Source organism: Thalassospira sp. SN3W (assembly GCF_038070535.1).
GTDB classification, from domain to species: domain Bacteria; phylum Pseudomonadota; class Alphaproteobacteria; order Rhodospirillales; family Thalassospiraceae; genus Thalassospira; species Thalassospira xiamenensis.
On sequence record NZ_CP121124.1, the window covers coordinates 180,515 to 238,185 of the forward strand.

The window sequence follows — 57,671 nt, forward strand, 5'->3', positions numbered from 1 at the left end:
ATGTCGATTGATTTCCGCCAGAATTTCGAACCATCCGATTGCTGGGGCACCACGTTTCAGGTGAAGCGCGCCCGCTTTGACCAGATTCTGGCAAATGAAACCGCGCGCGCCGGGGTCGACATCCGCTTTGGCCACCGCGTCACATCCGCAACGCTTTCCGATGGCGATTGCCGCCTTGGCTTCACCGATGAAAATGGCAATCCCGGTGAACTCCGCGCCGGGTTCGTGGTCGATGCCAGCGGCTATGGCCGCGTCCTTCCCCGCATGCTCGGCCTTGCCCGGCTCGGCAAGTCGATTGAACGCCGTGCCCTCTTCACCCATATGCGCGATCACATCACCGATCCCGGCTATGACCGCGAAAAAATCCTGATCACGGTGCATCCAACCCGTCATGAAATCTGGTACTGGCTGATCCCGTTTTCCGATGGCACCGCGTCCGTCGGTGCGATCTATCCCGATAATGATCCCGCCTTTGCCGGTATGTCCGATCAGGACATTTTCAATCAACTGATCAATGACACACGTCTCGGAAGCCTTCTGGCCAACGCCGAACCAATCCGCGATCTCAATTCCATCGCCGGATATAGCGCGCAATCGGAAAAACTTTTTGGCGATGGTTATGTCCTGCTCGGCAATTCGGCGGGCTTCCTTGATCCGGTCTTTTCATCGGGGGTCACCATTGCCATGCATTCCGCCGAACTGGCCGCCAAGGCCTTGATCGCGCGTCATAATGGTAATGCGGTTGACTGGAACATGGATTTCGCCGAACCGCTGTCAAAGGGGGTCGATACGTTCCGCTCTTACGTCGATGCATGGTATGATGGACGGTTACAGACCATCATTTTCAATCAGCCTGATGACGATTCCCAACTGAAACGTATGGTCGTTTCGATCCTTGCAGGTTATGCATGGAATATGGAAAATCCGCTGGTCGCCAAGACCGAACGCTATCTTGAAATGTTGCACGATCTATGCGCTCCGTCGTCGTAAAAACCATTGTCGCTGGCATCCTTGCCACGGGCCTGAGCGCCTGTGAAACAATGAACATGCCCGATCTGACAATGCCCGACTTTTCCATGCCGGACGTCTTCACATCAACACCGGCGCAAACCGTGATGCTTGACGAGGGCTATGAATTCACCCTGCCCGAACAGCCATGGACCGATGATGACGCCATCGACGTCACCCAGCAGGTCACCGCAAACTGGAAAAACACCAGCAGCAACGAAACCGAAACCGGCACCTTTCAGGCCCGCATCACCCTTGAACGCGATCACGTCCGCATCGTCATGATCGATGATCTGGGCCGTCGCGCGATTGATATCGACTGGTCGACCGATGCCCTGTCGGTCCAAACCGCCGACTGGCTGCCCGCAACACTTGATGCACGCCGTATGCTGGCCGATATCGTCATGGTCTATTGGCCGCTCGATGTCGTGCGCGATGCCCTGCCCCGCGATCTGTCGATCCGCGAAACCATGGGGGAACGCACGCTTCGCATCGATAGCAACGGCCGTTTCTATGCCCGGATCGAACGCCCGGTACGCGATGTCTGGCAGGGTTTTGCCAAAATCCGCAACGAACGTTTCGGCTATGTCATCACGATCCAGTCAAAACACACAGGATCGTCATCATGACGCTGGGCTCGCTGTATCTCTCCGCCCTTGGCATCGTATCCGCCCTTGGCACCGGGATCGATGAAACCCGCGCAACCCTGTTTGGCGACCGCCCGGCGGATATGATCGCGCGCGATGGCTTCCTGCCCGACCGCGCCACGATCCTTGGCACTGTCGTCACCGATCCGGCCCCTCTGCCCGAAAACCTTGCCCGTCACGATACCCGCAACAACCGTCTGCTTTGGGCCGCAACCCGGCAGATCGAAACCGACATCACCGATCTGATTGCCGATATTGGCCGCGACCGCATTGGCGTCATCATCGGCACCAGCACATCGGGCATCGAAGAAGGCACAACCGATTACGAAGCCACCCTTGATGGCGGGGCCTTCCCTGAAACGTTCCTGTATAGCCATCAGGAAATCGGATCACCCGCTGATTTCCTGCGCGACGCCTTTGATCTTGGCGGGCCGTCTTACGCGATTTCAACCGCCTGCTCATCAAGCGCCAAGGCCTTTGCCGCCGGGGCGCGCCTGATCAATACCGGGCTGTGTGATGCGGTTCTGGTCGGCGGCGTCGATAGCCTCTGCCGTCTGACCGTGCGCGGCTTTGATGCCCTGCAATCGGTTTCAAACGGCCTTTGTAATCCCATGAGCCTTAACCGCGACGGCATCAATATCGGCGAAGGGGCCGCACTTTTCATCCTCCGTTGTGATGCGGGCGACATCGAATTACTCGGTGTCGGTGAAAGCTCCGACGCCCATCACCCCAACGCCCCGCATCCCGATGGCCGGGGGGCGGCCATGGCCATGCAAAACGCGCTGGCAAACGCCAAACTCACCCCCGCCGACATCGCCTATATCAATTTGCACGGCACAGCGACACCGCTTAATGACGGCATGGAAGCCCGTGCCGTTTGTGATGTTCTGGGGTCCAATGTCCCGGCAAGCTCCACGAAGCCCAAGACCGGTCATACGCTGGGGGCTGCGGGCGCCATCGAAGCCGCCATGCTCTGGCTATCCCTTTGCGATGCCACCAATGGCGCACCCCTGCCGCGCCATATCTGGGATGGTGCGACTGATCCCGAAATCCCCGCAATCAATCTGGTGACCAAGCCGGGCACGAAATTGCCCCCTTCGGATCGCCTCGCGATGATGAGCAACTCTTTTGCCTTTGGCGGCAGCAACGTCTCGGTCATTCTGGGCCGTGGCTGGAACCGGGGGAACCGCGCATGAATGCGTCTGTAAAACCCGCCTTCCCACCAGCCTTCCCGCCCGTCGAAACACTGGTGCCCCACGCCGCCCCCATGCTTCTGATCGACCGCGTTCTGAATGCCGATGCCGAAAGCCTGACGGCAGAAGTCCGCATCACAAAAAACAGCCTGTTTTTCACCCCCACGCACGGCGTCCCCGCCTATGTCGGGATTGAATATATCGCCCAGTCGGTGGCGGCCTATAGCGGCTGGCGCGCCCAGTCTGCTGCCCCCGGCACAGTACCCAAAATCGGCTATCTGCTCGGCACGCGAAAAATGACCATGGCATGCGATGGCTTTGCCGATGGCGACGCGCTTGTCATCCATGTGAAAAACATCTTCGAAGACGGCGAAATGGGTGTGTTTGACGGTGAAGTTCGCAAAGGCGATGAAACCCTTGTGACCGCGCGCATCAATGTCTATCAGCCAAATGACGCCGCATCCGAAACCCCAACCAGCAACCAAGAAACGACAAAGCCATGACAGAAACCATTCTGGTAACAGGTGCCAGCAAGGGGATCGGTGCCGCCACCGCGCGCCGTCTTGCAAGGGACGGTTTTGATATCGTCGTCCATTATCATTCCGATCTGGCCGGGGCCGAAGCCGTCCGTGATGATATCATCGCCCTTGGCCGCACGGCCCGTCTGATCCGGTTCGATATCGCCGACCGGGACGCGACGCGCAGCGCAATCGAGGCCGACATTGCCGATCATGGCGCGCCCTATGGTGTGATCCTCAATGCCGGACTGACCCGCGATGGACCGTTTCCCGCTCTTGAAGATGACGATTGGGACCGGGTTCTGCACACCAATCTCGATGGCTTTTACAATGTGATCAAACCGCTGATCATGCCGATCATTCAACGGCGCAAGGGCGGGCGGATCGTGGCGCTCACCTCCATCGCCGGGATTGCCGGCAATCGCGGGCAGGTGAATTATGCCGCGTCAAAGGCCGGGATCATCGGCGCGGTCAAATCGCTTGCCCTTGAACTCGCCAAACGCAAAATCACCGTCAATGCCGTCGCACCCGGCGTGATCGAAACCCAGATGACCGGCGACCTGCCCGCGGACGAGGTCAAGGCCATGATCCCGATGCGCCGCTATGGCACAACGGACGAGGTCGCCGCCACCATCGCGTTTCTGTGCAGCCCCGATGCGTCCTACATCACGCGCCAGGTCATCAGTGTGAATGGGGGCATGTTATGAGCAACACATCCTCCACCCGCCGCGTGGTCATCACCGGCATGGCGGGCATCACCGCCCTTGGTGATAACTGGGAAACCATTTCATCGCGCATGGCCGCGGGCGAAACCGGCATCCGGCGCATGGATGACTGGGATGGCAAATATGACCTGCGCACCCGCCTGGCCGCCCCCGTGCAGGACTTCACGCTCAAGGGTAAATTCAGCCGCAAACAGCTTCGCAGCATGGGCCGTGTCGCGCAGATGTCGGTTGATGCCACCGACAAGGCACTCGAAATGGCCGGTCTTCGTGATGATACCGCCATTCTTCAGGGCGGGCGTCTTGGCATTGCCTATGGCTCGTCATTTGGCAGCACCCCGCCCGTTCTCGGCTTTACCCGCCTGATGGAACATGGCGACAGCAACGCCATCACCGCCACCAGCTACATCCAGATGATGAGCCACACGGCAGCCGTCAATATCGGCGTGCTCTATGGCATTTCCGGGCGCATCATCCCGACCTCAACCGCCTGCACATCGGGCAGCATGGGGATCGGTTACGCCTACGAGGCAATCAAATTCGGCATGCAGGATCTGATGATCGCGGGCGGGGCGGAGGAACTCTGCCCCACCATGGTTGCCGTGTTCGATACCCTGTTTGCCACAAGTACGTCCAACGACGCCCCGGAACTCTCCCCGCGCCCCTATGATGCCAGGCGCGATGGTCTGGTGATCGGCGAAGGAGCCGGAACGCTTATTCTCGAAGAATACGAACACGCCAAGGCCCGCGGCGCCACCATCTATGGCGAAATCGTCGGCTTCGCCAGCAATTCGGACGGCGCACATATTACCCAACCCGCGGCGGACAAAATGGAAGTCGCCCTTCGTAAATCGCTTGAAACTGCCGGGCTGTCACCATCGGATATCGATATCGTCAATGGCCACGGCACCGCAACCGATCATGGCGACCTCGCCGAAAGCAAGGCAACCCGCGCGGTGTTTGATCGCGCCATTCCGATGCACACGCTCAAGGGCCATTTCGGCCACAGCCTTGGCGCATGTGGTGCCATCGAGGCGTGGCTGGGCCTTGAAATGATGCGCGAAGGCAAATTTGTCGCCACCGCCAATCTTGAACAGGTCGACCCGGAATGCGCCGAACTTGATTACATCTTTGGCGACGCCAGAAGCCTCTCGGCGGAACATATGATGAGCAACAATTTCGCCTTTGGCGGCATCAACACATCCCTGATCTTCCGGCAAATCTGAAACTGCCTGCGTGAAAGCATAAGAATTTACTTTGATTACGCAATTGCAGCCACGACATGAATGTCGCCCACCTCATGCTCTACGGCGTGAGGTTTGACAATGATCTCGATGTCCTGATTAAGGCTGGTGAGGCAATCAAGCATCTTTCCAACCGCAACGCTTCGAAAGTTACCTTTCAACATGCGACTTACATCAGCCTGATTCATGCCAATGATATCACCTAGCTGAGCTTGGGTCAGGCTGCGGCTCTTCTGAATGGCAATTATTTTTCTTACCAGTTCAGCTTTGGTTGCCATCTCTTTTGCCGTCCTGGAATCATGGAGGCTGTTATAAACAGACCCTTTGGTAATTTCGATTTCCATATAACGCCTCCTGATTACTGATTCTTCAACTTGCTCTTTAATATTTTAAGCCTGTCTTTTACGAGATTTATGTCCTTTAGCGGCGTTGCAATTCCAGATTTTGATTTCTTCTGAAAAGCATGGAGCACATAAACAACATCTCCAATCCGAACAGCATAAATTACTCTGTAAGTATCTGAGTTGTAATCATCAACCAACTCCCAAACACCACCACCAACACCTTTAAGCGGTTTGGCAATTTGTGGTGTTTCCCCGCACTGAACCGTATCAAGGGCAAACCCCATAACGTCCTGGACATCATCGGGGAATTTATCAAAATCCTTTTTGCTTGAACCAACCCAAGCCAAATCCGCTCACCCAGACATTATGGTAAATATCCCATAAAACAACAAGAGAAAATTCGGAAGATCTGAATTTACCGCCCCAACAAAAACCCCGGCATCTGCCGGGGTTTTGCGTTTCAGGCCGCATTTCTATCCGCCGGGATCGATGCCGTCGCCTCGATCTCGATCAGGGCTTCGTCTTCGACAAGGGCACTGACCACCACCATCGTCATCGCCGGGAAATTCTTGCCAAGCACCCGGCGATAGGCCTCGCCGACCTCGCGCTGTTTGGCAAGGTATTCCTTCTTGTCGACCACATACCATGTCAGCCTTGTCAGGTGCTCCGGCCCGCCACCGGCGGCCTCAAGCACATCGACGATATTACGAAGCGCCTGTTCCATCTGACCGACGAAATCCTTGGCGACAAAGACCTGATCCGCGTTCCAGCCGATCTGCCCACCGATATAAAGCGGCACCCCGTCGGCCAGCACGCCATTTGCGTAACCCTTGGGCGGTTTCCATCCGTCTGGCTGAATGATTTTATGCATCTTTTTCTACCATTTCATTGATTTCGTTGTCGATTTTGGCACGCAAATCATCGGGCCACGGCACCGATTTACCGGCACCCCTTCTGGTAAACACCAGCGTCGCTGTCATCGAAAGGCGTTGCTCATCACCACAGACAGCCGTGATTTCAAGATCAAGGCTTGATCGCCCCAACCGTTTCGGCACCAGCCGAAATTCAAGCATCTCGCCAAGGCGGCTTGGCGCGGTAAAGGCAATCTGAAGCCCCGCGGTCGGCACCGCCACCTCGTCAACCCCATGCATCTGCGCAAAGCTGAACCCGATGCGGTCCTCGAACCATTCTTCGACCGTCGCATTGATCATTTCGAAATAGCGCGGATAAAAAACGATCCCCGCCGGGTCGCAATGCTGAAACAGGACTTTCTGGGCATAGGTGAACATTGTCATCTCACACCCCCAGATACCGGTCGGCAAGGTCGTCGGTCAAATCGCCAACCGCCCCCGTCCATGCGGTAACGCCCTTTTCGACCACCACATAACGGTCCGCAACGCCGGATAATTCTTTAAGCGACTTATCGACGACAAGGATCGATAACCCCGATTGCTTCAACCGGTTGATCGCCGCCCAAATCTCTTGGCGCACCACCGGGGCCAATCCCTCGGTCGCTTCATCAAGGATCAGAAGCCTTGGGTTGGTCATCAATGCCCGCCCGATGGCCAGCATCTGCTGCTCCCCCCCCGAAAGCGTCATCGCCTTCTGATCGCGCCGCTCGGCAAGCCGTGGGAAAAGGTCCGCCACCCGGTCAAAATCCCATTCACCGGCCCGCGCTGCCGCCATCAGGTTTTCCATCACGCTTAACCGGGCAAAGCACCGCCGTCCTTCGGGGACAAGCCCGATGCCAAGCCGGGCCGCCTTGTGCGATGGCAGTTTCGCAAGATCGGTATCAGCAAAGCGGACCTCCCCATCCCGGTGGCTCATCATCCGGCAGATGGTCTTGATCGTCGTCGTCTTGCCCATGCCGTTGCGCCCCATAAGCGCAACCGCCTCGCCCTCATTCACGATCAGATCGACACCAAACAATGCCTGCGACGCACCATAAAATGCGGTGATGCCTGATACTTCCAGAAGTGCGCTCATGATCAGGCTTCCTCCCCCAGATACGCCCGCTTGACGTCTTCATTGCCACGAATATCGTCAACCGTGCCGGTCGCAATCACCCGCCCATAGACCAGAACCGAAATCCGGTCGGCCAGCGCAAAAACCGCGTCCATATCATGTTCGACGAGAAGGATCGGCGCTTCTGCCCGCAATCCGTCAAGGAACCCGGTCAGGCGTTTTGATCCTTCCGGCCCCATGCCCGCCATCGGCTCGTCCAGCAAAAAGGCACGCGGCTTAAGTGCTAACGCAACCGCCATTTCAAGCTGCCTGCGTTCGCCGTGCGATATGTCGGCCGCCCGCATCTGGGCGCGGTCGGCTAGCCCGACCCGCTCCAATTGCGCCATCGCAGGTTCAAGAAGCGACGCATCGCTAAGCACCGGCTTGAAAAACCGGAAGATTTTGCCGCTGACCGATTGCTGCGCCAGAACCACGTTCTGAAGCACAGAGAATTCCGGCATCAATGACGACACCTGAAATGTCCGCGCCAATCCCATGCGGGATCGTTCCACCGCATCCAGATCGCCGATATCGCGCCCGGCAAAGCGGATGTCGCCGCTATCAGGTTTGATCTCGCCCGCGATCTGCTTGATCAGGGTGGATTTCCCCGCCCCGTTCGGCCCGATCAGGGCATGGATTTCACCGGGCATAAGGTCCAGCGACACATTGTCACTTGCGCGCAACGCGCCGAACTGCTTGGTGACATTGGATAATGAAAGAATGGCTTCAGGCATGTTTGCGCTCCCCCGCCAGAAGACCGATCAGGCCACCGCGTGCAAACAGCACCACCACCAGCAACAGAATACCCAGCGGCAATTGCCAATATTCAAACATGCCGCCCAGAAGATGTTCCAGAATGATGTAAAGTGCCGCCCCCGCGACCGGACCAAACAGCCGCCCGACCCCGCCAAGAATGACAAACACCATGATTTCACCCGACATATGCCATGAGAGCATCGACGGGCTGACAAACCGGTTCAGATCGGCATAAAGCGCACCGGCCCATGCGGTAATCATCGCCGAAATCACAAACGCCACCAGCCGCACACGAAACGGCGCAATGCCAATCGCCATCATGCGCTGGCTGTTTTGCCGCGCCCCATGCAGGGCCAAACCAAACCGCGACCGGATCAGCACGGCTGAAAACGCAATCGCAACACCAAGCATCGCCGCGCACAGCCCAAAGAAGCTGATCGGGTCAAGCGTGTTCAGACCCGGGAAGCTGTTACGCACATAGATCGAAAGCCCGTCTTCCCCACCATAGGCCGGCCAGGAAATCGCGAAATAATAGATCATCTGCGCAAAGGCCAGCGTGATCATGATGAAATAGACACCACTGGTCCGAAGCGTGATCGCCCCGATCAGAAGCGCCACCAGGGCGGATGCCACCAAGGCCACGATCCAGATGACAATCATCTGTGTCGTACCGTTGATTTCAAACGGGGCCGTCATGATCGGCTCGTAATTCAGCGCATGGCTGGCAAGGATCCCGGCGGCATAGCCCCCGATCCCGAAAAATGCCGCATGACCAAATGACACAAGCCCGCCAAAGCCAAGCGCGATATTAAGCCCGACACCCGCCATGCCAAGGATCGCAACCTTGGTCGCAAGCGTGATGATAAACGGCTCGCCCATGATCTGTGCGATCACCGGCACCGCAATCAGCAACGCGGCGAGAACGATATTAAGGATGGTTTCGCGGTTCATGCTCATATCAGGCTTCCGTCCCGAACAAACCGCTTGGCCGCAGGAAAAGTACCAGCGCCATAACGATATAAATCAGCATTGATGCAAGTGCGGACCCAATCGCCGTCGCACTTGCCGGATCGAAAAACGCCTCGAACCCGATGGGCAGCAAAAACCGTCCCATCGTGTCGGTAAAACCAACCAAAAGCGATCCGATCAACGCCCCCTTGATCGATCCGATCCCACCAATCACGATGACAACGAATGCCAAAATCAGAACCGGCTCGCCCATGCCGACCTGTACTGATTGCGTCGTGCCGACAAACGCACCCGCCAGCCCGGCCAAGGCTGCACCCAGCGCAAAAACAACCGTATAAAGCCGGTCGATATTGATCCCGAGTGCCGCAATCATTTCGCGGTCGGCTTCACCGGCGCGAATGCGCGTGCCAAGCCGCGTCTTGCCAATCAGGGCAAAAAGACCCGCTGCCACGATCAGACCGGCAACAATAATCGCCAGCCGGAAAATCGGATATTCCGATCCACCGGGCATCGTCACCGTGCCCGAAAGGGCTTCGGGGACATTTAAAAACAGCGGGAAAGACCCGAAAATCCAGCGGGTTCCTTCGGAAAAAATAAGAATAAGCGCAAATGTCGCCAGCACCTGATCAAGGTGATCACGTTTATAAAGCCTGCGGATCACCAGCATCTCAAGCAGCGCCCCCGCAAGGGCCGCCGCCATCAAACTCGCGACAAGGCCCAGCCAGAATGAACCGGTCCATGCCGCAACGGCCGCGCACGCAAACGCGCCCACCATGTAAAGCGACCCGTGCGCCAGATTGATCAGCCCCATGACACCAAAAACAAGCGTCAGACCCGATGCCATCAGAAACAGCATGACCCCCGACTGAAGGCCGTTCAGTAGCTGCTCCAGAAATAAAGAAAACATAAAGGAAAACTCCGTCGCAAGATGGCGGGCATCAGCCCCGGAAACCGGGCACCAATGCCCGCCGAACTTGCCAGTCTATGAAACAGACTTCGTCGTTACATCGCACATTCCGATGCATAGGCATCGGCATGATCGATAAGGGCTGTGCCAATGATCTTGTTGGTCAGAACGTCGCCTTCCTTCACCACTTCACGGACATAGATGTCCTGGATCGGATGCTGGTTCGGGCCAAAGATGAACTTGCCACGGACAGAATTGAAGTCCGCCGCACGCAGGGCATCACGGAATGCGTCGGCATCCTTGACGTCTGCCTTGCCCATTGCCGACAGCAACAGATTGGCGGTGTCAAAGCCATATGACGCATAGATCGACGGCAGGCGGCCATATTCCGCCTGGAAGGTTTCGACAAACGCCTTGTTGGTGTCGTTGTCGATGTCCTTGGACCAGTTGGCGGTGTTTTTGATGCCAATCGCCGCATCACCAATCGCGCCAAGGATCCCCTGATCAAGCGAGAATGCCGGACCGATCAGCGGAATGTCCACACCCGACTGGGCATACTGTTTCATGAACGCAATACCCATGCCGCCCGGCAGGAAGAAGAACACGCTATCCGCACCCGATGCACGGATCTGTGCGATTTCGGCGGCATAGTCAGTCTGACCAAGCTTGGTGTAAACCTCGCCCGATACATCACCCAGATAGAAACGCTTGAAACCGGCGATGGAATCCTTGCCCGCCGGATAGTTCGGCGCCATCACAAAGGTTTTCTCGTAACCGGCACTGGTCGCATAACCACCTGCGGCTTCATGCAGGTTGTCGTTCTGGTACGAAACGCTGAAATAATTCTTGTTGCAGCCCTTGCCTGCCAATTGCGACGGTGCGGCATTGACCGAAAGATAGAACTTGTCCTGTGCCACCGCCGACGGCACCACCGCCATCGCCAGGTTCGACCAGATGATACCGGTCAGGACATCGACCTTCTCGCTCTGGATCATTTTATCGGCAAGCTGAACCGCGATATCGGGTTTCTGCTGATCGTCTTCGATCACAACCGTCAGGTCCGGGTTATTGGCCTGTTTGACCGCCAGCATGAAACCATCGCGCGCGTCGATGCCAAGCCCCGCACCGCCACCCGAAAGGGTCGTGATCATGCCAACCTTGACCGGCTCGGCCTGTGCCGCCCCCGCCATCAAAAGCGCAGCCAAAGCTGCGATTGTCGTCTTAGTGCCCTTCATCAAAGCCTCCGTGTTTATGTTTTTATCTACTCAGCAACATCGGCATTCCGTGACTTTGTTGTTTTTTGTCACGGACTTATCGACCTGATGCCTGCCCCTGATTTTGCAGTGTTCCATCAGGCCCGTCCATCCTCAAAGCGTGGTTCGCACCCGCCAGAGTTCCGGAAACAGTTCAACTTCCAGCATTTTTTTAAGGTAACTCACCCCGCCGGTCCCCCCGGTCCCGCGTTTAAAGCCAATGACGCGCTCTACCGTGGTCACATGGTTGAACCGCCAACGCCGGAAATAATCTTCAAAATCCACCAGCTTCTCGGCCAGCTCATAAAGCGGCCAATGCTTTTCCGGTGCGCTGTAAACCCGATGCCACGCCGCAATCACATCGTCATGTGCCGCGTATGGCGCACTGACATCACGCGATAACACCGCATCGGGCACCGCAATTCCCTCACGCGCCAAAAGGGCGAGCGCCTCGTCATAAAGGCTGGGCGTTGCCAGTTCGGCCTTCAGCATCTCGGTAATGTCGTCGCGGTGCGCATGCGGGCGCAACATCGCATGGTTACGATTGCCCAGCATGAATTCGATCTGGCGATACTGATAGGACTGGAAGCCCGACGACGGACCCAGCGCATCGCGGAACGTCGTATAGTCGCTTGGCGTCATGGTCCGCAAAACGTCCCACGCATTATTAAGCTGCTCGAATATCCGCGATACCCGTGCGAGCATCTTGAATGCCGGTTGCAGACGCCCTTCGCGGATGGCATCACGTGCGGCGGTAATCTCCCGGATCGCAAGCTTCATCCACAATTCGGATGTCTGATGCTGAATGATGAACAGCAATTCATCCTGCGCATCGGTCAATGGATGCTGGGCGGTCAATACCGCATCAAGCGCCAGATAATCGCCATACGACATCTGATCGGAAAAATCGGTTTTGGCCCCTTCGGTGCTGGGGTCATAGGGCTGGTTCATCGGGCAGCCGGTATTTTTGGCTTTATCGCTCATGTCACGGCATTCCTTTTATGGAATTCCGGCTTGTCCCAGGCGCGGGTTTCCATGATCTCCGACAGAATTCGGACCGCGCCATCAACATCGTTGTTATCGATATAAAGCGGGGTAAAGCCGAACCGGATGATATCAGGTGCCCTGAAATCACCAATCACGCCGCGTGCGATCAAGGCCTGCATCACCGCATAGCCATTTTCAAACCTGAACGATACCTGCGATCCCCGCTTGTTCGCATCCCGCGGGCTTGCCAGTTCCAGCATCGGGCAGCTTGCCTCGACCCCGGCGATGAACTGGTCGCAAAGCTCGATGCTGCGTTTGCGGATATCGGCCATCTCGATCCCGTCCCACGCCTTCATCGCCTCTTCCAGAACCGTCATCTGAATGACCGGCGGCGTGCCGACCCGCATCCGCGAAACATCCGGGGCCGGGCTGTATTCAAGGTCAAAGGCAAACGGGGCCGCATGGCCAAGCCATCCCGAAAGCGCCGGGCGAACGGTCTTCGCATGATCGGGCCGGACATAAATAAATGCCGGCGCACCGGGGCCACCGTTAAGGTATTTATAGGTGCACCCTACCGCAAAATCGGCTTCACATCCGGCAAGGTCCACGGGAACCGCCCCCGCCGAATGCGCCAGATCCCAGATCACGATTGCGCCCGCATCATGGACCATCTTGGTGATCCGTTTCATGTCATACATCCGCCCGGTGCGGTAATCGACATGGGTTAACATCAGGACCGCAAGGTCTTCGTTGATCAGGCTTTCAACATCTTCCGGGTTTGGCGTCTTAAGGACATGACCCTTATCAAGGCTTTTGATCAGCCCGTCGGCGATATAAAGGTCGGTCGGGAAATTGCCATTGTCCGACACCACCACCTTGCGTTCCGGGTTCATTTCAAGCGCGCTGGCAAGCGCCTGATAAACCTTGATCGACAATGTATCGCCCATCACCACCGTGCCCGGTGCCGCCCCGATCAGACGCGCGACCAGATCGCCAACGCGTTTGGGCTGCTCCATCCACCCGGCATCGTTCCAGCCGCGGATCAGCATCTCGCCCCATTCATCACTGATCATGGATTTGGCGCGCGCGGCTGCGGTTTTCGGCATCGCACCCAATGAATTCCCGTCAAGGTAAATCACCCCGTCAGGGATATGGAACAAGGCTTTGGTGGCGGCAAAGTCAATCATGCAGACATTTCCTGTTTCAATCGGAATCGCTGGATTTTTCCAGTCGCGGTTTTCGGTAACGCGTCGATAAACAGGATCGAACGCGGATATTTATAAGGGGCAATCGTCGCCTTGACATGATCCTGCAAAAGCTTCGCCATTTCGGGTGACGGATTGGCATTCGGCGTCAATACCACATGCGCCTGCACGATATAACCGCGTTCCTCGTCGGCGGCCGCCACCACCGCACATTCCGCCACATCCGGGTGCGACAGCAACGCCGCCTCAACCTCTGGCCCGGCAATGTTGTAGCCCGACGAGACGATCATATCGTCATTGCGCGCGGCAAAATGGAAATAGCCGTCGCTATCGACAAAAAACGCATCCCCCGTCAGGTTCCAGCCATCGCGCACATAACCATGCTGCCGGTCATCGGCCAGATACCGGCACCCGGTCGGGCCACGCACCGCAAGCTTGCCAATCGTGCCAACCGGAAGCTCGTTCATTTCATCATCAACGATCCTGGCTTCATATCCGCCCACCGGTCGTCCGGTGCAGGCCGGATGACTGTCGCCAAACCGGTTGGAAATAAAGATATGCAGCATCTCGGTGGCACCAATCCCGTCCAGCATCGGCTTGCCGGTCTTTTCCATCCATGCCTTGTAAACCGGGGCTGGCAATGTCTCGCCCGCCGAAACGGCGGCCCTAAGGGATGATAAATCCGCCCCGTCTTCCATCGCGGCCAGCATCGCCCGATACGCCGTCGGCGCGGTAAAGCACACGGTTGCCTTATAGGTTTCGATGATTTCAATCATGTTGGGCGGCGATGCCTTTTCAAGCAACGTCGCGGTCGCCCCGAACCGAAGTGGAAAAACCGCCAACCCGCCAAGCCCAAAGGTAAAGGCCAAGGGCGGCGACCCGACAAACACGTCATCGGGCGTCACGTTAAGCACTTCCTTGGCATAGCCATCGGCAATGATCAGAAGATCACGATGGAAATGCATGGTGGCCTTGGGCTCCCCCGTCGTGCCGGATGTGAAACCCAGCAACGCCACATCATCGCGCCCGGTCTTGACCGCCTCATATTTCACCGATTTGGTCAGTGCGATGCGATCCAGTTCCGCGTCATGATTGGCCGTACCGTCAAAGCCGATGACTTTCTTAAGGAACCTGCTGTCCTTCGCGCACGCCACCAGTTCATCCATCAGCCGCGTATCGCAAAGGGCAAATTCGATCTCGGCCTTGTCAACGATCTGGGCCAGTTCACCGGCACGCAGCATCGGCATGGTATTGACCACAACCGCCCCCGCCTTGGTCGCGGCTAACCAGCACGCCACCATCGCCGGATTATTGGCCGACCGGATCAAAATCCGGTTGCCGGGCTTGACCCCATAATCCTCGGCCAGCGCATGGGCAATGCGGTTGGTCCAGTCGGACAATTCCTTGTATGTCCGCTGGCGGCCATTGCCGATCAGGGCGGTATTGTCACCAAACCCCTGTTCGACCAGCCGGTCGGTCAACTCGACCCCGGCATTGAGATATTCGGGATACTGAAACTTTTCGAGGTTAAAGACCGGCCAACTTTCGACCGGTGGCAGATTGTCCCTTGCGAACGTATCGCTATGTGCGGTCGGACCCAGAACGTGCGACATGGTTAAGCCCCTGATACAGCTATTTTTGTGCCAGCGTTTGCCGTGCAATGATTATTTTTTGGACGTCTGACGCGCCTTCATAAATCCGAAGGGCGCGAATTTCCCTATACAGCGTTTCAACGATGTGGCCAGAACGCACACCATCGCCGCCATGTATTTGTACCGCCTTGTCGATGACGGTTTGGGCATGATCTGTTGAATAAAGTTTTGCCATCGCGGCCTCGCGCGACACCCGCGATGCCCCGCTATCCTTAAGCCACGCGGCGCGATAAACCAGAAGCGCACTGGCATCGACATCAAGCGCCATGTCGGCCACATGCCCCTGCACCATCTGCAAATCAAAAAGCGGCGCACCAAACAATTCGCGGGACTGAACGCGACTGATGGTTTCGTCCAACGCACGACGGGCAAAGCCAAGTGCAGCCGCGGCAACGGTCGACCGGAACACGTCCAGAACCGACATCGCGATCTTGAACCCTTCGCCGGGAAGGCCAATCAGGCTGCTTGCCGGAATACGGCAATCGCTGAATTTCAACCGCGCCAATGGATGCGGCGCAATGGTTTCCAGCCGTTCGGCAATCGAAAGCCCCGCTGTGTCGGCGGGCACCAGAAACGCCGATAGCCCCTTGGCCCCCGGTGCCTCGCCAGTGCGCGCAAACACGCAGTAAAAATCGGCAATCCCGCCATTGGAAATCCAGGTTTTCTCGCCATTCAGCACGAAATGGCCGCCATCGGACCGCGCCTCAAGCGCGATATTGGCAACATCCGATCCCGATTGCGGTTCGGTCAGGGCAAAGGCCGCAATCGCCTTGCCGGACCGCACTTTCGGCAGGATTTCCGCACGCTGCGCTCTGGTGCCAAACAGCGAAATCGCCCCGCTGCCCAATCCCTGCATGGCAAAGGCAAAATCGGCCAGCCCGTCATACCGCGCCAATGTCTCGCGGATCAGGCAAAGCGACCGGACGTCAAGTTTCGCCCCGTCCTGATCGGGGTCACAATCCGGGTCAATCGCCGCATGGTTAAGCCACCCGCCATCATTAAGCCGCGCCACCAGATCGCGGCACGCCGCATCGACATCATGATGATCGATACCGTCAAGATTGGCCGCCGCCCACGCATCAAGCCGTGCGGCAAGGTCGCGGTGCCGGTCTTCGAAAAACGGCCAGTCAAGATAGGACGTATCAGCCATCAGTTCCCCTCGAACACCGGTTTTTCCTTGGCGACAAATGCCTTATAGGCGCGATTGAAATCCTCGGTCTGCATGCAGATCGCCTGCGCCTGCGCTTCGGCCTCAATCGCCTGTTCGATCCCCATATTCCATTCCTGCGCCAGCATGGTTTTCGTCATCATGTGACCGAAATTCGGGCCTTCGGAAATCCGGGTTGCCAACGCAATCGCCTCGGCCTCCAGAACATCGCCCTCGACCAGCCGGTTATAGAAACCCCACCGCTCGCCCTCATCGGCACTCATGGAACGCCCGGTATAAAGAAGTTCTGCTGCCCGGCCCTGCCCGATGATCCGCGGCAGGATCGCACATGCCCCCATGTCACAACCCGCAAGCCCGACACGGGTAAACAGAAACGCGGTTTTCGAAATCGGGGTCGCAATGCGCAAATCCGATGCCATGGCAATGATCGCCCCGGCACCAACGCAAATGCCGTCCACCGCCGCAATCACCGGCTTGCCACAGCCAATGATCGCCTTCACCAGATCGCCGGTCATGCGGGTAAATTCCAAAAGCCCCTTCATGTCCTTGTCGATCAGCGGGCCGATAATGTCGTGCACATCCCCGCCCGAACAGAAATTGCCCCCGTTCGATCCAAACACCACCGCCTTGATATCATCGGCATAAACCAGATCGCGGAACGTATCGCGAAGCTCGGCATAGCTCTCGAACGTCAGCGGGTTTTTGCGTTCCGGCCGATCCAGCGAAATGACCGCAACATCGCCTTCCATGCGCCAGTTGAAATGCTTTGGCGTGATGTTTGCCATCTTAGTCATGGTGCGCCTCGTTATGATGATAAACAGTCCGAAGAATACGGATCAGGGCATCGGCATCATGGGCCGACAGATCGGAAAACAGCTCGGAAACCCAGCCTTCATGCACCAATGCGCGCTCGGCAAAGTCCTTCTCGCCCGCTTCCGTCAGGCGCACGATCGATGCCCGGCGATCATTTTCGACCGGCACCCGGACCAGCATCCCCTCGGTGACAAGCCGGTCGACAATCCCGGTGACATTGCCGTTTGAAACCATCAACGCGCTTGAAAGCTCGCTCATGCGCATCCCGTCGCGGGACCGGTAAAGCGCTGCCATCACGTCAAAGCGCGGCAGGGTGGACCCGAATTCAAGGCGCATCTTCTCGCGAAGCTCGCCCTCGATCTTGCGCGACACTCTCAGGATTTGCAGCCACGCCCTAAGGCGCGCCTTTGAGATATCCGATGTTTCATTATGCGGCAGATCGGGATCGCGGACTGTCTTATCCATATTCATATCTCTCCTCCCGATACCGAAATCGCCTGTCCGGTGATCGATGCGGCCTGGCTGCTTGCCAGCCACATCACGGTCTCGGCCACTTCTTCGGGTTGGATGAACCGGTTCTGCGGATTGATCTTTGCAAGGCTTGCCCGTGCGTCTTCCGTACTCATGCCGGTTTTCGCAACGATATTGGCAACCGATTGTTCAAGCATCGGCGTTTCCATGAAACCGGGGCACACCGCATTAACCGTGATCGGCGTCGCGGCAAGCTCGGTCGCAAGGCTTTTGACAAGCCCGATAACCGCATGCTTTGCCGCGCAATAGGCGGTGACATAGGCATAACCCTTAAGCCCCGCCGTCGATGCAATCGAAATCAACCGTCCCGGCTTGGCGCGGTCCATCACGTTCAATCCCTCGCGGAACGTCAAAAACGTCCCCGTCAGGTTCACATCCATCGTGCGTTTCCAAAGATCAATGGATGTTTTGCCAAACGGTGCGCTTTCGGCCATACCGGCATTGGCAATCACCAGATCGGGCGCGCCGATCACATCGCCAAATGTGCCAAACATCGCACGGACCGATGCCTCGTCCGTCACATCGGCGGGGATGGCGGTGATCCCCGGATGTCTTGCCACCTCGGCCAGCATCTCGGGCCGGCGGCCCGATACCGCGACCTTGACCCCGGCATCGGCCAGCATACGGGCCATCACGGCCCCCACACCCGTCCCGCCGCCGGTAATCAATGCTGTGCTGATGGCAAGGTTTCCCATGGGTTACACCTTCCCGGTCATGACGTCGGACCGTTCCGCCAGACGCCACATCTGATCACGCCCGGCATGGTACGGTTCTGGCCAGTTTTCCGTCCGGTTGCCAAGCGTTGCCGCCGCATGCAGCGTCCAGTACGGATCGGCCAGATGCGGTCGCGCAAGGCACACAAGGTCCGCCCGTCCCGCCATCAGGATCGAATTGACATGATCGGGTTCGTAAATATTGCCAACCGCCATGGTCGCCATATGCGCTTCGTTCCTGATCCGGTCGGAAAATGGCGTCTGGAACATGCGGCCATAAACCGGGCGTGCGGCCTTGGTCGTCTGACCGGCGGACACGTCGCAAATATCAACATCATGGGCCTGCAACATCCGGGCGATCTCGACCGCTTCTTCGGGTGTCACGCCCTCATCCCCGACCCAGTCATTGGCTGAAATACGCACCGATAACGGCTTGTGCGCGGGCCATGCGGCACGCACCGCATCAATCACTTCCAACGGATAACGCATCCGGTTTTCCAGCGACCCGCCATATTCATCATCGCGCACATTGCTGACCGGGCTGATGAAGGATGACAGAAGATACCCGTGGGCCGCATGGACCTCGATCATGTCAAAGCCCGCCCGGTCCGCCATTTCGGCGGCTGCGACGAACTGATCGCGCACCCTATCCATATCATCGCGCGTCATCGGTTTTGGCGTCTGGTTGCGATCCGACCATGCAATGTCGGATGCCGACAATAACGGCCAGTTCCCCGATTTCAGCGGCGCGTCCATTTCTTCCCAACCAAGCTGGGTAGAACCCTTGCGCCCGGAATGGCCGATCTGCGCACAGATTTTGGCATCCGTTTCGGAATGCACGAAATCGGTAATCCGTTTCCATGCCGCTTCGTGCGACGGCGCGTAAAAACCGGGGCAACCCGGCGTGATGCGGCCGGTGTCGGAAACACAGGTCATTTCGGTGTAAACCAGCCCGGCTCCACCCTTGGCGCGCTCCGCATAATGCACCAGATGCCAGTCGGTCGGGCAACCATCCACCGCCTTGTACTGCGCCATCGGCGACACCACGATGCGGTTCTTGAGCTTCATATCACGCAATGTAAACGGCACGAACATTGGATGACGGACTTCGTCATTCGCCGGTATACCCGCCTTGCGCTGGAACCATCCTTCGGCATCTTTCAGCCACTTGGCATCGCGCATCCGAAGGTTTTCATGGCTGATGCGCTGCGATCTGGTCAGAAGGGAATAGGTAAACTGCACCGGATCGAAATGGAAATACCGCTCGATCTCCTCGAACCATTCCATCGAATTGCGTGCCGCTGATTGCAGGCGTAAAACCTCCAACCGGCGTTCGTCTTCATATTTGGCAAAGGCGGATGGAAGATCGGCTTCGGAATGCAGGTAATTGGCAAGCCCGATGGCACTTTCAAGCGCCAGTTTGGTGCCCGATCCGATGGAAAAATGCGCGGTCGCCGCCGCATCGCCCATAAGGACGATATTCTCATGCGACCATGTTTTGCAAAGAACCCGCGGGAAGCTTAACCATGCCGAACCACGCACATGATGGGCATTGCTGATCAACGCATGACCGCCAAGGTGATCCTTGAAGATTTCCTCGCAGGTGGCAATCGACTCTTCCTTGGTCATGTCGCCAAAACCATAGGCGTCCCAGGTCGCTTGCGAACATTCGACGATGAAGGTCGCGGTCTGGTCATCAAACTGATAGGCGTGCGCCCAGACCCAGCCCTTGTCGGTTTCCTCGAAAATAAAGGTAAAGGCATCATCGAATTTCTGATGCGTGCCCAGCCAGACAAACTTGCATTTCCGCGTATCGATATCGGGCTGGAATTTATCGGCAAACTCGGTGCGGGTTTTGGAATTAAGCCCGTCGGATGCGACGACAAGGTCAAATTCCCTGGCATAATGCGCCGCACTTTCGGCCTCGGTCTCGAACCGAAGCTCAACACCCAGTTCGCGTGCGCGCTGCTGCAACAGGATCAAAAGCTGCTTGCGCCCGATGCCGCAAAAACCATGCCCGGTCGATACGGTTTTTTCACCGCGATACAGGACCGCAACATCATCCCAGTATGAAAAATGGGCCCGGATCGCCTCGGCACTTTTGGCATCATTCTGCGCCAGATTGGTCAGCGTCTCGTCCGACAGGACAACGCCCCAGCCAAACGTGTCATCGGGCTTGTTCCGCTCGATCACCACGACCTCATGGCCGGGATCGCGCAATTTCATCGAAATCGCAAAATAAAGCCCCGCAGGACCGCCACCCAAACAAGCTACTCTCACCTGATTTTCCCTTCTTGATATGGGGGTCTTTGCCCCGGTTGTTTTGGGAAACTTCAAAAACGGTACGCCTGCCTGACATTTATTTCAAGCGTAAAATATTTGGGTTTGAAATATCTCGATTTTCCCCTAGAATCCTCGAAACAGGGCCCAAAAACAGGGCGATGTGGAAACAGGAAAAAACAGGGGAAAAGCATTGCATTCCGCGGCAATATCCGCAGAGTCCCTCGCGATCCCCTGATAAAACCGCATCATCAAAGATGACGTCAGACAAGGAAGGCATTCACCATGATCACCAACTGGGACGACGCATACGCCAATGGCGATTACATCAAGGGTGCGGCAGAATTTCCCGGCATGTGGGACAAACTGGCAGCAGCCTTCCGCGATGAAATGGTGGCCTCAGGCCGGGCGGAACTGGATGTGGCCTATGGCAATGCCGAGCGTGAAAAATACGACCTGTTCCTGCCCGAAGGCAGCCCAAAGGGCGCGGTCGTTTTCGTGCATGGCGGCTACTGGAAGGCGTTTGACAAATCGACATGGTCGCATCTGGCACGCGGGGCTGTCGCACGCGGCTGGGCGGTCTGTCTGCCAAGCTATACCCTGGCCCCCGATGCCCGCCTGTCGGAAATCACCCGCCAGATCGGGGCGGCGATTGATCATGTTGCCAACCGCATTGCAGGCCCGATCCACCTGACCGGCCATTCGGCCGGCGGCCATCTGGTCAGCCGGATGAATTGCGCATCCTCGCCCCTGTCAGCGGCCACACAGGCACGCATCAAAAACACCGTTTCGATCAGCGGCCTGCATGATCTGCGCCCGCTTCTGAAAACCGCGATGAATGATGTTCTGAAACTCGACGAGGATGAGGCAATCGCCGAGAGTGCCGCCCTGAGCCGCCCGCATCTGCCATGCTCCATCACCTGCTGGGTCGGCGCGGATGAGAGGCCGGAATTTGTCCGTCAGAACGATCTTCTTGCCAATATCTGGACCGGGCTTGGCGCCACGACCCGCGCGGTCGAGGCCCCCGGCAAACACCATTTCGACGTCATCGCCGATCTGGCCGATCCGGATTCCGATCTGGTCGCCTGCCTGCTGCATCCGATTGAGCCGGAGGACGCATAATGTCGACACTGTCCCCGGTCAGCCTCACCACCGAAAACGACATCGCGATCATCACGATTGATCACCCGCCGATCAACGCCACCAGCCATGCCGTCCGTCTGGGAATCTGGAATGCGCTCGATCAGGTCAACCGCGATGACGCGATCCGGGCCGCGATCCTGATCTGTGCCGGATCAACCTTTATCGCCGGGGCCGATGTCACCGAATTTGGCAAACCGCCGCTGGACCCGATCCTGCCCGATCTGATCCTCAAGCTCGAACAATCGACCAAGCCGCTGATTGCCGCCCTTCACGGCAATGCCCTTGGCGGCGGGCTTGAGGTCGCGCTCGGCTGTCATTACCGCATCGCCACCGCGACCGCCAAACTCGGCCTGCCCGAAGTCAATCTTGGCCTGATCCCTGGTGCCGGTGGCACCGTGCGCCTGCCCCGCCTGATCGCGGCTGAAAACGCGATTGCCATGATCACCGGCGGCAAGCCGGTCAATGCCGCTACCGCCCACGATTACGGCCTGATCGACGAAATTGCGGATATCGGAAATGGTGATTTGCGGGTTGCGGCAATCGCCTTGGCCAACCGGATCAAAAACACACCCTGCCCGGCCGCCCTGATCGACCGCGCCCCGGTCAATGCCCCGGATGCCGATGCTTGGGATGCGATCCTTGCCGGGATCGCCAAAAAGGCCCGTGGGCAGAATGCCCCGGTGATTGCCGCCCAAACCATCCGGGCCGCCGTGACCGGCGACGCCAGAACCACCCTGGGTCTTGAACGCGAAAACTTCGTTCGCCTTCGCGACAGTGACCAGTCAAAGGCGCTGCGTCATATTTTCTTTGCCGAACGATCGGTTGCCAAGCTGCCCGAACTGGCCGGGGTCGATCCCCGCCCCATTGCCGAAATCGGCGTCATTGGCGGCGGCATCATGGGGGCCGGTATTGCCACCGCTGCCCTTCTGGCCGGCTATGCCGTGGTGATGATCGAACGCGATGACGACGCCTGTGAACGCGGCATTGCCAATGTCCGCCATCATCTCGGCGGGTCGCTCAAACGCGGCATCATCACCCAGTCCCGCCATGATCAGCTTCTGGGCGATCTCGTCAGCAGCACGGATTACGCCGCCCTCGCCGATTGCGATCTGGTGATCGAAGCCGTGTTCGAGGACATGGCCGTCAAGCATGACGTGTTTGCCAAACTCTCCGCCCATTGCAAATCCGATGCGGTGCTGGCATCCAATACCTCCTATCTCGACATCGATGCGATTGCGACTGCCTGCACCCATCCCGAACGGGTGATCGGCCTGCATTTCTTCTCCCCGGCGCATGTGATGAAATTGCTCGAAGTCGTCCGCACCCGGTTGGCCAGCCCCGCAACACTCGCAACTGCCCTTGCCTTCGCCAGACGGCTTGGCAAGATCGCGGTCCCTTGTGGGGTGTGTGATGGCTTCATCGGCAACCGGATCATGTCGGCCTATCGCAAACATTGCGAATACATGCTCGAAGACGGATCTCTCCCGTCTGACATTGACCGCGCCATGACCAATTTCGGCTTCCCGATGGGCCTGTTTGCCATGCAGGACATGGCAGGCCTTGAAATCTCATGGGCCACGCGCAAACGCCTGGCCCCCACCCGCGATCCGAATGAACGATATGTCGCCCTTGGGGATTACCTCTGTGAAATGGGCCGTTTCGGGCGCAAGAATGGCCTTGGATGGTATCGCTATGATGAACATGGCAAAGCTTTCCCTGATCCTGTTGTCGATGAACTGGTGATCGCTGAGTCGGCGAAAAAGGGCATCAAGCGCCGCCCGTTTTCCGATGCCGAAATCATCGAAACCATCCTGTCTGCCATGCAGGCAGAAGGCGAAAAAATCCTCGCCGAAGGCATCGCGCACAGCCCGGACGCCATCGATGTCGTGATGGTCAACGGCTACGGCTTCCCCCGCCACAAGGGCGGGCCGATGCACCTTAAAAAGACCGCCTGAACACCCGAAATCCGGGGCTTTCGCGGCCCCGGAAAGGTGCCCGACCCCGGCCCTTCTCCAACATCACCGCGACCCGGTACAAACCGGGCGCAACTCGGGCATAAGGTCACCCAAATGACGCTCAACTGGTGCTCAAACAGCCCGCAAACCGGGCGCAACTCTCCCGCTTGGCCGCCTTTGACTGCTTTTGACTGCCGTTTGTCCCCCGCTTGACCGCCAACAAAACGTCCAAAATCGCCGCTCGTGGCCATAATACGAACCGCCAATCTGGCTGCCCGCCGCACACTGCACACCACATACCACCAAAACAAAAACGCCCACCGGGAAATTCCCGACGGGCGCAATTCTGGTGTTGACTTGGTTCTTATAGCAGACCAAAAAGAACAAATCAAGAACTTTTTGGTAAGGCCGACGATTTTTTTCGCTTACCCGACCAGAACTTCCTTGCCACTCGCAAGCGATTCAAGCGCCGCATCGGCCAGAATCAACGCTTTCAGGCCATCCGCACCGCTGGGATAGTTGCTGGTTTTACCCGCCACCACATCACAGAATGTCGTCAGCTCGATGCGATAGGCATCGGCATAACGCGACATGAAGAAATCCATCAACGGTTCGGCGGTATAGCCCGCCCCGTTCGCCACCGTCACCGACGTGGTGCGATGGTTTCCGGCCTCGACCAGACCTTTTGAGCCATGCACTTCGATGCGCTGGTCATAACCATATGTCGCACGGCGCGAATTGGTGATCACCGCCATCCGGCCGCTTTTGGTCCGAAGTGTCGCCGCCGCACTATCGACATCACCCGTCGCCTTGATTGCCGGGTCGGTCAGAACCGCACCGGTGGCATAGACCGATACAATCTCCTCGCCCAGAAGGAAGCGCGCCATATCAAGGTCATGGATCATCATATCGCGGAAAAGCCCGCCCGACCGTTTGATATAATCGACCGGCGGCGCGGATGGATCGCGCGACGTGATCTGCACCATTTCAACATCACCAATCGCGCCCGCGTCAATTTCGGCCCGAAGGCGGGCAAAACTGGGGTCAAAACGGCGGTTGAAACCAACCATCAGGACCGCACCGGTTTCCTCGACCACCTTAAGGCAATCGCGCACCCGCCCGGCATCCAGATCGACCGGCTTTTCACAGAAAATCGCCTTGCCCGCCCGCGCGGCCAGTTCGATCTGATCGGCATGAAGGTCGGTTGGGGTGGCAATGATAACGGCGTGAATATTGCCATCCGCCATGATTTCCTCGACCGTCGCACGGGTCGCCCCGGTAAGGGCAATCGCGTTTTCCGCCGCGGCATCGACCGGGTCGAAAACCTTGGCGATTTTGGCATTTGGCAGGGCCTGAACGGCTTTGGCGTGGGTGATGCCGATACGGCCAGCACCAAGAAGTCCGATATTAAGCATGTCTGACATCCTGAAAGGACAAATGTTGCGAAGATGGGAATACGGAAAACGGGTTATTTGCTGTCGCGCTGGAAAATCCAGTCATGATCGGGATGGTTCTGGAACCGCCATTTGCGCATCGGCCCGGCCATGACATTCAGGTAATACATCTCATAGCCATAAGGACTGCCGCACGGGTGATGCCCCTTGGGTACCAGCACCACATCGCCATCCGAAACCGCCATGGTTTCGTCAAGCTCCCCATCCTCGGTAAAGACCCGCTGGAAACCAAAGCCCTGCTTGGGATTAAGCCGGTGATAATAGGTTTCCTCAAGGTATGTCATGTCGGGATAACTATCCTCGTCATGGCGGTGCGGCGGATAGCTTGACCAGTTGCCGGACGGGGTGAAAACCTCGGTCACGAGAAGGCTATCGGCAATATCCTTTTCCTCCATCGCAATCGGATGGATGTATCGCGTATTGGCCCCCTTGCCACGTTCGACCAGCTCGATATCGCTGATTACACGCGCCGGATAATTGCCCTTGCCCGGTGCGGTACAGACCGCAAGCGTGCAATCGGTCGTGGCCTTCGCACTCCAGTTGGCATCATTGGGCGCATAGACACAGGCAGGCGGGATACGTTCAAACACGCTCATGCGTTTGCCCAGTTCCCCGAAATTCTGATCATCCACCGCGATTTCGGCCTTGCCTTCGACAAGAACCAAAATCACCTCGCGGTCGCCCGTCGGCTCGGCTGCCGCTTCACCGGCTTTCAGGTGATAAAGACCGAACCCGACATAGCCCCAATTGGCACTTTGGGCGGTAATGTCATGGACTTTTCCGGTTGTCCCCGACGGTTTTCTCAGCAGATCGACCATCAGGCTTCTCCCTTATCCAGTCCGGTTTTCTGCGCCATCGCACGCAGCGCCTTAAGCCCCATCGACTGATATTTGAACGGGTTGCGCACGACCGGGTCCTGTTCGGCCTCGATCACCAGCCAGCCGGAATAACCATGCTCGGCGGCGATTTTCAAAACCGGTTCGAAATCAACAATGCCTTCCTCGTCGCCGGGCACGGTAAACACCCCGCGCCGCACCCCTTCAAGGAAGCTCAGATGCTGATTGCGCACCTGCTCGGCGATTTTCGGACGCACGTTTTTGCAATGGATATGCGCCACCCGATCCATATAACGGGTTGCCAGTTCTTCGGGATTTGCCCCACCAAACCATGCATGCCCGGTATCAAGCAACAAATGCGTTTTCGGGCCGGTATGGGCCATGAAGGCATGAATTTCATCAGCCGTTTCAACAATCGTGCCCATATGGTGATGATACACCAATGTCACACCCTGATCGGCGCAATAGGCGGCAATCGCCTCGACATCCGCGCCAAATTTCGCCCATTTGTCCGCCGCCAAAACCGGGCTTTCGGACAGGGCCGCATTGTCATTGCCGTGGATCGCATTGCTGGTTTCGCACACGATGCACACCTTGCATCCCATCGCTTTCAGCAAATCCAGATGCGGCTGGATCGCCTTTTTCTCGTCCTCGACCGAATGGGTCAGAAGGTTAAGCGAATGCCAGCCCGACACGAATTTAAGCCCGTTGGGATCAAGCTTGGCCTTCAGTGCCACCGGTTCGGTCGGCATCTTGTGGCCTTTTTCAATCCCGTCAAAACCGATTTCGCCTGCTTCGGACAAACAGGTTTCAAGGCTGATTTCAGCACCCAGCGTCTGATCATCGTCATTGGACCAGGCAATCGGGTTTGTGCCGTAAAGGATCATTTTCTCAATCTCCGGGGCGCTGCGCCTTAAGCGCGGTTTCGTATTTCTTGCGTGCTTCGTTCACCGTTGGCCGCACCGAAACTTCGGGCACGGCAACATCCCACCAATGGCCACCTTCATCGGTGCTTGGCAGGGGATCGGTATCAATGACAATGGCGTAGGAACGGTCCGCCTTGCGCGCACGTTCCATCGCCGCTTCCAGTTCGCTGATCGACGATACCTTTTCGGCAATCGCCCCCATCGATCCGGCATGGGCGGTGAAATCAATCGCCGACGGCACCACATGGCGTGCGGTATCCAGAAGGTTGTTGAAACTTTCCCCACCCGTCGCCATCTGCAACCGGTTGATACAGCCATAACCACGGTTATCAAGGATCACGGTAATGATCTTGTGGCCCAGCATCACACTGGTCGCCAGTTCGGAATTCATCATCATATAGGACCCGTCACCGACCATCACCACGACCTCGCGATCCGGCTGTGCCATCTTGACCCCAAGCCCGCCGGCAATCTCGTATCCCATGCAGGAAAAGCCGTATTCAACGTGATAACCGTTGGGTTTTGCCGCCTTCCAAAGCTTGTGCAGCTCGCCGGGCAAACCACCCGCCGCACAAACCACAATTGCATCGTCATCCACACTGCGCTGAACCGCGCCGATCACCTGCGCATCGGTCGGAAGGGCATTGCCCGTCGGCATTGCCGTCACCTTGTCAACCGCCGCAATCCAGTCGGATTTAAGCTTGGCATCAATCGCCGGTGCCTGGTAATCGCCCAGCATCCCGCCGATCTCGGCCAAGGTCACCCTGGCATCCCCCGTCACCGCAATCGCATTATGTTTGGCTGCGTCATAGGCCGCGACATTGATCGACAGGATGCGCCGGTCCGGATGCTTGAACAGCGCCCAGCTTCCGGTGGTGAAATCCTGCAACCGTGTGCCGACCGCGATGATCAGGTCAGATTTTTCGGCAATCGCGTTGGCACTGCTGGCCCCCGTGACGCCAATGGAACCAAGGTTAAGCTCATCATCCCACGGCATGGATGATTTACCCGCCTGCGTTTCCCCGACCGGGATATTGTGGCGATGGGCGAACTCGGCCAGGGCATCGCATGCCCCCGCGTAATGCACCCCGCCACCGGCAATGATCATCGGCTGTTTGGCGCCCCTGATCGCCGCCACCGCCGCCTCAAGCTGATCCAGATCGGCGCGCGGGCGCTGGGTTTTCCAGGTTTTGGTGTCAAAGAAACTTTCGGGCCAATCAAATGCCTCGGCCTGCACATCCTGACAGAATGCCAATGTCACCGGGCCGCAATCAGCCGGATCGGTCAATGTCGCCATGGCGCGTGGCAGGGCGGTCAAAAGCTGCTCGGCGCGCATGATGCGATCAAAATAACGGCTGACCGGCTTGAAACAGTCATTGGCCGAAATCGTGCCATCGCCGAAATCCTCGACCTGCTGCAACACCGGGTCGGGCGCGCGGTTGGCAAACACGTCACCGGGCACAAACAGAACCGGCAGACGGTTGACATGCGCAAGCGCCGCAGCCGTCACCATATTGGTCGCACCCGGCCCGATCGATGTCGTGACCGTCATGGCACGTTTGCGGTTCGATGCCTTGGCGTACGCAATGGCGGCATGGGCCATGCCCTGCTCGTTATGGCCGCGCCAAGTCGGGAAATCATCGCCGATGCCGTGCAATGCCTCGCCCATTCCGGCGACATTTCCATGACCAAAAATCGCCCAGCACCCGCCGAAAAACGGTACACCGTCTTCGTTCTGCTGTTTGCTTAGATACCGCACCATCGCCTGGGCGGCGGTTAATCGAACGGTTTTCATGCCGCTCCTCCCGATTTTTTGCGCGCCGCATCCCATGTGGTGCAAAGCGCGCGATATTTTTCCGCCATCTGTGCAACGGCTGTTTGATCGTCAATGTTACCCGCAAGCCAGTCGCGTGCAACCCCGGCAAAGATCGTCCGCCCAACGGCAAAGCCCCTGACCATGTCATGCTTGGCCGCAACCTCGAAACTTGCCACCAGCTCGGCTTCCGGCGCTTCAAGACCCAGAACGACGATGCCCCGGCAATAAGGATCATGGCGCGAAATCATGTCACAGGCATGACGCCATGCCGCGTCCGATTTCATCGGCTCGAGCTTCCACCAATCGGGATAAACCCCGATCTCATAAAACCGCTCGATGATTTTTGCCGTCGTCTGATCATCACAGGCCGCAACCTTGGACGGGATGATTTCCAACAGGAATTCAAGCCGGTTGGCCCGTGCCCCATCCGCCAGCCGCTTGATGGTTTCTTCCTGATCTTCCTTCATCGCCGCGTCATCATCGGGGTGATAGAAACACAGCACCTTGACGACATGCTCGACCGGCCATTCGGCAAGCTTGCTTCCGATATCCGGGCCAATTTCCAATCGTAACGGACGCGATCCCGGCAATTCAACCGGCCGCCCGATCCAAAGCCCGGTGCCAGCCGCGGCATAAAGCGCATCACGGCCAAGGCGCGGTTCGCACAGGATGCCATAACCCGGCTTATCACCCGCCACATCGCGCACCGAACGCAGGCAAAGCTCCTTGAACGGCCCGATCCGGTCGCGCGAAACGCCAACCTCATCGGCCAGGTCTTCAAGCTGCATGCGGTGATCAAAGGCAAAAACCCGCATTTCCGGCCAGTCACCCATCCGGTTGGTCGACCAATGGATCTGCTCCAGCTCCGCATCATGACGCAGCGACGGGTTCTTGATCCCCCGATCAAAGAAGAACTGCAATTCGTCCCAGCTTGGATAAGCCGGCGTACAGCCATGCCGCGACACGGCAAACGCGCCGCACGCATTGGCATATTTAAGCGACGTTTCCCAGTCCTGATCCGTCAGCCACCCCTTAAGCAGGCCGGACATAAACCCATCACCCGCGCCCAAAACGTTAAACACCTCAACCGGGAAACCGGGGCCGGAAATCCCATCATCAAGGCTTGCACCGATCTTGCCGGTAAAGGCAACCGCCCCCATCGGCCCGCGTTTGCACACCAGTGTCGCGTTCGATGTGACCCGCACATTTTCAAGCGCCTCAAGCGTATCGGTCGTGCCACCGGCAATGTGGAACTCTTCCTCGGTCCCGACGATCAGGTCAAAAAGATGCAATGTCGCTTGCAGTTCCTTGGTCACCTTGTCCGATGCAATGAAGCGGTTTTCACCATCCCCATGCCCCGACAATCCCCAAAGATTGGGCCGGTAATCAATATCAAGGGCCGTTTTGGCCCCGTTTTCCCGCGCCAGTTTCAATGCCTTCAGCACGGCCGCCCGGGTGCGCGGATGCGATAAATGCGTCCCCGTCACCGTGACGCACCGCGCATCGGCAATAAATTCGGGATCAATATCATCCTCGCACAGCGCCATATCGGCACAGTTTTCCCGATAGAAAATCAACGGAAACTGTTCCTGATCGCGCACGCCCAGAAGGACAAGGGCGGTCAGACGTTCCGGATCGGTGACAACACCACGGACATCGACACCCTCGGCCAGCAACTGTTCGCGGATGAAACGCCCCATGTGCTCGTCGCCCACCCGCGTGATCAGGGCCGATTTCAGGCCAAGCCGCGCGGTGCCACACGCCATATTGGTCGGTGATCCGCCGATATATTTGTTAAAGGATGCCATATCCTCAAGTCGGCCGCCGATCTGCGCCCCGTAAAGATCAACCGATGATCGTCCGATGGTAATGACATCAAGCTTTTTCATCAGATCGTCCCCCCAAGCGACCCTTCAAGCTCGGCCAGTTCCTGACCGCCCGCCATCAGATCCTGCAATTCTTCGGGTTTGATATCACCCCGCTTTGCCGTGCCATGCGTCTGTCCACGGTTCAAAACCGTGAAACGGTCGCCCACCGCCATGGCATGGCGCACATTATGGGTAATGAAAATCACCCCGATGCCCGATTTGCGCACCCTGTCGATGGTCGCCAGCACATTGGATGTCTGCCGCACGCCAAGGGCGGATGTCGGTTCATCAAGAATAAGGACCTTGGCCCCAAAATAGACCGCGCGCGCAATCGCCACCGTCTGCCGCTCGCCCCCCGAAAGGGTGCCGACCGCCTGTTCCGGCTCGCGCAGATTGATGCCCATACGCGCCATTTCATTAAGTGTGACCGAATTGGCGTGATCGAAATCGATCCATTTGAACGGGCCGAAACTTTTGCGCGGTTCACGCCCCATCCAGAAATTGCGCGTCACCGACATCAACGGGATCATCGCCAGATCCTGATAAACCGTGGCAATCCCGGCTTCCATGGCATCACGCGGGCTATCGAATGTGATTTCCCTGCCGCTGACCTTCATCGTGCCCTTGGTCGGTTTATGGACCCCCGACATGGTTTTGATAAAGGTCGACTTGCCCGCCCCGTTATCGCCCAGAAGACAATGACACTCGCCTTCCATCACATCGAACGACACCCCGCCCAGCGCGATCACCGGACCAAAATGCTTTTCGATATTGTTCATTTCAATCAGTGGCGTGCTCATCACCGTTCTCCCGTGATCATGCGGCGGATATATGTGTTCATGATGACGGCAAGGATCAGGATACCGCCCAGGAACACACGGAACAGCGAACTTTCAGCCCCGGCAAAAAACAGCCCCTGCTGAACCACACCGAAAATCAGCGCGCCAAGTGCTGCCCCGATGACCGAACCATATCCCCCGGTCAGGAGCGCCCCGCCGATCACCACACAGATAATCGCTTCAAATTCTTTCAAAAGTCCGCGGTCGGCTGCGGCAGAACCGAATTCCATCACCTGACATGTGGCGAAAACCGTGGCGCAGAACGCGGTAAACATGAACATCAGGATCTTGACCCGATTGACCGGAACGCCGACATAACGCGCTGCCTGCGCATCCCCACCGGATGCGAAAATCCAGTTGCCAAAACGGGTTTTGGTCAAAAGCCAGTGCCCGAAAATCACCAGCACCACCGCCCAGACCACCAGCATCGGCAGGCCTTCAACAACCGGCTGCCCCTCGCGCGAACCGCGCGTAAAGGTATCAAGCAAGCCAAGATCGGCAAACCACTGGAACAAATCCTTGAAAATCACGCCGCCAAACAGAAACGCCAGCGGATCGCCCTCTGCGGCTTCCTTGACCCCACCAATAATCGTCTGGCGCGTGGTCAGGATGGATAACCAGATCGTCAAACCGCGCAGGATATAAAGAAATGCTAGGGTGACGATAAAGCTCGGCAACCCGGTCTTGATCACAAGGAACCCGTTTAGCGCACCAAGGGCGACACAAATGACAAAGGCCGCAATGATCGACAGCCACACCGGCCATCCCATATGCACCGACAGAATGGCAATCACCACCCCGGCAAAGCCGATCATCGATCCGACCGACAGATCAAATTCGCCGGCAATCATCAAAAGGCAGGCACCAACCGCAATGATGGCAAACTGCGCAGAAACCACGCCCCAGTTCTGCACCCCTTCGGGCGAGAACATGCCGCTATCGCCCGCGATCATGAAGAAGAAAACAAAGACCAGGATCGTGCCGCAAATAGCACCCAGTTCCGGTCGGATCATGGCACGTCGAAGGGTTGAGACTTGCTTGAGCCGCTCGTCCGTCATGACATCACTCTTTTATCTGGCAGGTGAGTTTTGCCAGGGGGCGGCACGCTGCCCACCCCCTGACGGGAGGAATGCTTAACGGAATTCGCCAGCGTATTTTTCAACAAGCGCGATATTGTCCTTGGTGATGAAACCGGGACCGGAATTGATGTTGCCGGACGGCAGAACACCATATCGTGCATAGTTGGTCAGGATAACGACCGGCAGATACCCCTGAAGGTAAGGCTGCTGATCAATGGCGAAATTGATCTCGCCCTTTTTGATCGCTTCGGCGATTTCGCCCGAAAGGTCAAAGGTGCCAAACATGATCTGACCGGCAAGACCGGCATCACGAACGGCGGCCAGGGTCGGATGGGCCGAATTCGGGCCAAGTGTCAGGATCGCATCGACATCCGAATTGGTGTTCAGATAGGCCGCGACCTTGTTCTTCACTTCCGACGGATCCATGCCGCTATCGATCATCTGGCTGCCAAGCTCGACGCCAAGCGCATCGGCAAAGCCACGGCAACGCTCAACCGATGCCGGGTTGGTGATGTAATGGTTCACACAGACAAATGATTTCGCACCGGCGGCTGCGGCACGTTTGCCCGCTCCGAAACCGGCATCATATTCCGGCTGGCCAACATGCATCAGCGCGCCAAGCTCGGCCGACTGTTCAACGGTGCCGGAATTGATCGTGATCACCGGAATACCGCGATCAACCGCATCCATGATCGGGCCTTTAAGCACGTTGAAATCGGCGATGGTGACAATGATGCCATCCGGGTTGGTGGCCGCTGCCTGCTCGACAATACGGGCCATATCGGCCAGATCGCCGGTCGGCGGGTTGCGGTAATCAACCGTGACTTCCATCTGGTCGCCTGCGACCTTGATGGCATTCTTGATGGTGTTCCACCAGCTGTCCGAGTCCGGTGCATGGCTGATCAGAACGAATTTTTCGTCTTCTGCCGAAGCAGTCCCGGTAAATCCGGCAAAGGCAATGGCAACGGCCGCAATTGCGGTCAAAGTCTTCTTCATCGTTAGCCTCCCTAGTGGCTTTGAAACGGGGCCGCATGTTGCGCCCCGATGCGTCGACTGAATGTTCAGTGAACGGTCCGGCCTGTGATTTCTTAAGGCGTCACTTTTTACCGGGCCTCGCTTCGGGGTCAGGTACCCCGAATTCGATGAATGGAATTTTTATTCCATTTTCATTTTGATGCAACAAATTTTTTCTATTCGATTGCCCGATCCCGTTTTGCCCCAATCGCAACCGCCAACGAAATCGCCAGCGAAAGCGTGGCTGACAGCGCCCTGAACGCGCCAACATCGACTTCGGACACCGCAAGGGTCAGGGCGTCAATCCGCCGAAGCGGACTTGTCATGGTATCGGTAATCGCCACCACCGGGTTGCCGAGTCCCCGTGCATAGGCCGCCAGATCGATGGTTTCCTGCGAATAGGGGGCGAAGGTAATGGCAATCATCACATCGCCCTTGCGAATGGCATGACGCGGGTTAAGCTTCCCCACCCCGTCATGCAAAACCGCCGGGATGTCCATCTTTTCAAACGCATAGGATAAATAACTCGCCACCGGGAATGCCCGCCGGAAACCGACAATATGGATCATCGGGGCAGCCGCCAGCACATTGACCGCTTCCTCAAGCAATCCGGCATCAATCGACGACGCCAGATTTTCAAGCGACAGCCGCCCGGCCTCGACAAATTCGGCCAAAAGCGCACTGGGGCTATCGGCCCCGCTTGCCCGCAGATTTTCAAGGCGCGTCGCGTAATCGGGCCATTTCTGGGCATAGGTTTCGCGAAACATTTTCTGCATTTCGGAAAATCCCGAAAAGCCCAGCAACTGGCAAAACCGCATAAAGGCCGATGGCTGCACCCCTGCCCCGGCGGACAGTTCGGCCACGGTTGAAACCGCAATACGGTCTGTATTCTGGGCGACAAATTCGGCGCATTGCCTCAATCTCTTGGGCATTGCCTCCGATATTTCAGCCAGCCGATGATTGAATTCCTCAAGCGAGACCGGCGCGGTTTGTTCCGTCATGGCGTACGGGTTTCCTGTTTTTGTTTTTGCTTGACGCTGGATGTATTCCATGATCATCCATTTTATAGAATAAAAATTCTATTTTGATACAGACAGGGAGTCCAGCGAAATGGCATCCATCGGTATTGGCCTTATCGGCACCGGTTTCATGGGCAAGGCGCATGCGCTTGCATTTGGCGCGGTTCGCGCCGTGATGGGCGATGTCCCTGATGTCCGTCTTGAACTGCTCTGTGATACCCCGGCGGACAAGGCCAGAACCATGGCCGATCAGTTCGGCTTTGCGCGTGCCACCGATGACTGGAAGGCCCTGATTGCCGATCCGGCGGTCGATATCGTGTCGATCACCACCCCCAATATGCTGCATTTTGACATGGCGCTGGCCGCAATTGCGGCGGGCAAGCATGTCTATTGCGAAAAGCCGCTGGCCCTGACGCTTGATCAGGCGCGTGCGATGCGCGATGCGGCGCGCAAGGCCGGGGTGAAAACCATGGCCGGCTATAATTACATCAAAAACCCCGCCTTTACCCATGCCTGCAAACTGGTGCGCGAGGGTGCTATTGGCGACATCGTGCATTTTCGCGGCTGGGTGGACGAAGATTATCAGGCCAACCCCGAACTCCCCTGGACCTGGCGCAGCACGATTGCCGATGCCGGATTGGGGGCGTTGGGGGATATGGGATGCCATCTGGTGTCGATGACGTATGGCCTTGTCGGCCCGATCGACAGCCTGATTGCAGATATGCAGACAGTCCATGAAACCCGCCCGCTGGCCGATGGATCGGGCCGGGCAAAGGTCGAAAACGAAGATACCGCAACCGCCCTTGTCCGCTTTGCCAATGGCGCACAGGGCAGCATTTCAACCTCCCGCTCCGCCTGGGGGCGCAAAAACCGGCTGGCATGGGAAGTCCACGGCACAAAGGGCATGCTGTGCTTTGATCAGGAACGGCTGAACGAATTGCAGCTTTACCGCAATGAAGGCCCGACCGCCAAACAGGGCTTCACCACCATCCTGACCGGCCCGGAACATCCGCCTTATGGCAATTTCTGTCCGGCACCGGGTCATCAGCTTGGCTTTAACGACCTCAAGGTGATCGAAGCCGCCGCCCTTCTGCGCGCCATCCGCGACAATCACGCTGCCTATCCGGGCTTTGACGATGCCTTTGAATTCGAAAAGGTCATCCACGCGGTTGCCCTGTCGGCCCGCGAAGAACGGCGTGTAAAAATCGACGACCTTTAACGCATGGCATTATCGGAAGGGCTCAAGCGTCCGACTTATGTTCGGGCTTGCCCTTCCGCTTGGCAAAAAGCACCAATATCGCCGCCCTCTGCTGTGTTTTTGATTTTGCAGGCATGGTTTCCATCCTTCTTTGGTGTGTTTCACACCCCAAACGGTCGGCGCTTCCAAAAGATGCCCTCTAATCAGCCAAGCAACATGCGCAAGACAGGCTGCAATTTGAACGTCAATACGCCACCGATAATGAAAAGGCCGGAACAGCACTTCTGCTATTCCGGCCTTCATCATTCAGGAGCCGACGGGAGGTCTCGGCTCCCTCACTGAACCAGCGGCAATTCCTTGCGGTCGCCCTCAAGCGTCCATTCCATTGGATTAAGAGCACGGCCCTCGGCCGATACGACGCCGTTTTGATGGAACAACACCGTGCCATATTGCGCATCTTCGATACGATATGTGCCATCGGTATCAACATGAACATCAAGCTCATGGCTATTGGCAAATTTCGCCAAATCACCGGCATGTCCCAGTCGAACAACCCATATCCCATCACGCCCCGCAAGACGCAATTCATGCCCGGCCGACCCGCCCGTTTGCACAAGCTCCAAAGGTCCCGACGCCGATATAAGCAATGCCCCCTCGCCTGAACGTGCCGACGCCCGATATCCATCGACATGCCATTCATCAAACGCCAATGTCGGGAACCATGCATGGGTAAAATCAGGTTGCGGTGCCACACCTTCAAACCGGACAATCGCAAGATCACGATATTGCTGAACGCGTGGAACACTTGCCGATCCGCCCCAGAAAGACGGGCGACCAAAACCGGATTGAACAATTTCGCCGGGATGGTTGATGAATATCTGTGCGCCCGGTTCGCGACCGATCCGCGCCTGAAGAAGCGTTTCCTGATATCCCCAGTCCCGCCAACGATAAAGGGCGGCACTTCCCATCGCGGTTTCACTGGTTTTGTAATGATACAATCGGCAAAACGCATTTTCGCCCTGCCAGAAAGTCCATTCCTGCGCGGTATCGCGTTTCTCCCAGCAGGCAACAGCGGCAAGATCAGGCAATTCAAGCCCATGATCACGCAACGCCAAAGCCATCTGGGCCAGGCAATTCACATGCGCCCCAAACTGCCCTTTGCCCCACAGCAATCTGGCAAGACCGTTCAGCTCCAATGTGTCGGCAACGCAAAGTGAATGCTCGTAACTTCGGCCCTGCGCCCCGGTAATAACGCCATGATGCGCCGAATTGGCAATCATGGCGATCAGTCGGGTAATGGCACCAGATGCCCGTTTCCGAATGACTTCGTCGGGTGCAAGCGCAAACAGGGCCGCCAGCCCTTTAAGATCAATCGGGAAATAGGTGCCGGAATTGAATTCCGCCATTTCGGCTGCTTCGAAATGATCGAACCACGCCATCAGGCGCTCATAACCGGCCTGCTTCTGCGCGGTGCCATTGCGATCTGCGCGCCGGAAATGTGACTGCGGCAAAAGATTCCCTGCCAGATAGGCAGAAGTATGGAACAACAATGCATGGTTTTCCGAGAAATACCACTGAACATCGTTGCCCGGCTCATCCATCCAGTAACGGAATTCAAGAATGGCGGCATCGATACGCGCGACCAAAGATGCAGGTAGCCGATCCGCAAACACAATGCGCGTCCACAACAGCGGAACCAGCGCAAAATCAGCACAGTCAAAACACTGCTCGATCCCCGGCAAAGCCGTGTTGATGATTGCCTCGGCACGCGCCAACGCCACCTCATCCCCGACGGCCGCACAGGCAAGTGCGGTTTCGGTATCGGTTTCACCGTTCTTTGCAATCCATGCAAGGCTTTCGGCAATGCGCGCCTCAAGGTTTTCCGGTGCTGGCCCGGTTACAGAGCGCCAACTGACTTCCGCGCCAAGCCGCGCTTCGGATGCAAAATCGCCGCACTGGAACGCAAATCCGAAATACCGGTAATCTGCCGGAAAATCGTTCGACGATGCCAGACGCACACGATCTGCCCCCGCTGGAATTTCAAACGTCACATCATCATGATCATGCGACATGAAATGACCGGCAACCCTGACCCGGCCGCTAACCTTGTCCGGAAACGGCACAGGCATGACAAGCCAAATATCATCACTGTCATAGAATTTACGATCAAGATGCATGGCATCAACAGCCGCCTCGACCGCAGATACGGCCTCAGGTTCCGCCGGAAAACAATTCCCCGCCTCTGCCTTTGGGCCGTCAATCCAGACAAGCGCAATACGAATAACCGCATCGCGCTCGCACAAATCTTCAAACTGGACGGCAACCTCGTTGTGGCCCTGTTTCAGATCGGCCTCAAACTCGACCTCGTCCATGGCGTTACGGGTCGCGGGCGAAAGCCACGCAACCGCCCGCCCGTTCACATACACGCGCGCGGCCCCACAAATACCCAGTCGCAACCGCGCAGGGCCTGCATCCAACGCATTGATCGCCGTTCTCGCCCACCCCTGAATATGGGTTGCCCGGAACCAGAACCCCGAAAGATCAAGAAACGGTGATCCACCTGGCAAAATATTTCTTGCCTTCCGCCAGTCAGGGAACGGCAGTTCGGCAATTTCTTTGCCGCGGCGTTCGGCAATATAGGCGGTCCGGCAAGGATAGGTATGCGGGATGAAATTCTTTTCCTTTGTCAGGAAAAAGGTTGAATCCATCTCGCCTTCCATCGGCATATCCGCCACATCATATGCCCGTTCTTCAAGCGACGTGACCTGCCAGTAAGGAACGGATGCTCCGGATTTAAGCAGCATGACTTAACGCAGCTCCTTAATGGCAACCGGCGAAACATCGGTATATTCCTGATTTTCCCCGGTCATGCCCCACACAAAACCATACGGCCCGGTACCGGCCCCCATATGAATGGACCAGGCCGGCGACAGGACGACATCGCCATTTGCCACAACCAGATGACGGGTATTATCCGGGCGCCCCATGAAATGCATAACCCGGTCTTCATCCGACAAATCGAAATAGCAATAGGCCTCCATGCGGCGCTCATGCAGGTGCGGCGGCATGGTGTTCCAGACCGAACCCTTCGCCGGATCGGTAATGCCCATCAGCAACAGACAGGATGGCGCGACCTCTGGATGAATATACATCGCCAGGGAACGGCGATTGCTTTTCTCGGCATCCCCCATCTCAAGGATTTTCGATTCCGCACGCGTGATCAGGCGCGTCGGCACTGAATGCCCCGCCGGGACCGAATTCATATAAAAACGTGCCGGGCTTTTGGCATCATCACTGCCCAGCGAAACGGTTTCAGCACCGCGGCCGATATAAAGAACATCGCGGTTTGCAAGCTCATAGCGCGTTCCGTCCACCTCGATCCAGCCCGCACCGCCAAGGTTTGCAATGCCCATTTCGCGTGCATCAAAGAACAGGTTCGTCCCGACATCTTTGCCATCGCCAAAGCCAAGCGCCTTTTCCCCCGGAACGGCACCACCGACAATCATCCGATCAAAATGAGTATACGCAAAGCTGATCTGACCCGGCACAAAGAGACGCTCGACCATAAAATTCTCGCGCAACTGGGTCGTATTCATTCCATCGATCTGATCGGGACCGGCACCATAGCGTTGTTCCATAGCCACGGGATATCTCCTAAGGATGTTCCTGCACGTTCAGCCACCGTTTGGATCGGTGACGCACTTTATAAATTCGCAGAAGCAGGAAGATGGCTTCCTGTTCCGCACAGGAAAAAACATCACACCAAGAAATTTTTCGTGCAATATGTAAATAAATTCCACAAACTGATGAGAATCAGGAAAGGGAAAAACATGGCAGTTAGCGGACGCACGAAGATAAGCGACATCGCCTCGCGTCTTGGGGTTTCTACGGCAACCGTATCACGCGCCCTAAGCGGCAATGGCTATGTCCGCGAACATCTCGCCTCCAGAATCCGGGCTGCGGCCATTGAAATGAACTACGCCGTTTCAAGCACCACTGCCGGGCAAAAGGTCCTGATTGTTTCCTCGCAAGAGGCCATGATCGATTTCAAACGCAGCCAGTTCACCATGTATGTTCTCGAAGGGGTTCGCGAACGCGCCGAAAGCCGGGACATCCGCATAGAATCTTACATCTATCAGCCCAATCAACGCTTCGAAGACCTCTACAACGCGGCACAGGCCCCGGATTTGATCGGCCTTTTGCTTGTTTCCGTCGATGATGCGACACTCGATTATGTGCGCGCCTCGGATATGCCTGCTGTCCTGGTCAATGGTGACGATCCGGAAATGCAGCTAAGCTCGGTCACGCCGTGCAATCGATCGGCGGCCTCCTTGGCGACCAAACATCTTATCAATCAAGGACACCGCCATATCCTGTTTCTCAATCGCCCCGGCAGGCGCACGATTCAGCGCCGCTTCGAAGGATGGCGCGACGCCATGGCCGAACATTACAATCCCGATTATGTGATCGATATCGACGACTGGACCGCCGAAGCCGCCAGCCAGCGCATTACCGAGGTCATCGATAGCAACCTTTCTTTCAGCGCCATTGTCGCTGCTGGCGATATCCTGGCTGTCGGCGCTGTTTCCGCCCTGCAAGCCAAGGGCTACAACGTCCCGAAAGATGTTTCTGTGGTCGGCATTGATGGCCTGCCCCAAGGCCAATACATGTCACCCGCGCTGACATCGGTCAAAATTCCGATGCAGACAGTCGGCGCGCTGTCGCTGGATCTGCTGATTGAAACCTGCCGACTGACCAATGCCGATATTGAAATGCCCGCACGCCGGATTGAACTGGCGTGCGAGCTCATTGACCGCGAAAGCGTCGGCCCGCCGCCGGCAAAACTACGCTGACAGATATGATCGGCCAAACGTGATCAGGGCGCCACAAACCGCCCTATCGCGCAAGCCAGCCACCATCAACATTCAAAATGGCACCTGAAACATAATCAGACGCGGGCGCGGCCAGATAAACCGCCGTTTCCGCGATATCATCAGGACGTCCCCAACGCCCGGCCGGAATACGTTCCAGAATGGCCGCAGACCGATCAGGATCATCACGCAACGCCTGTGTATTGCTTGTCGCGATATAGCCCGGCGCAATCGCATTCACATTGATACCGCGTGCCGTCCATTCATTTGCCAGAATACGGGTCAAACCGGCCACACCATGCTTGGATGTGGTGTAGGACGGAACCCGAATGCCGCCCTGAAACGATAAAAGCGACGCGATATTCACAATCTTGCCCTGCCCACCGCGCGCAAAGACCTCCTTGGCGAATGCCTGCGAGGTAAAGAACACCGCCTTGGCATTCACATCCATGACGGCGTCCCAGTCTTCTTCGGTAAAATCGATGCAATCGGCGCGGCGGATAATCCCCGCATTATTGACCAGAATGTCGATATTGGCCCCTTCAAACAGGGCCGCACCCGCCATCGGATCAGCAAAATCAACAATGACTTCACCTGCGACACCACCCGCATCACCGACCATTGCAACCGTTTCGCTACAGCTTCGCCGTCCGGCACAGACAACTTCCGCACCTGCGCGTGCCATGGCGACGGCAATAGCCTGCCCTATTCCGGCATTGGCACCGGTTACCAAAGCTTTTCGACCGCTCAGCGAGAACGCATTCATGATATAACTCCGCTTGGATAGGATTAGGTATGGGTGAACATCACATCAGCCCAAGGAAACGCGGCAATGCCAACGTGATCCAGGGGACATAAGTGGTCAGAAGCAAGGCCGCTGATGTCGCAAAGAAGAACGGCAGGATCGGCCTTACCACCTGATCAATGCGCAGATTGGCAACCGCACACCCGACAAAAAGGACGCTCCCGACCGGTGGTGTCATCGATCCAACCCCAAGGTTAAAGATCATGATGATGCCCAAATGCACCGGATGAATGCCGATCTCGGTCGCAATCGGCAAAAAGATCGGGGTGAAAATCAACACTGCCGGCGTCAGATCCATGAAAAACCCGATGATCAGCAGACAGACATTCATCACCAGCAAAATCACAATGGGATTGTCAAAGGTCAGAATGGTCTCGGCAATGACATCGGGAATACCGGCAATCGTCATGACATAGGACATGATGCCCGATGCCGCGATCAGAAACAGGATCGAACAACTCGTAACCGCCGACGATTTCAAAGCTTCCAGATATTCCTGCAAGCTTGCCATCCGGTACATCAACGACAGAACAAATGAATACAGCACGGCAACCGCCGCACCTTCTGTCGCTGTAAACGCCCCGATCGCAATGCCACCAATGACCAGGATAATCATCAATAACGGCGGTAACGCCTGCCATGTCACATGCAGAATTTCCGACCAGCCGACACTACCTTCCGTGCGATAACCGCGACGCATGGCAAAAAAGGTAATGACCATCATAACCGACAGCCCCATCAGGATGCCCGGAAGATACCCACCAAGAAACAGGGCCGAGATCGAAGTCCCGCCAGACACCAGCGAAAACAGGATTAAAGGTCCGCTTGGCGGGATCAGAATACCGGTGGGCGCCGATGCAATATTCACCGCTGCCGAAAACGCAGGGTCATACCCCTCTTTGCGCTGCAACGGCCCCATAACCCCGCCAACGGCGGCCGCAGCAGCAATGGACGACCCGGAAATAGAGCCAAACAGCATATTGGCCAGCACATTGGTATGGGCCAATGCACCGGGCATACGCCCGCCCAGCAACTTCGCCAGATTGATCAGGCGGATTGCGATACCGCCCTTGTTCATGATGTTTCCCGCCAGCACAAAAAACGGGATGGCCAGAAGCGTAAAACTGTCGATGCCCGAAAACATCTTTTGGGCACTGACAAAACTGATCACGCTTGATGGCAAATAGGCAAAGCCCGTCACAACCGACGAAACACCAATTGCAATCGAAATCGGCGTTCCAAGGGCAAGAAGGCCGAAAAACAGCGCAAACAGCACAATTGCCGCACCCGCAGGATCAAGCATGAAATCAACAAGGGCATCCATTTCAAACTGTCTCCTGCACTTCTTCAACCGGTGCCAGTTGGCCCAGACCGATCAGAATAATATTAAGGGCCTGCAACAGAATGATCAGGCCCGCCGACACCGGAACCGCAAGGTAAACCATCCCCATCGGGATCTGCATGATCGGCGAAAGCTGCGCCATTGCCGACATGCTCGCCCCCCAGCCACCGATCAGCATCGTAAAGCTGGCAAATGCGATGGAAATAACCCCGTTCAGCATCGCCAGCCCTTTGCGCCACCACATCGGCCCCAGAAAAACCAGCAGATCAAGCGACAGATGTTTACGGCTGCCAAAACAGTAAGCCGACCCCAGAAGCGCCATCCAGATCATCGTAAATCGAAGCGTTTCTTCCGTGAACAAGGCAGGCGTTGCCAGCACATAGCGGGTGAAAACCTGCCACAGCATCAGGACCACCATGCAGCACAGTGTGATTGAAATAATCACCAGCAGCAGGCGCTCAATACCATGCTTGAGAGATTGCAACACTTCGCGTTTCCTCCGTCGAAGTTGCCTGGCGCAGACAGGCATTCTTTTTATTTCGATTATCCCCAGACCATGCGATGTGAAAACAATATCTGCAATCTGAAAATTATTTTCATAAACATTTCGGAACCGGACTTACACGTTAAAGCAGGATGATGCAACCGGCGCTGCGCAGCCAAACTGCGCTCCATCACATTCAAAAGATTATCAAACCCGGACAAATCTCTGACCTCAAAGATATTGGCGCGCACTCTGTCCCAAACGTGAATGCCGACGCCCCTTTCGCGCGGTTTCCTCATGTTTGCTTGGCCGCCCGCGAATGAAAATTTATTACATATGGAAATTTTATTTTCACAATGACAGTTTTATCCACATGTCATCGATGAAATGCGGTGACATTTTCGTCACCGCCAATCGGGCGGAAAAAAATCCAAGGGAGGAAAACAATGAAATATCAGAAACTTGCCTTGACCTTAACTGCAATCGCCACTCTTGCGGTCGGCCAGGCAGAGGCCAAAACACGTTTGACTCTGGCCAATTCGCTGTCGGCGGACCACCCGACCAGCACCGCCCTGCAACAATTTGCTGATGAAGTCAAAGAACGCACAGACGGCGAAGTTACCATTCAGCTGTTCTTAAATGCGGTTCTGGGGTCCGAGCGCGAAGTCCTCGAACAGCTTCAGAACGGTGCGGTTGACATGACCCGTGTGAGCGCAGGCAACCTCGAAAACTTTGACCCGGTATTCAAGGCATTCACCCTGCCTTATATCTTCAAGGGCGAAGACCATTTCTATCGCGTCATGACCGGACCGGTCGCAGACGAAGTCTATAACACCACAGAAGGCAGCGGCTTTGTCGGCCTGACCTTCTTCGACAGCGGCGCACGTTCGTTCTATACCACCGATAAACCGATCAATACGCCAGAAGACCTTGCTGGCCAGAAAATCCGGGTTCTGAACTCCAACAGCTCGATCCGCATGGTCGAAATGATGGGGGGCTCCCCGACACCGATGCCCTACGCCGAAATCTATACGGCCCTGCAAATGGGCGTGATTGATGGTGCGGAAAACAACGTCACGGCTTTGACCATCGGTCGTCACGGCGAAGTCGCCAAATTCTATTCGCAGGACGAACATCTTCGCATTCCGGACTTCCTGGTGATCTCCAACGCGGCGGCAAAAAAACTCACCGACGAACAGAACGCCATCGTCAAGGAAGCTGCTCTAAACGCGACTGAATCCTTCCGTGCGCTTTGGGATCAGGCCGTCAAGGATTCAACCGCCGAAGCAGAAAAGATGGGGGTGACCTTTGTCTCCCCGGATCAGGCCCCCTTCCGCGAAAAAGTCATGCCGCTGCTTGACGAGTATCGCAACGATCCGGATTTCGGCGGTCTTCTGACCCAGATTCTCGAAACCGAATAATTTTCCGCTCCGCGCCACCAAATTCCTTCAGAAAAAACAGCGAGACATAATAATGGGAACCGATACCGTCAGCCTTCACCACGAATTGAAAGAGAAAATCTCTCAGATAGTGACAGGCTTACGTAACCTGCGAGACGAAGGACAATTCAACGAGCCGAACCTTGATGGAACAGCCGGTGATTATGTCAGTTTCGATAGTTGGGAATGGCCACAGGGTGTCGGTCTGTACGGAATTGCGCAACTCTGGCTCCAGACCGGAGACGCAGAAGCGCGGAGAATTCTGGAAAATTGGTACGAAAAACAGCTTTCCCGGGGCCTGCCGCCCCAGAATGTGAACACGACAGCCCCCATGCTGGCCCTGTCCATTCTGTGGCAGCAGACCCGGGATCCTCGATGGGAACCTGTTCTTGACGATTGGGCAAACCGCCTGATCGCAGAAGCCCCGCGCACCACGTCCGGCGGGTTCCAGCACGATGTTTCAGACAAGATCAATAACGGCGAACTGTGGGACGATACCCTGTTCATGCTCGCCCTGTTTCTGGCATCCTACGGTCAGGCTTCCGGCCGAAAAGACCTGATCGACGAAGCCAAATTCCAGTTTCTGGTCCACACCCACTATCTTTGCGAACCCGAAACCGGCCTGTGGTTTCATGGATGGACCTTCGATGGAAATCACAATTTCGCCCGCGCGCGCTGGGCGCGCGGCAATTCATGGATTTCGGCAGGAATACTCGATCTGATTGATCTTGCCGATCTTGATGTCGCCACACGCCGCTATCTGCTGTGGGTTGTCAAGGCACAGCTATCAAGCCTGATCGACTATCAGACCACGAACGGCACATGGCACACGCTGGTCGATGATCCGACTTCTTACGAGGAAATCTCGGCAACCTCTGCAATCGGTTATGCGCTGCTCAAAGGATATCGGCTGGGCCTTGGCCCCGAAAGCTGGAAAACGGCCGGTCAAAAGGCTTTGCATGCCGTGCTCGGCAACATCGACAGTAATGGCGTCGTGCAACAGGTTTCCTACGGCACCCGCATGGGACATGACCTTGAATTCTACAAGAACATCCCCCTGCACCCCACCGGCTATGGCCAATCCATGGCGCTTCTGTGTCTCGTCGAAGCTCTCAATCACATAAACGAATAGAATTGCGCTTCAATTAAAGCTTCGAAAGCCCCTGTCCGCATTGCGGCAGGGGCTCTTTTATAAGTTTTCAGCGAAGCCTATCGGCCAAAACCGAACCAAAATCACGACAAGACAATGATCCGGCAAGGTCTGCTGTTCGCGTGTCCGGACTTTTGAGCATTTCGGAAATTGCCTTATCCAGCCTGTTTGCAGCCTGCTGCAAATCGCTGCGACCGGTTTCTGCCCCCTTCCAATCCAGAAGCAGAACGGTCGACAGCAAAAGCGATACGGGGTTGGCGATATTCTTGCCTGCAATATCGGGGGCTGAACCATGCGATGCCTGCGCAATCGCATTTTCATCCCCGACATTAAGCGACCCGGAAAGCCCAAGCCCACCGGCCAGCTCCGCCGCCTCATTCGAAAGGATGTCACCAAACATGTTGGTCGTTACAATCACGTCAAACGCATCTGGCGTTCTGACCAGAAGGGATGCCATCGCATCAACATGTTCTTCGCGAACCGTAAGTCCGCCCTGCTCGGCTGCGGCTTTCTCTGCTTCGGATAAAAACAGACCGTCACTAAGCTTTAAAACATTGGCCTTGTGCACAATGGTCAAATGCCCGCGACGTTTGGCTGCAAGGCGCGCAGCAAATGCCGACACCCGATAACTTCCCTGGCGCGTCACCTTGCGCATCGCCAGCGCAAGATCAGGGGTTGGCATCACCTCGCCGGTGCCCGCATACATGGTGCGATCGGCATAAAAACCTTCTGTGTTCTCACGCACAATCACCAAATCCATGGCTCCAACAGCCGAAGTAAGCCCCTCAAACACCTTCGAAGGCCTTACATTGGCATACAGATCAAGATTGATACGCAATGCCGCAGAAGGATTGATCCCACCCTGATCTGCCGGAGGATAATGCGCGGTATCAACCGGTCCCAGAATGGTCAGATCGGCCTTGCGGGCACGCTCGATCAATTCCGGGGTAATGGTGGCACCGTGTTTTTCCAATGATGCAAATCCGACATCTTCGCTGCTAAATTTTAATCCCATTGAAAATGAACGGTCCAATGCCTCAAGCACATTGCGGGTGACAGCCGTAATTTCCGGTCCGATCCCGTCGCCCGGCAATAAAAGAACATCCACGACCCTAAACCTCCGTCAGAATATTTTCAGGAACAAGAACCCGACCTTCAAACAACCGGCGTGCGGTGCGGATCACCCCGCCGGAAATCACCGAAAGATTTGGCCCCGATCCTTCGATGGTAAGTTCCACCGCAATCATGCCACTCGGATGTTCAATCTGAATCCACTGTTGCGGCAAGGCCTTAAGACTGATCATACCATCAACGATACTTCCTGAAAGTGATGCGCAACTGGCAACACAAATCGCACCGGTCACCGCATGGGTCGCATGGCAATTATGCGGCACAAAATAGCGCGATGTAATATCGCCACCTTTTGTCGGCTCGGACAGAATAGCCATTTTCGGAACAACCTTGCCGGTACAATCGCCAAGCCCCATCAGTTCCGATGCTTTGCGGCGCACGGCTTCCATCCGCGCAATCAGTTCTGCATTGCCGTCAAGCTGCGCCTTGGTTTCGTTCCCCGTTATTCCAAGATCGCGGGCGCGAAACATCACCATCGGAACCGCCACATCAATACAGGTCACTTCAAGCCCGTCGATATAGTTGATCGGTTTCCCCGTTGGCAGGAGCCGACCGGTTTTGCTGCCCATGATATCCTTGAACCGCAATATCAGCGGGGACGCAGTCCCGGGCACGCCATCAATCGCCGCATCCCCGCTATAGGTCACCTTTCCGCCGGGTGTCGCGACCAGAACGTCAACCAATGCACCGACATTTTTATTGTAAATGCGCACCAGCGTTTGATCCCCTGTAACCGGCACCAAACCGGCCTCAATCGCAAACGGGGCAACTGCCGCGGTCATGTTCCCGCAATTCGGATTAACGTCAACCTCTGCCCTGTCGATGGCGACCTGGGCAAACAGGAACTCGACATCTGCATCCGGTCGGCTGGACGGCGCAACAATGCATGATTTGCTGGTTAACGTATCGGCACCGCCAATTCCATCAATCTGACGTTTGTCTGGTGACCCCATCGCCGCAAGCAAAAGACGATCACGCGCGGCAACGTCTTCGGGCAAATCACTGGCCAAAAAGATCGGCCCTTTTGATGTCCCGCCGCGCATCATCACACAGGGAACGGCATGTTGGTCATTCACAATCACGGTATTTTTCATGTCGATCACCCCAGCGGCCAGGGAAGTTCAATCAGGTCCTGAAGCATCCCGGCCGGGAAATCGAGAACCAGTGACCACGCAAGAACACAAAGCCCGCCAATCGCAAGCCCGGTTAAAAGCAACGTCCGAAGCCACGATGCCTTTGCCTTGACCCGAAGGAAGGCCATGAAGAACCCGGTAATCGCAATCAGGAACCCAAACACGGCGGTTGCGGCAACCATTCCGGCAACCCAAAGAACGTAGTGCCAAAGACCTGCGGTCGGCTTCACGTCCTGATGTTCAAGGTCAAATTCATGATCAAAATTGGCCGCATGCGACGGTGGCGATACAATCAATTGCCAGATCAAAATCGCCGAAACGACAAACATCACCACCGAAACCGCACCGGTAAAGACACTGCCAAGGAAGGAATGCTGCGTTGCATCCCAAATTCCGAACGCAAAGAACGCCAGAAGCACGCCCGCAAACAGGATTTGCGGCCAGCGTTTCGGATTGTGGGAATGACTGCTTTCTTCTTCTTCAACCGGATTTACCGGGTGTTTGCGCATCCCCATAAGAACGGAAATGACTGTCAAAGCCGCGATAATTACCACACCTGGACGGGTCAGGAATTCCCAGTTGTAGAATTGCAGGGCCTGATAAAGATAGGTTTCCGTGTTGGATGCGAGCACAAAACCAATCAGAAACGCCGGGCGAGGCCAGCCAAAGCGTTTCATCAGCACGCCAAGAACACCAAGCACCAACAAGGCGATCATATCGGAAAGGGAACGCGTCGCCTGAAACGCGGCAAAGCAGATCACCGTAATCATGAACGGCGCAAGGTAACCGTATTTGATTGTCGTCAGGCGCGAAACGAAAGGCGAAATCAGCAATGCACCACCAGCACCAACCACATTGGCAATCGCAAGCGACCAGATGATCGTGTAGGTGATATCAAGATCGCGCCCAACCATTGCAGGACCGGCTTCAAGACCAATCAGGACCATACCGCCAAGAAAAACGGCCATGCTGCCCGATCCGGGAATACCAAACAGCAGCGTGGGAACAAGCCCGCCGCCCTCCTTGGCATTGTTTGCGCTTTCCGGTGCCAGAACACCGCGAATATCGCCCTTGCCGAATTGCGATTTGTCTTTTGCGGTCTGGACGACATGACCATAGGCGATCCAGTCGACAACACTTCCGCCAAGCCCGGGCAGGGCCCCGACAATACTGCCAAGACCGGCACAACGCAGGCACAACCATTTGTGACGGATCATATCCCGAACGCCGTCGCGCCACCCCAGACCAAGGGTGCCCTTATCAGAAATAGATCGATTTTGCCGGCACAGGTCGATGATTTCAGGGAACGCAAACATGCCCAGACCGACAATGACGAGTGGCAGACCATCCATCAGATAAACAGAGTCAAAGCTCATGCGCAGTTCGCCGGTGGCCGGAGCCGCACCAAGCGCTCCCAGCAGCAAGCCAAGACCCGCAGCAATCACGCCTTTAGGCAGGCTTTTACCGGCAAGAACGCCGACCATCGACAGGCCAAGAACAGCGAGCATAAAGAGTTCGGCCGAACCAAATGCCAGGATCAGAGGCCGGGCGATCACGACAAAGCCGGTCAGGATAACAGCACCCACCAGTCCCCCGACCAAGGATGCCGAAAATGCAGCCCCCAGCGCACGGGCACCATGGCCTTTTTTGGCCAAAGGAAAACCATCAAGAACTGTTGCTTGTGATGCACTTGATCCCGGTATCCCCATCAAGACAGATGTAAAGGTATCCGAGGTCGGGATAACAGCAACAAGACCGATCAACATGGCAAGTGCCGAAATCTGGTCCATGCCATAAATGAAAGGTAACAGAAGAGACAGCCCGACAATCCCGCCCAGACCGGGCAGAATGCCGACAATCATGCCCATTCCAACCCCCAGCAAAAGATACATCAGATGGGTTGGCTGCGCGAAATGAGACAGTGCCGTCATCATTGCATCAAGCATCAGGAAACTCCGTCAAAAGACAAAGTTCGCCCGTTCCCTTGAAACGACCAGACAGTCGCAGGGTGAAAAAAGCGGGGTGGACAAGGCCACCCCGATCAGGAAACGGGAGACTTCAGATTTTCAGTTAGAACTGAACCGAATATTTATCGGTCAGCCATTTTTGCACCCACTCACGGGCTTCTTCTGGAACGTTCACAGCCGTGCGGAAAATACGCTCTGCAGGCTCGCCAACGATCTGTTTGTATTCGCCAAGCGTTGCCTGTCGATCCGCGACAAAGCTCTCATCTTGGGTTGCGGCCTGTGCAGCATCACGATAGGCCTGCACGATTTCCTCAGGCGTATCTTTTGGCAGGAATACCATTTTCTGAGCCGGGAAACCGGCAATGAAAAAGGCTTTGTAAGCATCCCAGGCGGGACCTGAAGGTTTTTCACCCTTCATCATCTCGTATGCTTCCGGGAAACTTGGCAGGTCGGGGAAGGAAGGATCGCGCACGATATTGCCGTCATCGTCGATCGCCCCCCACGAGAACAGCGGAACAGCGCTGCCGATATCAACAAGTGGTGTAACGTTGTTAATAAACGCCGACGAAGTCTGGTAATCGATGTTGACTTCGCCGCGCTCAAAGGCAAGACGACCGGCCCCGCGGCCTTTCATGCCAAACACGGCATCGACATCAAGTCCCAGCAGTTCAAACGCTAGCAACGGAACCAGATCAAGGGACGTCGCGCCCTGACTACCATAACGCAACTTGACGGTTTCAAGTGCTTTCATGTCAGCAGCCGACTTAAGACCCAGATCGGAATTCACATAAACAACACCACCCGTCGGCGAAGCCAAAACCACGCGCCAGTCACGCATTTCATATTGCACGCGTTTGTCGCGCAACAGATACGGAAACTGGGTTGAGCCGGAAGTTCCGATAGCGGTCAATCCATCAGGTTTGGCGCGGGCTTCAAACTGGTTCGCCCCCGAAGTCGAACCGCCGCCCGGAATGTTCTTGACGACAACGGTCGGGTTTCCCGGCAGAAAGACGCTGAAATACGGTGCCCAGAACCGGCCCCAGGTATCAGTCCCCCCACCTTCACCGAACGGAATAATCAGTTCGACACGATCCCCGGCAAAGTCGGCATCCTGTGCGGTTGCTGTACCGGCAAAGCCAAAAGCAATTGCCGCAGCCGCACATGCGGTTTTGAATGATTGATTAACGGTTTTTCCCCATGACATTGGGCTTTCCCTCCATAACGGTTGTTTTCTCTCGAACGGAAGGAAGAAGCGCGTGACGCACAGACATGCATCAAGTGTCGATTTCCTCCCATTCAGGCTTTCGGCTGTTATTGTTCTTCTGACCGGTCGTTGCCGGGAGTGCCGTTTGCCTATGACGCAAAATCTAAACGAAAAAGCTGTCAGTTTGCTGTCTAGGGTCAAATTTTTCATTTTCGAAGTCGTTTTCGGTGTTATTTAGGCAGAATGCGTATCCTGATCGTAGAAGATAACCTTGTTCTGGCTGACAAAATCGCTGCTGCCCTGCGGCAGACCGATCATGCTGTCGATCTGGTTCATGATGGCGAAGATGCTCTTCGGCTTGTTCTGCAAGAAACCTTTGATCTTCTGATTCTCGATTTGTCGCTTCCGGGACTGGACGGGATTGAAATTCTGAAAACCGTGCGCGCGCGCAAAATCAATTTGCCCGTCATGATCCTGACCGCACGCGGCAATCTGGATGAACGTGTCGCTGGTCTGGATGCCGGGGCAGACGATTATATGGTCAAACCGTTCGAGCTGTCGGAACTCGAAGCCCGTGCCCGCGCACTTTTACGACGCAATATCGGGCAGCGTAATCCCGCCATCACGGTTGGAAAACTGACATTCAATTCGGTGGACCGGTCCGTCACGATTGATGGACAGCCCGTTTCGCTAACACCGCGCGAACGTGGTGTGCTGGAAATCCTGCTGCTGAACGTAAGCCAGGTGATCAGCAAGGAAAAAATCGCCCTGCATCTGTTCGGTTTTGATGATGAGGCCAGCGTAAAATCCATCGAACTTTACATCAGCCGCCTGCGCAAAAAAATTGCATCAGGTGATGTCGAAGTCCGGACTATTCGCGGACTTGGCTATATGATTGACGAATGACCGAAAACGCTACCGCCATATCAACATCTTTGCGCGCAAGGCTCCTGCGCTGGCTTTTGCTGCCTGGATTAATGCTGGCATTCGGGCTGTTGGCCAAAAACTATCTGACCGTCAGCGAAATGGCCAATCGTATTCAGGACCGGCTTCTGGTCGCATTGGCGGTAACGATTTCCGAACACGCAATCAATTCAAGGGGCGATTTGCTATCGCGTGATATCGAGCTGCTGCTCGAGCAATTCACCCGCGAAAACACATATTACCGGGTACAGGGTCCGGACGGGGCGTTTGTGACGGGGGATTCTGGTCTGCCGCGACTGCCCGCTGGCATTACTCTGGAACCGGGTGTCCCCCATTTCTATAACGCACACTATCGCAACGAGGACGTACGCGCGGTAACCATGAAATATCTGGTTTCCAATCCGTCGTCGAACATCTATGGCTGGGTCACCATTGATGTCAGCCAGACCCGTCGTGAACGCGACAATCTGATTTATGACGAACTTCTGGGATCGACCACTGACTTTCTGGTTCTGATGTTTCTCGGCGGCGTTTTCGCGTGGATCGGCGTTTCACGCGGACTTGCCCCCCTAAGACGCCTTCAACAGGCAATCCGCCGCAGATCAACTGATGATTTGCGGCCAATTCGCCATGCCATGCCCAAGGAAGTAACCGAGGTCGTCAGATCTCTAAATGCACTTTTGGCACGTCTGGAAAGCTCAATCACCGCCAATCAGCGTTTCATCGCCGATGCATCACACCAGCTACGTACCCCACTTGCGACAGTACAGGCCGAAGCCGAATGGGCTTTGCGCAATGCCAGCGACCAACAAGACCGTCAAGCTCTTGAACGTATCGTCAGTCAAACCCGTCAGACCGCCAGACTTGCCAACCAGCTTCTGAACCTCGCGCGGGTATCACCGGAAGGCCGAAAGGCTGTCCGCTACGAGAAGACCGACCTCTTGGCCCTTGCCGCCTCGGTGACATCCGGGATGGTTCGCTATGCGATCCGCCACAATATTGATCTTGGCTTCGACGATCAAAGCGAGGGCATGAGCTGTGAAATTGAAACAGGAAACGAAGTTCTGCTTCAGGAAATGCTTTGCAACCTGATCGAGAATGCAATCGTCTATGGCAATCCCGGTACGATTGTGACGGTGCGCGTCATTGGTCGCGGCGTTGCTGTAGGTCCGGTTCTGGAGGTTGAAGACAACGGCCCCGGTATCCCGGAAAAAGACCGCGATACGGTTCTGGAACGGTTCGTGCGCCTTGATGAGCAAAACGGACAAGGATGTGGCCTTGGACTGGCTATTGTCAAAGAAGTTGCCAATGCACATCAGGCCGTTATGTCCCTTGAAGACGGCAAAGACGGTGTCGGCCTCAAGGTGCGGATAGCATTCCCGCGCTAACCGGTTTTATCTGTCTCGTTGCAGACAAAAGACCGGCACGTCGTGCGCCGGTCTTTTGTCTTTTGACGTTCAGGCCGCTTTCTTGTCCGAACAAACGCCGACCACCTGCTTGTGATCGTTCTTTTCGACCGCAAACACAATCAGCGCGATCAGGCGATAAAAACCATGCACAAACTTGCCATATGGCATGGACAGAAACAGCGTCATCACAACACCAAGATGGATGCTTAACATCACCCCGACATATTGCGTATCACGCACAAACATCAGGCAAAGTCCGGTCAGACTTGTCAAAAACAGCAGAACCAGAAAACTGACATCCATACCCTTGTTCGTTTTGCCTTTCGGGGCGGCATCTGCCCTGGCCTTCAGGATCAGCAGCCCCGCTGGCCCCACAATAAGACCAAGTCCTCCCAGAATGCCAAACAGTTTGGGCAGGCTCAAATACCCGTAAGGTGCGGGAAGATCGAAGCCATAATGCAAGACCGTGGCCGACGATGTGGCAGCAAAGCACAGCATGAAGCCCCAGAATGTCATCTGATGGAACCAACGCCTTGCCATGGAGGGCGTTTCGCTTGGATACGAGCATCCCTGCCCGTTGCCACCATCCAGATATTTCAGCGAAAGAGCATCTTTTATCCCCTGCATGACGCGGGGATAATCAAGCCTGAAAGGACTTGGCAAATTCATTGTCCGCCAGAATTTGACAATCGAAACCAGCAGCGCAAGCAGCACAAATCCACCAACCGCACCAAACATTGCGGCCAGGACATCATGCGAAATCACGCCGTAAAATGCGTTGTCGTGCGCTGAAAAGAAATCATCCCCGGTTAGAATGGCCGTTCCGCCCAGAAAAAGCGTGATCACAACGATTGACAGAAAACTGACCCAAAGACCGTTATTGGCAAACAGCTTGCCCATAAAGCCCGGCCACGCATAAATGCCGTAGTTTTCCTGCCTGAGCTCCGCCATCGCAGCCGGAACGTTAAGCTGAAATTCGTGTGGCGGCGCATATTGGCAATTGTGATAACAGGCCCCGCAGTTATGGCAAAGGTTTGCCAGATAATCGAGCGTATCGGAATTGAATTCCAGCCGCAGTTCCATCGCTTGGAAAACGGCGCAATGTCCCTCGCAATAACGGCAGGCATTGCAGATCGACATCACGCGGGCGGCTTCGGCTGTTTTATCGGTTGAGCGCATAATCGGCAGCCTCCCTTCCTGCAATTCGTCCAAACACATTTCCAATCGTCATGCCAATCCCGGCAAGATATCCCTGGCCCAGAACGTTTCCGGCCATAATTTCACCCGCAGCAAAGATGTTCGGGCTTTCGGTCCCGTCGGCCATCTGCATCTGCGCCTTTTCGCTGACTTCCACCCCGAGATAGGTGAATGTGATGCCCGGCCGCAGGCAATAGGCGCTATAGGGCGGATGATCGAGTGTCCGCGCCCAGTTGGTCTTGTTCACCACAAGCCCGCTGGTATGAACCCCATCCAGTTCGGTATGATCAAATTTTCCCGGTTGAACCGCCGCGTTATAGTCGGCAACGGTTTTCTCAAGCGTCGCGGGATCCAGACCGATCTTTTGGGCCAATTCGCCAATCGTATCGGCGACCACGGCCGGGAAAACGGGGGGCATAAAGGCACCACGCGCCTTCTGGTCAATAATCACATGGGCCACCTGATCAGGTTGGTCCGCAACAAGACGGCCCCAGATCGCATATCGCTTTGGCCAGAAATCCTCGCCTTCATCATAAAATCGCTCGGCATTCCTGTTCACCACAATGCCAAGCGACACGCAGTCAACCCGCGTGCAGATTCCGCCGTCAAACTTTGGCGCGCGCCCGTCAATTGCCACCGCATGGCACTGATTGGGTTCCCCGATCTGCCGGGCTCCGGCATCAAGCAGCATGCGCAGCAAATCACCACGATTATAGGGCGTCCCCCGGATCAGGAAATTTTCGGCAATGTCGCCCCATGCCTCTTTCAGCCACTCGATATTCGCTTCAAATCCGCCGGCTGCCGCAACGAACGCATTTGCCGAAATGGTGTGATCACCCACCTGAAGGCTTTTAAATCTTCCTTCCGAAATCTCTACGGACGTGACCATCGCATCGTAATGAACTTCAACGCCAAGCTTATCGGCATGCCGATAAAGGGCGTTTAACAGTTGCTTGCCCCCGCCCATGAAGAACGCATTCGTTCGGCCCAAATGCAGGGTTCCGCCAAGTGGCGGCTGGAACTGCACACCGCGCGCCTCAAGCCAGTCAACGGCTTCTGTCGATTGGCGCAGGGTCATGCGGGCGAGTGTTTCGTTGGTTTTCCCCTTGGTCACCCGCATCAGGTCATCCCAGTATTCCGCCTCGTCATAAGTGCCGCTCAAAACCGACAAGGGGCCAATATGCATGGGTCGCAAATTGCGGGTATGGCGGGTATTCCCGCCGCGATGGGTTCTGGGTGCCCCTTCCAGCAGACAGACGCGCGCGCCTTTTTCCGCAGCGACGATCGCGGCAATCAGCCCCGCCTGCCCGCCGCCCGCGACAAGGACATCATAATGATCGGATTCAGTTTTCACGGCGTCTCCACCTCTTTTCGTATTTTAATGGATACTCTTGTATACAATTGTCTCCAACCTTGAGATTTCAGCATGCTTGTGTCAAGTTAAAAACCAGACAGAACAAAGCAGGTGCCTTCTCATGAGCCCAGATTCCGCCGATCACCAGCCCCGCGGGGAAGTTGCCTATCAAAAGCTTCTGGCAGCCATCCAGCATGGCGAACTCAAGCCGGGAACCCGAATCCGCGAGGTGGAAGTTGCTGAAAGGTTTGGAATCAGCCGCACCCCGGTGCGCGATGCCATTCGACGTCTGGAAAGTGATGGGCTGCTGATCCACATGCCTCGACACGGGGCCGTCATCAAGGAACTCGATCATCGCGAAGTGATCGAACTGTATGAAATTCGAGAAGTTTTGGAAGGAACAGCCGCCCGCTATGCCGCGCGCCACGCATCAGAGCTTGAAATCGCCGAACTGGAAGATCTGAATGAACTGATGCTGAAAAACGGGCAGGACCCGGTGAAAGTTGCAGAAGCAAACCGGCTGTTTCATCAGGCACTGTATAGAACGGCGAACAATCGCTATCTTATTGATGCACTTAATTCTTTATCGAATTCAATGGCGCTTCTGGGCGGTACGACGCTTCAATATGACGGCCGCCCCGAAAGTGCCTATCAGGAACATAAGAACATTATCGACAGCATCCGGTCCGGCAACGCCGATCAGGCCGATACCGATGCAAGACATCACATCCGAAGCGCTCAAAGGCTGCGGATCAAGCTATTGCGTGAATAAGAGGCGATCTGTTGCACGCTGTTGCAAGGTCACACAACGCGCAACAGATCCGCATAGACACCGTCAAGAGCGACCAGTTGGTCATGACGTCCCTGCTCTGCGATGCGTCCTGCTTTCATCACCACGATCTGGTCCGCATGGCGGATGGTGGACAGCCGGTGCGCGATGGTAATCGTTGTCCGGCCTTTCGACATGTGGTTCAACGCAGACGACATCGCGCGTTCCGTACGTGTATCAAGAGCACTGGTCGCCTCGTCCAGTAAAAGCACAGGCGGGTCGCGCAGGATGGTGCGAGCCAGCACCAAGCGCTGTTTCTCGCCACCGGAAAATCGGTATCCGTCTTCACCAACCAGCGTATCATAGCCCTCAGGCAGCGACGCGATATGGTCGTGAATCTGGGCAATCTTTGCAGCCGCAACCAGTTCGGC

53 protein-coding genes (2 of these 53 running past the window's edge) are annotated in these 57,671 nt (G+C 56.2%); 15 read left to right on the forward strand and 38 right to left on the reverse strand.

Annotation, left to right across the window (positions count from 1 at the left end):
• The 6 genes in view from P8T57_RS00690 to P8T57_RS00715 are tightly spaced (at most 56 nt apart) and all read left to right on the forward strand, a layout consistent with a single transcriptional unit that may run on beyond the window.
• Window positions 1-990, forward strand: partial view of an NAD(P)/FAD-dependent oxidoreductase gene (locus P8T57_RS00690; protein WP_341364280.1) — the 3' portion only. 249 nt of this gene lie to the left of the window's left edge; the window shows 990 of its 1,239 coding nt (coding positions 250-1,239); the start codon falls outside the window, past its left edge; the stop codon is at window positions 988-990.
• A gap of 56 nt (window positions 991-1,046) precedes the next feature.
• Window positions 1,047-1,637 (forward strand): DUF3261 domain-containing protein, encoded by a 591-nt coding sequence (locus P8T57_RS00695; RefSeq protein ID WP_341364281.1) that lies wholly within the window; start codon window positions 1,047-1,049, stop codon window positions 1,635-1,637.
• A complete protein-coding gene (locus tag P8T57_RS00700) occupies window positions 1,634-2,851 on the forward strand; it encodes a beta-ketoacyl-[acyl-carrier-protein] synthase family protein (protein WP_341364282.1) in 1,218 nt (405 codons plus the stop codon). Before P8T57_RS00695 ends, P8T57_RS00700 begins: the two co-directional genes overlap by 4 nt.
• Window positions 2,848-3,351 carry a hypothetical protein gene (locus P8T57_RS00705; RefSeq protein ID WP_341364283.1) on the forward strand — a complete coding sequence of 168 codons (504 nt, stop codon included), beginning with the start codon at window positions 2,848-2,850 and terminating at the stop codon, window positions 3,349-3,351. Before P8T57_RS00700 ends, P8T57_RS00705 begins: the two co-directional genes overlap by 4 nt.
• Window positions 3,348-4,073 carry a 3-oxoacyl-ACP reductase FabG gene (gene fabG / locus P8T57_RS00710; protein WP_341364284.1) on the forward strand — a complete coding sequence of 242 codons (726 nt, stop codon included), beginning with the start codon at window positions 3,348-3,350 and terminating at the stop codon, window positions 4,071-4,073. Before P8T57_RS00705 ends, fabG begins: the two co-directional genes overlap by 4 nt.
• Complete coding sequence (locus P8T57_RS00715) at window positions 4,070-5,314, forward strand: beta-ketoacyl-ACP synthase (RefSeq protein ID WP_341364285.1); 1,245 nt, start codon at window positions 4,070-4,072, stop codon at window positions 5,312-5,314. The genes fabG and P8T57_RS00715 overlap by 4 nt, the downstream gene beginning before the upstream one ends.
• A gap of 35 nt (window positions 5,315-5,349) precedes the next feature.
• On the opposite strand, the gene P8T57_RS00720 is transcribed toward P8T57_RS00715, so the two are convergent.
• From P8T57_RS00720 to P8T57_RS00800, 17 genes are all read right to left on the reverse strand, one after another.
• A complete protein-coding gene (locus P8T57_RS00720; protein WP_071240657.1) occupies window positions 5,350-5,676 on the reverse strand; it encodes a helix-turn-helix transcriptional regulator in 327 nt (108 codons plus the stop codon).
• Window positions 5,677-5,690: 14 nt separating this feature from the next.
• Window positions 5,691-6,023 (reverse strand): type II toxin-antitoxin system RelE/ParE family toxin, encoded by a 333-nt coding sequence (locus P8T57_RS00725; RefSeq protein ID WP_341364286.1) that lies wholly within the window; start codon window positions 6,021-6,023, stop codon window positions 5,691-5,693.
• Window positions 6,024-6,136: 113 nt separating this feature from the next.
• Window positions 6,137-6,547: a RidA family protein gene (locus P8T57_RS00730; RefSeq protein ID WP_037992735.1), complete on the reverse strand. Its 411-nt coding sequence runs from the start codon at window positions 6,545-6,547 to the stop codon at window positions 6,137-6,139.
• Window positions 6,540-6,971, reverse strand: coding sequence for a thioesterase family protein (locus P8T57_RS00735; protein ID WP_341364287.1), 432 nt, complete (start codon window positions 6,969-6,971; stop codon window positions 6,540-6,542). The genes P8T57_RS00730 and P8T57_RS00735 overlap by 8 nt, the downstream gene beginning before the upstream one ends.
• 1 nt (window position 6,972) lies before the next feature.
• Window positions 6,973-7,662 carry an ABC transporter ATP-binding protein gene (locus tag P8T57_RS00740; RefSeq protein WP_063094840.1) on the reverse strand — a complete coding sequence of 230 codons (690 nt, stop codon included), beginning with the start codon at window positions 7,660-7,662 and terminating at the stop codon, window positions 6,973-6,975.
• Between the two features lie 2 nt (window positions 7,663-7,664).
• Window positions 7,665-8,414, reverse strand: coding sequence for an ABC transporter ATP-binding protein (locus P8T57_RS00745; protein ID WP_341364288.1), 750 nt, complete (start codon window positions 8,412-8,414; stop codon window positions 7,665-7,667).
• On the reverse strand, window positions 8,407-9,393 hold the full coding sequence (locus P8T57_RS00750) for a branched-chain amino acid ABC transporter permease (protein WP_341364289.1): 987 nt from the start codon (window positions 9,391-9,393) through the stop codon (window positions 8,407-8,409). Before P8T57_RS00750 ends, P8T57_RS00745 begins: the two co-directional genes overlap by 8 nt.
• Before the next feature lies 1 nt (window position 9,394).
• A complete protein-coding gene (locus tag P8T57_RS00755; RefSeq protein ID WP_341364290.1) occupies window positions 9,395-10,312 on the reverse strand; it encodes a branched-chain amino acid ABC transporter permease in 918 nt (305 codons plus the stop codon).
• Window positions 10,313-10,407: 95 nt separating this feature from the next.
• Window positions 10,408-11,547, reverse strand: coding sequence for an ABC transporter substrate-binding protein (locus P8T57_RS00760; RefSeq protein ID WP_062953518.1), 1,140 nt, complete (start codon window positions 11,545-11,547; stop codon window positions 10,408-10,410).
• A gap of 132 nt (window positions 11,548-11,679) precedes the next feature.
• Window positions 11,680-12,549: a tryptophan 2,3-dioxygenase gene (gene kynA, locus P8T57_RS00765; RefSeq protein WP_341364291.1), complete on the reverse strand. Its 870-nt coding sequence runs from the start codon at window positions 12,547-12,549 to the stop codon at window positions 11,680-11,682.
• Window positions 12,546-13,739, reverse strand: coding sequence for a kynureninase (gene kynU, locus P8T57_RS00770; protein WP_341364292.1), 1,194 nt, complete (start codon window positions 13,737-13,739; stop codon window positions 12,546-12,548). Before kynU ends, kynA begins: the two co-directional genes overlap by 4 nt.
• Window positions 13,736-15,370, reverse strand: a complete 1,635-nt coding sequence (locus P8T57_RS00775) for an AMP-binding protein (protein ID WP_341364293.1) — start codon at window positions 15,368-15,370, stop codon at window positions 13,736-13,738. The genes kynU and P8T57_RS00775 overlap by 4 nt, the downstream gene beginning before the upstream one ends.
• A gap of 19 nt (window positions 15,371-15,389) precedes the next feature.
• Window positions 15,390-16,559 carry an acyl-CoA dehydrogenase family protein gene (locus tag P8T57_RS00780; RefSeq protein WP_341364294.1) on the reverse strand — a complete coding sequence of 390 codons (1,170 nt, stop codon included), beginning with the start codon at window positions 16,557-16,559 and terminating at the stop codon, window positions 15,390-15,392.
• Window positions 16,559-17,371: an enoyl-CoA hydratase family protein gene (locus P8T57_RS00785; RefSeq protein WP_341364295.1), complete on the reverse strand. Its 813-nt coding sequence runs from the start codon at window positions 17,369-17,371 to the stop codon at window positions 16,559-16,561. Before P8T57_RS00785 ends, P8T57_RS00780 begins: the two co-directional genes overlap by 1 nt.
• Window positions 17,364-17,855, reverse strand: a complete 492-nt coding sequence (locus P8T57_RS00790) for a MarR family transcriptional regulator (protein WP_341364296.1) — start codon at window positions 17,853-17,855, stop codon at window positions 17,364-17,366. Before P8T57_RS00790 ends, P8T57_RS00785 begins: the two co-directional genes overlap by 8 nt.
• 2 nt (window positions 17,856-17,857) lie before the next feature.
• Complete coding sequence (locus tag P8T57_RS00795; protein ID WP_341364297.1) at window positions 17,858-18,616, reverse strand: SDR family NAD(P)-dependent oxidoreductase; 759 nt, start codon at window positions 18,614-18,616, stop codon at window positions 17,858-17,860.
• A gap of 3 nt (window positions 18,617-18,619) precedes the next feature.
• Window positions 18,620-20,914, reverse strand: coding sequence for a bifunctional salicylyl-CoA 5-hydroxylase/oxidoreductase (locus tag P8T57_RS00800; protein WP_341364298.1), 2,295 nt, complete (start codon window positions 20,912-20,914; stop codon window positions 18,620-18,622).
• 285 nt (window positions 20,915-21,199) lie between these two features.
• Here P8T57_RS00800 and P8T57_RS00805 point away from each other — a divergent pair, with 285 nt between their 5' ends.
• Together P8T57_RS00805 and P8T57_RS00810 are read left to right on the forward strand one after the other, a co-directional pair.
• Window positions 21,200-22,036, forward strand: coding sequence for an alpha/beta hydrolase (locus P8T57_RS00805; protein ID WP_341364299.1), 837 nt, complete (start codon window positions 21,200-21,202; stop codon window positions 22,034-22,036).
• Window positions 22,036-24,012: a 3-hydroxyacyl-CoA dehydrogenase NAD-binding domain-containing protein gene (locus P8T57_RS00810; protein ID WP_341364300.1), complete on the forward strand. Its 1,977-nt coding sequence runs from the start codon at window positions 22,036-22,038 to the stop codon at window positions 24,010-24,012. The genes P8T57_RS00805 and P8T57_RS00810 overlap by 1 nt, the downstream gene beginning before the upstream one ends.
• A 425-nt stretch (window positions 24,013-24,437) precedes the next feature.
• Here the strand turns inward: P8T57_RS00810 and iolG are convergent, their stop codons facing one another.
• The 9 genes from iolG to P8T57_RS00855 form a co-directional block, all read right to left on the reverse strand.
• A complete protein-coding gene (gene iolG / locus P8T57_RS00815) occupies window positions 24,438-25,427 on the reverse strand; it encodes an inositol 2-dehydrogenase (RefSeq protein ID WP_063095545.1) in 990 nt (329 codons plus the stop codon).
• 53 nt (window positions 25,428-25,480) lie between these two features.
• Entirely contained in the window at window positions 25,481-26,284 is an 804-nt protein-coding gene (gene iolB, locus P8T57_RS00820; protein ID WP_341364301.1) for a 5-deoxy-glucuronate isomerase, read from the reverse strand.
• Complete coding sequence (gene iolE, locus P8T57_RS00825; protein ID WP_341364302.1) at window positions 26,284-27,189, reverse strand: myo-inosose-2 dehydratase; 906 nt, start codon at window positions 27,187-27,189, stop codon at window positions 26,284-26,286. The genes iolB and iolE overlap by 1 nt, the downstream gene beginning before the upstream one ends.
• A 4-nt stretch (window positions 27,190-27,193) precedes the next feature.
• The gene (iolD, locus tag P8T57_RS00830; RefSeq protein ID WP_341364303.1) at window positions 27,194-29,023 is read right to left on the reverse strand and encodes a 3D-(3,5/4)-trihydroxycyclohexane-1,2-dione acylhydrolase (decyclizing); all 1,830 of its coding nucleotides are present in this window, start codon (window positions 29,021-29,023) and stop codon (window positions 27,194-27,196) included.
• Entirely contained in the window at window positions 29,020-30,933 is a 1,914-nt protein-coding gene (gene iolC / locus P8T57_RS00835) for a 5-dehydro-2-deoxygluconokinase (protein ID WP_341364304.1), read from the reverse strand. The genes iolD and iolC overlap by 4 nt, the downstream gene beginning before the upstream one ends.
• Entirely contained in the window at window positions 30,933-31,712 is a 780-nt protein-coding gene (locus P8T57_RS00840; RefSeq protein WP_341364305.1) for an ATP-binding cassette domain-containing protein, read from the reverse strand. The genes iolC and P8T57_RS00840 overlap by 1 nt, the downstream gene beginning before the upstream one ends.
• Entirely contained in the window at window positions 31,712-32,809 is a 1,098-nt protein-coding gene (locus P8T57_RS00845) for an ABC transporter permease (protein ID WP_341364306.1), read from the reverse strand. The genes P8T57_RS00840 and P8T57_RS00845 overlap by 1 nt, the downstream gene beginning before the upstream one ends.
• 75 nt (window positions 32,810-32,884) lie before the next feature.
• Window positions 32,885-33,826, reverse strand: a complete 942-nt coding sequence (locus P8T57_RS00850; protein WP_341364307.1) for a sugar ABC transporter substrate-binding protein — start codon at window positions 33,824-33,826, stop codon at window positions 32,885-32,887.
• Between the two features lie 194 nt (window positions 33,827-34,020).
• Window positions 34,021-34,845, reverse strand: coding sequence for a MurR/RpiR family transcriptional regulator (locus P8T57_RS00855; RefSeq protein WP_341364308.1), 825 nt, complete (start codon window positions 34,843-34,845; stop codon window positions 34,021-34,023).
• Between the two features lie 109 nt (window positions 34,846-34,954).
• Between P8T57_RS00855 and P8T57_RS00860 the strand changes: the two genes are divergently transcribed.
• On the forward strand, window positions 34,955-36,082 hold the full coding sequence (locus P8T57_RS00860) for a Gfo/Idh/MocA family oxidoreductase (RefSeq protein WP_341364309.1): 1,128 nt from the start codon (window positions 34,955-34,957) through the stop codon (window positions 36,080-36,082).
• Between the two features lie 314 nt (window positions 36,083-36,396).
• On the opposite strand, the gene P8T57_RS00865 is transcribed toward P8T57_RS00860, so the two are convergent.
• Together P8T57_RS00865 and kduI are read right to left on the reverse strand one after the other, a co-directional pair.
• On the reverse strand, window positions 36,397-38,865 hold the full coding sequence (locus tag P8T57_RS00865; protein WP_341364310.1) for a hypothetical protein: 2,469 nt from the start codon (window positions 38,863-38,865) through the stop codon (window positions 36,397-36,399).
• 3 nt (window positions 38,866-38,868) lie between these two features.
• Window positions 38,869-39,699 carry a 5-dehydro-4-deoxy-D-glucuronate isomerase gene (gene kduI, locus P8T57_RS00870; RefSeq protein ID WP_037992780.1) on the reverse strand — a complete coding sequence of 277 codons (831 nt, stop codon included), beginning with the start codon at window positions 39,697-39,699 and terminating at the stop codon, window positions 38,869-38,871.
• A 192-nt stretch (window positions 39,700-39,891) separates the two neighbouring features.
• Here kduI and P8T57_RS00875 point away from each other — a divergent pair, with 192 nt between their 5' ends.
• The gene (locus P8T57_RS00875; protein WP_341364311.1) at window positions 39,892-40,914 is read left to right on the forward strand and encodes a LacI family DNA-binding transcriptional regulator; all 1,023 of its coding nucleotides are present in this window, start codon (window positions 39,892-39,894) and stop codon (window positions 40,912-40,914) included.
• Between the two features lie 43 nt (window positions 40,915-40,957).
• Here the strand turns inward: P8T57_RS00875 and kduD are convergent, their stop codons facing one another.
• Genes kduD through P8T57_RS00890 form a run of 3 tightly spaced genes read right to left on the reverse strand, consistent with a single transcriptional unit; the run spans window position 40,958 to window position 43,566 of the window.
• Window positions 40,958-41,698, reverse strand: a complete 741-nt coding sequence (gene kduD / locus P8T57_RS00880; protein ID WP_341364312.1) for a 2-dehydro-3-deoxy-D-gluconate 5-dehydrogenase KduD — start codon at window positions 41,696-41,698, stop codon at window positions 40,958-40,960.
• A gap of 40 nt (window positions 41,699-41,738) precedes the next feature.
• Complete coding sequence (locus tag P8T57_RS00885; protein WP_223305176.1) at window positions 41,739-43,061, reverse strand: TRAP transporter large permease; 1,323 nt, start codon at window positions 43,059-43,061, stop codon at window positions 41,739-41,741.
• A 1-nt stretch (window position 43,062) separates the two neighbouring features.
• The gene (locus P8T57_RS00890) at window positions 43,063-43,566 is read right to left on the reverse strand and encodes a TRAP transporter small permease (protein WP_167443449.1); all 504 of its coding nucleotides are present in this window, start codon (window positions 43,564-43,566) and stop codon (window positions 43,063-43,065) included.
• 443 nt (window positions 43,567-44,009) lie between these two features.
• On the opposite strand from P8T57_RS00890, the gene P8T57_RS00895 reads away from it, so the two are divergent.
• Window positions 44,010-44,984, forward strand: coding sequence for a TRAP transporter substrate-binding protein (locus tag P8T57_RS00895; protein WP_037992789.1), 975 nt, complete (start codon window positions 44,010-44,012; stop codon window positions 44,982-44,984).
• A gap of 52 nt (window positions 44,985-45,036) precedes the next feature.
• Complete coding sequence (locus tag P8T57_RS00900; protein WP_341364313.1) at window positions 45,037-46,134, forward strand: glycoside hydrolase family 88 protein; 1,098 nt, start codon at window positions 45,037-45,039, stop codon at window positions 46,132-46,134.
• A gap of 67 nt (window positions 46,135-46,201) precedes the next feature.
• Here P8T57_RS00900 and P8T57_RS00905 read toward each other — a convergent pair whose 3' ends face one another.
• The 4 genes from P8T57_RS00905 to P8T57_RS00920 form a co-directional block, all read right to left on the reverse strand.
• Window positions 46,202-47,260 carry an isocitrate/isopropylmalate family dehydrogenase gene (locus tag P8T57_RS00905; RefSeq protein ID WP_341364314.1) on the reverse strand — a complete coding sequence of 353 codons (1,059 nt, stop codon included), beginning with the start codon at window positions 47,258-47,260 and terminating at the stop codon, window positions 46,202-46,204.
• 4 nt (window positions 47,261-47,264) lie between these two features.
• Window positions 47,265-48,377: a 4-oxalomesaconate tautomerase gene (locus P8T57_RS00910; RefSeq protein ID WP_051682459.1), complete on the reverse strand. Its 1,113-nt coding sequence runs from the start codon at window positions 48,375-48,377 to the stop codon at window positions 47,265-47,267.
• A 5-nt stretch (window positions 48,378-48,382) separates the two neighbouring features.
• The gene (locus P8T57_RS00915; RefSeq protein WP_114120693.1) at window positions 48,383-50,362 is read right to left on the reverse strand and encodes a tripartite tricarboxylate transporter permease; all 1,980 of its coding nucleotides are present in this window, start codon (window positions 50,360-50,362) and stop codon (window positions 48,383-48,385) included.
• Between the two features lie 124 nt (window positions 50,363-50,486).
• Window positions 50,487-51,587 carry a tripartite tricarboxylate transporter substrate-binding protein gene (locus tag P8T57_RS00920; RefSeq protein WP_037992793.1) on the reverse strand — a complete coding sequence of 367 codons (1,101 nt, stop codon included), beginning with the start codon at window positions 51,585-51,587 and terminating at the stop codon, window positions 50,487-50,489.
• 243 nt (window positions 51,588-51,830) lie between these two features.
• Between P8T57_RS00920 and P8T57_RS00925 the strand changes: the two genes are divergently transcribed.
• Together P8T57_RS00925 and P8T57_RS00930 are read left to right on the forward strand one after the other, a co-directional pair.
• Window positions 51,831-52,493, forward strand: a complete 663-nt coding sequence (locus P8T57_RS00925) for a response regulator transcription factor (RefSeq protein WP_062947915.1) — start codon at window positions 51,831-51,833, stop codon at window positions 52,491-52,493.
• Window positions 52,490-53,899 (forward strand): sensor histidine kinase, encoded by a 1,410-nt coding sequence (locus P8T57_RS00930; protein ID WP_341364315.1) that lies wholly within the window; start codon window positions 52,490-52,492, stop codon window positions 53,897-53,899. Before P8T57_RS00925 ends, P8T57_RS00930 begins: the two co-directional genes overlap by 4 nt.
• A gap of 69 nt (window positions 53,900-53,968) precedes the next feature.
• Here P8T57_RS00930 and tcuB read toward each other — a convergent pair whose 3' ends face one another.
• Window positions 53,969-55,099, reverse strand: a complete 1,131-nt coding sequence (gene tcuB, locus P8T57_RS00935) for a tricarballylate utilization 4Fe-4S protein TcuB (RefSeq protein ID WP_341364316.1) — start codon at window positions 55,097-55,099, stop codon at window positions 53,969-53,971.
• Complete coding sequence (gene tcuA, locus P8T57_RS00940) at window positions 55,083-56,471, reverse strand: FAD-dependent tricarballylate dehydrogenase TcuA (protein ID WP_063095511.1); 1,389 nt, start codon at window positions 56,469-56,471, stop codon at window positions 55,083-55,085. Before tcuA ends, tcuB begins: the two co-directional genes overlap by 17 nt.
• A gap of 121 nt (window positions 56,472-56,592) precedes the next feature.
• Between tcuA and P8T57_RS00945 the strand changes: the two genes are divergently transcribed.
• Window positions 56,593-57,243, forward strand: coding sequence for a GntR family transcriptional regulator (locus P8T57_RS00945; protein ID WP_037992798.1), 651 nt, complete (start codon window positions 56,593-56,595; stop codon window positions 57,241-57,243).
• Window positions 57,244-57,272: 29 nt separating this feature from the next.
• Here P8T57_RS00945 and P8T57_RS00950 read toward each other — a convergent pair whose 3' ends face one another.
• Window positions 57,273-57,671, reverse strand: the final stretch of a protein-coding gene (locus P8T57_RS00950; protein ID WP_341364317.1) for an ABC transporter ATP-binding protein. It continues 1,383 nt past the right edge of the window; 399 of the gene's 1,782 nt are visible here — the last part of the coding sequence; the start codon falls outside the window, past its right edge — the gene reads right to left on this strand; it ends in the stop codon at window positions 57,273-57,275.

Coding starts and splice junctions, on each gene's coding strand:
- P8T57_RS00840 (WP_341364305.1), bottom strand. CDS start 31,712: ATGAGCACGCCACTGATTGAAATGAACAATATCGAAAAGCATTTTGGT.
- P8T57_RS00775 (WP_341364293.1), bottom strand. CDS start 15,370: ATGTCGCACGTTCTGGGTCCGACCGCACATAGCGATACGTTCGCAAGG.
- P8T57_RS00700 (WP_341364282.1), top strand. CDS start 1,634: ATGACGCTGGGCTCGCTGTATCTCTCCGCCCTTGGCATCGTATCCGCC.
- P8T57_RS00895 (WP_037992789.1), top strand. CDS start 44,010: ATGAAATATCAGAAACTTGCCTTGACCTTAACTGCAATCGCCACTCTT.
- P8T57_RS00850 (WP_341364307.1), bottom strand. CDS start 33,826: ATGAAGAAGACTTTGACCGCAATTGCGGCCGTTGCCATTGCCTTTGCC.
- iolE (WP_341364302.1), bottom strand. CDS start 27,189: ATGATCCTTTACGGCACAAACCCGATTGCCTGGTCCAATGACGATGAT.
- P8T57_RS00740 (WP_063094840.1), bottom strand. CDS start 7,662: ATGAGCGCACTTCTGGAAGTATCAGGCATCACCGCATTTTATGGTGCG.
- P8T57_RS00915 (WP_114120693.1), bottom strand. CDS start 50,362: ATGCTTGATGCAATGATGACGGCACTGTCTCATTTCGCGCAGCCAACC.
- kynA (WP_341364291.1), bottom strand. CDS start 12,549: ATGAGCGATAAAGCCAAAAATACCGGCTGCCCGATGAACCAGCCCTAT.
- P8T57_RS00735 (WP_341364287.1), bottom strand. CDS start 6,971: ATGACAATGTTCACCTATGCCCAGAAAGTCCTGTTTCAGCATTGCGAC.
- P8T57_RS00920 (WP_037992793.1), bottom strand. CDS start 51,587: ATGTCATGGGGAAAAACCGTTAATCAATCATTCAAAACCGCATGTGCG.
- kduD (WP_341364312.1), bottom strand. CDS start 41,698: ATGAATGCGTTCTCGCTGAGCGGTCGAAAAGCTTTGGTAACCGGTGCC.
- tcuB (WP_341364316.1), bottom strand. CDS start 55,099: ATGCGCTCAACCGATAAAACAGCCGAAGCCGCCCGCGTGATGTCGATC.
- iolB (WP_341364301.1), bottom strand. CDS start 26,284: ATGGTCGATCTGCTGAGAAAACCGTCGGGGACAACCGGAAAAGTCCAT.
- P8T57_RS00810 (WP_341364300.1), top strand. CDS start 22,036: ATGTCGACACTGTCCCCGGTCAGCCTCACCACCGAAAACGACATCGCG.
- kynU (WP_341364292.1), bottom strand. CDS start 13,739: ATGATTGACTTTGCCGCCACCAAAGCCTTGTTCCATATCCCTGACGGG.
- P8T57_RS00745 (WP_341364288.1), bottom strand. CDS start 8,414: ATGCCTGAAGCCATTCTTTCATTATCCAATGTCACCAAGCAGTTCGGC.
- P8T57_RS00855 (WP_341364308.1), bottom strand. CDS start 34,845: ATGACGGAACAAACCGCGCCGGTCTCGCTTGAGGAATTCAATCATCGG.
- P8T57_RS00760 (WP_062953518.1), bottom strand. CDS start 11,547: ATGAAGGGCACTAAGACGACAATCGCAGCTTTGGCTGCGCTTTTGATG.
- P8T57_RS00705 (WP_341364283.1), top strand. CDS start 2,848: ATGAATGCGTCTGTAAAACCCGCCTTCCCACCAGCCTTCCCGCCCGTC.
- P8T57_RS00865 (WP_341364310.1), bottom strand. CDS start 38,865: ATGCTGCTTAAATCCGGAGCATCCGTTCCTTACTGGCAGGTCACGTCG.
- iolC (WP_341364304.1), bottom strand. CDS start 30,933: ATGAAAAAGCTTGATGTCATTACCATCGGACGATCATCGGTTGATCTT.
- P8T57_RS00860 (WP_341364309.1), top strand. CDS start 34,955: ATGGCATCCATCGGTATTGGCCTTATCGGCACCGGTTTCATGGGCAAG.
- P8T57_RS00875 (WP_341364311.1), top strand. CDS start 39,892: ATGGCAGTTAGCGGACGCACGAAGATAAGCGACATCGCCTCGCGTCTT.
- P8T57_RS00720 (WP_071240657.1), bottom strand. CDS start 5,676: ATGGAAATCGAAATTACCAAAGGGTCTGTTTATAACAGCCTCCATGAT.
- iolG (WP_063095545.1), bottom strand. CDS start 25,427: ATGCTTAATATCGGACTTCTTGGTGCTGGCCGTATCGGCATCACCCAC.
- P8T57_RS00715 (WP_341364285.1), top strand. CDS start 4,070: ATGAGCAACACATCCTCCACCCGCCGCGTGGTCATCACCGGCATGGCG.
- P8T57_RS00845 (WP_341364306.1), bottom strand. CDS start 32,809: ATGACGGACGAGCGGCTCAAGCAAGTCTCAACCCTTCGACGTGCCATG.
- P8T57_RS00695 (WP_341364281.1), top strand. CDS start 1,047: ATGCCCGATCTGACAATGCCCGACTTTTCCATGCCGGACGTCTTCACA.
- P8T57_RS00805 (WP_341364299.1), top strand. CDS start 21,200: ATGATCACCAACTGGGACGACGCATACGCCAATGGCGATTACATCAAG.
- iolD (WP_341364303.1), bottom strand. CDS start 29,023: ATGAAAACCGTTCGATTAACCGCCGCCCAGGCGATGGTGCGGTATCTA.
- P8T57_RS00730 (WP_037992735.1), bottom strand. CDS start 6,547: ATGCATAAAATCATTCAGCCAGACGGATGGAAACCGCCCAAGGGTTAC.
- P8T57_RS00780 (WP_341364294.1), bottom strand. CDS start 16,559: ATGGCTGATACGTCCTATCTTGACTGGCCGTTTTTCGAAGACCGGCAC.
- P8T57_RS00945 (WP_037992798.1), top strand. CDS start 56,593: ATGAGCCCAGATTCCGCCGATCACCAGCCCCGCGGGGAAGTTGCCTAT.
- P8T57_RS00785 (WP_341364295.1), bottom strand. CDS start 17,371: ATGACTAAGATGGCAAACATCACGCCAAAGCATTTCAACTGGCGCATG.
- P8T57_RS00885 (WP_223305176.1), bottom strand. CDS start 43,061: ATGGATGCCCTTGTTGATTTCATGCTTGATCCTGCGGGTGCGGCAATT.
- kduI (WP_037992780.1), bottom strand. CDS start 39,699: ATGGAACAACGCTATGGTGCCGGTCCCGATCAGATCGATGGAATGAAT.
- P8T57_RS00900 (WP_341364313.1), top strand. CDS start 45,037: ATGGGAACCGATACCGTCAGCCTTCACCACGAATTGAAAGAGAAAATC.
- P8T57_RS00925 (WP_062947915.1), top strand. CDS start 51,831: ATGCGTATCCTGATCGTAGAAGATAACCTTGTTCTGGCTGACAAAATC.
- P8T57_RS00930 (WP_341364315.1), top strand. CDS start 52,490: ATGACCGAAAACGCTACCGCCATATCAACATCTTTGCGCGCAAGGCTC.
- P8T57_RS00750 (WP_341364289.1), bottom strand. CDS start 9,393: ATGAGCATGAACCGCGAAACCATCCTTAATATCGTTCTCGCCGCGTTG.
- P8T57_RS00790 (WP_341364296.1), bottom strand. CDS start 17,855: ATGGATAAGACAGTCCGCGATCCCGATCTGCCGCATAATGAAACATCG.
- P8T57_RS00910 (WP_051682459.1), bottom strand. CDS start 48,377: ATGAAAAATACCGTGATTGTGAATGACCAACATGCCGTTCCCTGTGTG.
- fabG (WP_341364284.1), top strand. CDS start 3,348: ATGACAGAAACCATTCTGGTAACAGGTGCCAGCAAGGGGATCGGTGCC.
- P8T57_RS00755 (WP_341364290.1), bottom strand. CDS start 10,312: ATGTTTTCTTTATTTCTGGAGCAGCTACTGAACGGCCTTCAGTCGGGG.
- P8T57_RS00795 (WP_341364297.1), bottom strand. CDS start 18,616: ATGGGAAACCTTGCCATCAGCACAGCATTGATTACCGGCGGCGGGACG.